This window comes from Cytobacillus sp. MT66, assembly GCF_058792595.1.
Genome location: NZ_JBXAFB010000010.1, coordinates 1 through 53,642 on the forward strand (window position 1 = coordinate 1; position 53,642 = coordinate 53,642).

Sequence of the window (53,642 nt, forward strand, 5' to 3'; positions counted from 1 at the left end):
GGCCAAATTTCAAAGAGCCAGAAATAAAAAAAGGGGGATCCAGAAAGTTAATCGAAACTTACTTTCTGGACAGCCCCGTTTTTCCAAGTCTTCTATCCAATCATTTACTTTACTTTTATTAAGTTTGGCGGTACGTCTCCCTTTAGTCCAGCTGCTAAGTTAACCGCACCCAGCATATCCATCTGAAACCTGGTTTCATAGGTGGCCGAACCGATATGGGGCAGTGTCACCACATTATTCATCGTAAGCAGCGGATGATCCTTCTCAATCGGTTCCTTAACAAACACATCAAGCCCCGCGCCAAGAATCTCCTTTGTTTCAAGTGCCTGAATTAAGGCTTGTTCGTCAACTGTTTTTCCTCTTGAGCCATTAATAAAAATGGCTGTCTTCTTCATGAGCACAAACTCCCTTTTCCCCATTAATTTTTCAGTCTCGGGAGTTAAAGGCGTCATTAAACAAACAAAATCCGACTGTTTTAAAAGATCATCCAATGTACAATAGGTTGCATTGTATTTCTGTTCTGCTTCCTCATTCCGCGAACGGTTGTGATACAAAATGTCCATATCAAACCCAAAGTGAGCTCTTTTGGCTATCGCTGCCCCAACTCTTCCCATGCCAATGATCCCTAGTACTTTATGGTGTACATTGACGCCAAACCATTTTTCTTCGAGGGTTGATTCCCATTGCCCGGTTTTTACCCAATGATCTAACTCAGGAATCCTTCTTGCAGTAGACAGTATCAATCCCATCATCGTATCTGCCACGGTGTCGTTCAAAACATCCGGCGTATTCGTAGCCATGACTCCATGTTCAGCCAACGAGGATAAATCAAGATTGTCATAGCCAACAGATGTATTGCACACAATTTTTAAATGAGGGGCATGTTCTAACAATTCCTGATCGATTTTCAGGTGGGATCCCAGCAGTCCTTGAGCATCTTTCAGTTCATCAAGAAATACAGGGTACGTTTGTGAATCTAATTTCTCAAAATAAATGACATCCAAGGTTTCCTGCAGAAAATCCACGACTTTTTTATCGACTTTTTTATAAACAATCACTTTTGGCTTCATTGAAGGTCCCCCATAATTTTTTAACAATAATTAATAGTTTGTATTTTTAAGATTATCACACTGCTCATAGCCATTAAAGGACTTTTAAGTAAATTACCATCGCACCTGGAAAAGAGATGGCCATGATGCAAAAAACCATTTACTTAAATTCACTTCGAAGCAAATAAACGACATCATAGTTTTTCAGCTCATCCATATGGCTTTCCATATCATGATTAAAACCGGTCGACAGAGTGCTGATCCCATCCTCACTGTCCGAGTAAAGGATACTGGCCAAAACCAGCTTCTTTCCAGCAGAAATCTCACCTACATGATTGCTTCCCCAGAGGGCCCCTAAATGTTCATTCGGAACCGTTTCTGCATTCCAGCTTGACCCTGTACTGCCGCCGCTGCTGATGCTGACGGTGAAAATCGCCTGATCGCTTTCCTCGGCCGTATTTGACGTGGCGAAAATAATGGTGCCCTTGTTTTTGAGCTCCATTGAGATATGGTTGACCTCACCCACTAGCTTGCCAGATTCATATTTTTCCACCCAGACAGCAAGTTCCTTATATTCATCACCGGCATTGAAATCGAAGACAAACGATTGGTTCGCCGTAGCTTCAAGAATGGCTTTCTCTCTTTCAGTCAGCTCTGCATCAGAAATGGTGCCGGTCTTTGAGCTTGAACCGTTATCACAGGCACTTAGCGCAAACAAAAGCATTGCCGCCATGGCGTATAGGCGGATGTTCCTCATCAGCTCACCCTTTTTCCTCTTTTTAATGGATATTTATGTTAATTATACCTTAAGAAGTATTCATTTCTATTTTTTCCTGAAACCCTCTTTCTTTGTTTTTCGTTAAATTAAGTGAAGGAGGGTAATATGAAAATTTTAGCCATGATTTTTCTCGTTGCCTTGCTTGCAGCTTGCAGCGGCCCGTCCCCGGGCGAGGTGACAGGTGAATATGATACGAGACAATTAAGTGTGGATTTCAGCTGGGACGAAGCCTATGAAATCGGGGCTAACACCAGCGGATTGCCTGTTTTTAAAAATCCGAAAAAAGCGCTAAAACAGGCAAAAATAGACTTTGAGGCAGGTTTTGAAGCCACAGCTGCTGAATTTGATCTTGAAGCTGTCAGCCATGATAATTACCAGGACTATAAAACGTATGGATGGCAGATAACCACCACAGATGAAAAGATTCAGAAGCAAGGCGTCCATATTTCAAAGTTCTTTGATATATACGAAAATAGCTACGAGTAACGGTTTAAGCGCATAAAAAATAAAAATCCCAATTTCTCTGGTCTCTGAGAAATTGGGATTTTTCTAAATGTATTTGCGATCCACTTGACCAGCACCGATCCTCGGAAAATTCCCCCCTTTTACCTGCTTTAACGTCGCTACAATCAGAAAGCTGACAATCACCAGTAACAGCCATGAACTGACCTTTCCCAGATGAACAAGGCTCCATGCCTCGGCTTGGTTTGGATATTCCCAGGCTCCAAAGAACGTGGCAATATTTTCAGCTATCCATATAAAAAATCCGATGAGCACAAAAGAAAGGGCAAGAGGCATGCGGTAGCGCGTTCCGTTCACTTTGTATGTCACCCATGATTGCCAAAAGACAATGATAACAAGTCCAGAGAGCCACCAGCGGACATCGATCCAGTAATGGTGGGTGAAAAAATTCAAATAAATCGCAGCTGCAAGAGGGACAACGGCCCAAAACGGCGGCCACTTAACTAATTCAACCCCAAGCCTTCTCCACGCCTGGCAAAGATAACTCGCTACGCTTGCGTACATGAATCCGCTATATAATGGCACGCCGAAAATTTTGCAATAGCCTTCCTCGGGATAAAACCAGGAGCCCATATGTACCTTGAAAAGTTCAAGAGCAAGGCCAATCAGGTGAAACAAGGTGATCACCTTCAGTTCATCCCGCGTTTCAAGTCCTGCACGCACCATCCCCCACTGCATCAGAAGGCAGATGATGAGCAACCAGTCATACCGCGGCAGGAAGGGAAGAGGCAAGAACTTTGTAACAGCCAAAGAGGCAAAGATCACGACCGGAAACAGACACGACAAGGCTTGCTCCCAGCCAAAACAAACGAGTTGCTTTACTGCTCTCATGAATTGTCCCTCCTTACTGGGACAGCGTGCCTGTCCCCATGTCCCTTCTTATTCATCGCTGCGGTATTCTAATATATCGCCGGGCTGGCAATCAAGCGCCTTGCAAATGGCCTCTAAGGTGGAAAAGCGAATTGCTTTTGCCTTCCCATTTTTCAATATCGAAAGGTTTGCCATCGTGATTCCAACCCTCTCTGAAAGCTCAGTTACGCTCATTTTCCTTTTAGCCAGCATCACATCAATGTTGATTACAATTGCCATCTTATTCACCTCAGACCGTTAAATCATTTTCTGATTTTATATCAATCGCTTCTTGTAAAAGTCTTTGGAGAACAGCAGCAAAGACTGCAATAACCATGGAAGCACCAATAATGACCATTCCGATTAAAACAAGACCCGGTGCGTCATCCCACTCCGCAACAATAAACACAAATGGAAGGCCCACCACATACAGGCTGCTGATTGCGATCGCACATCTTTTTATCGTCTTTAGAGCTCTTACCGACAATTCAGAGAAAGCCTGGTTCTTGTCAATATAGCTTAAAAGTTTTAATGCCTGGTACAAGGCCATGTAAAACGGTATCGCTGATACATACATCACAAGTAAAATGGCAAATACTACATAAGCCAGATCTGCTCCCTTTTTTGCTTGCTCAAAAGCTTCAATCCCTATCTGAGGAAGCAAATATATGCACAATGCAAGAATCGGAAGTCCGATCAGAATAACTGCTATCTTTAGAAAGAGTGTTGACCCTCGTTTCATATAAGCACCTCATTTCCTGTTTTCAATTTGATTTTAATGTAAAATTTATTGTTTTTCAATAAATAGTTATTGTTTTTTATTATATTTTTGCTGTTGTGTATTTAAGTACGCCTCATCTTCGGGGCATACCGCCAGTTTTTTTGTAAATAATAAGATTGATCAACAACGAATAAGGAGGCCCGAGTATGCAGCAAGATCAGCAAGCTAAACAGAATACAGGCTCCAGCACGAAACCTGGAATATCCGGTACTGACCCACAAAAGGTAAAACAGGAAATCCAAAGAGATATAAGCCAGGGTGAAGGGGCCATGACTTCCCGGGAGGCAGGAGCCATGCGCGATTAAAAACCACTTTATGTGGTTTTTCTTTTTCTCGCCAAAATGGACGGGGTTCTTTCTTTCATCGATTTAGTGAAGAGAAAATTAGGGCTTAATATTAACATTCTAGGATGATAACATATGGATTATCAAAGATGTGTCACGGATTAAAACGGATGGAGCTGAATTTATGAAAATCATCGATGCGCATATCCATTTAGATCAATATGAGGATCACGAAATCGAAAGCATGCTTGAAGGTTCAGACTGGATTGAGGCTGTAGTGTCGGTTTCGAATAATCTGGCGTCCTGTCAAAGAAATCTGGCATTATCGAAAACCTGTCCAAAGGTAAAGCCTGCGTTTGGCTTTCATCCGGAGCAAACGTTGCCAACAGAGAATGAATTGATTAGCTTGATTGATTGGATGTCGCAGCACTCAACCGACATGATTGCAGTTGGAGAAGTCGGCCTCCCCTACTACCTGAGAAAGGAACACAATGTACCCAGCCTTCAATACGGCCGGTACTTGGAATTGCTCGAGACGTTCATAAAACTAGCAAAAAAGTGGGATAAACCGATTGCTCTGCATGCCGTCTTTGAGGATGCCCCTGTTGTCTGTGATTTATTAGAAAAGCATTCAATGGCAAAAGCGCATTTTCACTGGTTTAAAGGCGATGAAAAAACGATGGCGAGAATGGCGGAAAACGGCTATTATATCTCGGTCACCCCCGAGGTCGTCTACAGAGAAAAGATTCAGAAGCTGGCCCATGCCTATCCGTTAGAGCAAATGATGATTGAAACTGACGGACCGTGGCCGTTTGCAGGCCCTTTTTTAGAGAAACGAACGCACCCTCGCATGATGAAAAAATCAATCGATCGGATCGCGAAAATTAAGAATCTATCAGTAACCGAAGTGACTGATAATCTATTAAGAAATGCAAAGACCTTTTATCAGGTATAAAAAGTAACAGCATTTGCTGAAAAGGGAGACACAGCAATGAAAATCCCGGCATTCCTTATATAGGATGCTGTGTAAATAATTTTTCATTGTTTTTAAAAGGGAGAAGCCGAAAAGCGAGATGTTACCCATTCCCATTTAAATGAATTGGAGTTATAGTATTCTTCTTGATATTTTTTATAGAGTAGGAGAAGAAGCTTGATCAAAGAAAATAAGGATTTTCAAAACCAATCACTCTTTAGCATCACATGGCCCCTTTTTATTGAAATATCCCTTCATATGAGCATGGGGATTGTTGCTACTTTAGTTCTGAGCAGCTATTCAGATCATGCGGTAGCTGGAGTAGGTGTAGCCAACCAAATTATTAATATATTTATTCTAGTATTTAACGTTACTGCCATCGGAGCCACGATTCTTATTGGGCAAAATTTAGGAGCTAACCGGTTGGATAAGGCACGGAGACTTGCAAGGTCAGCGTTTGGGGTTAATTTTTGGATTGGCATTATCATGACTGTCATTGTTGTTTCCTTTAGCGGGATATTCCTAAAGTACTATGGACTTAGCGGTGAGATTTATGACTTTGCTTACACTTATCTTACGATTACAGGTGTATCCCTTTTCCTTGAAGCCATCTCTTTAGCTTTAAGTGCTGTTTTGCGGAGCTATGGCCATACAAAGGAAACCATGATTGTTACTGTTATCATGAATGTCATTAGTATTACAGGTTTCTTCATTGCCATTAAAGGCTGGTTCGGGCTCCCTATTACAGGAGTTACGGGCGTTTCCTATTCCATCATCGTGGCCCGAGTCTTCATTATTATTGCTCTCTTTTATTTTGTTTTTAAAAGGCTCTATTTAAGGCTGTATTTTAAAGATGTACTGACTATTAATAAATCCGATGTGAAAAGCCTGCTTTCGATTGGCGTTCCATCTGCGGGAGAAAACCTTTCTTACCAGTTTTCACAAGTGGCTATTACAGGCTTTATTGCCTTTATTGGAGATGAATCATTAGCCGCACGTATGTATATTTTTAACATATCAATGCTTTGCTTCTTGTTTACAATGGCCATTGCTCAAGGGACGCAGCTTTTGGTTGCACGGTATATCGGTGCTAGACAATATGATCGGGCACTAAAACGCGGCCTGAAAACGCTAAAAATTGCGATGCTTGCTTCAGCTGCTGTTTCCCTTGCTATTGCGCTAATTGGTAAGCCCGTTTTAACCGTCTTTACAAATGATCCGGCAATTATGGCTGTTGCTCTTCCCGTTCTATGGGCTATCGTCTTTATTGAACCAGGCAGAGCCATGAATATCGTTCTTATGGGCTCGCTAAAATCAGTAGGAGATGTGAAATTTCCCGTTGTTATCGGAATGATCTGCATGTGGGGAGTGGCTGTTCTCTTTAGTTATCTTTTCGGTATTACCCTTGGTATGGGACTATTAGGAGTGTGGCTGGCACAGGGGCTTGATGAATGGATTCGCGGTATTTTTGCCATAAGACGCTGGGTTGCTCAATCCTGGATAAAGAAAAAGCCCCTGCCGCAAGTTAGTTAATAGATTAGCCGGTTCCTTTAAGGAACCGGCTTTTTATTTCTAGAAATGTTTTTGAAAAAATCGCTTTAAGATTGGATGTAATAGAAATTTTGGATGAGATATTCTGGAAGGAAAAGGAGTGAAACAGATTGAAATAAATAACAGATGGACGCGCTTAGCCCTGAAGAACCTAAAAAACATTCTAATCGCATAGATAGTGTGGGATAGGAAATTTAATGTGAGGTAAACACGAACATGGACATTCAAATTTGTTCGGCGAATCTTGAAAACCTGCATGAGGTCACAGCCATTCTAAATGAAGTCACTTTAGCACTGCTTGAAAAAGGAATCAACCAATGGGAGTATCCCTGGGATGACAAGAAAGTGCGCGATCAAATCCAGAATAACGAGGCTTATACTTTAGCAGACGGGAGAAAGGTCATAGGAACGTTCTGCATAAAAGAGATCAGTCATATCAATGGGCTGACTGTTGAGGCAAATAGCTTGTACCTATCGCAAATTGCTCTTTTGCCAGCGCATCAGGGAAAAAGCCTTGGCCGCCTCATTATAGATTTCGCCTGTAGTCTGGCAAAGAAATCTAATACAGCCATGTACTTAGACTGCTGGGCAGGAAATGAAAAGCTGAAGGCATTCTATTCACGGAATCGCTTAGAGTATTTGGGTGATTTTCCGGAAGAGGATTATTGGATAAGTGTATATAAAACCAGCTTAAAAGGAGATTAAGCATGTCATTATCACTAATTTTCGATATGGATGGCACGTTATTTCAGACGGATACCATCCTGGAAAAGTCTCTCGAAGAAACCTTCAATCATTTGAAAACTCTCGGGCTTTGGGAAAAAGAAACCCCGATTGCCAAATACCGCGAAATTATGGGTGTACCGCTGCCGGTTGTATGGGAAACTTTATTGCCGGAGCATTCACACGATATTCGCGAGCTGGCCAACAAATTGTTTCACGAGAAACTAATTGCCAATATTAAAGCGGGCAATGGCGCCCTTTACCCCCACGTGAAGGAGGTTTTTAGCTATTTAACCGATCAAGGCCACTCCATCTATATCGCCAGCAACGGGCAAGTTGAATATTTACAGGCGATTGTCAAACAGTATCAGCTGGGTGCCTGGGTGACAGAAACGTTCAGCATCGAGCACATCCAATCGCAAAATAAAGCGGATCTTGTCCGGATGATCGCAGAAAAATACAGCATCAAAAAAGGCGCTGTCATTGGCGACAGATTATCCGATATACTTGCGGCTAAGGGAAACAGCTTAACCGCCATCGGCTGTGCGTTCGACTTCGCCCAGGAAGAGGAGCTTGCACAGGCAGATATGAGAATTGATAGCTTGCTAGAATTAAAAGAATTAATGTCAGGATGTGAGCTGATATAAAAAGGTTATTTCTGCTAGCTGGATTATTGCTGATTTCGGGATGCGGCCAAGAAAACCTGAATAAACCGCATAAACAATATCTATCAGACAAAGGATGGGAAATCAAAAAGGCCATTGAGGCTGAAACCTATACATTAGAGATTCCTAACGAAATACTGAGCAATTTTGAGGCAAGCGGCATTACCTTTTTTGATGGATATTTAGGAGAAACCGTTACGGAATATACGTATGAGCTAAAGGAACAAGATGCAGGGGGGAAACGGCTGAAGGCCATCATATTCGAATCGGAAAATGAAATTATTGGCGGTTATGGTGTGCTTCCAAGCTGGACGCCGGGCAGATTTAACCTGGACGAGAAACAACGGTTACTTGAGGAAAAGATGATAAAATAAGAAAAACAATATTAAAATGCCTATAAATGAGGGATCCCCTAATGAACAACATTGTTCTTTTCGATGGCGAGTGCAATTTTTGCAGCACCAGCGTTCAATTCATCATCAAGAGAGATCCGAAGGCTGTGTTTAAATTTGCCTCGATGCAGAGTGATGCCGGAAAAGAGCTGCTGAAGAATTACCGCGTCCCAGCTGACCTGGACAGCTTGATTCTGATAAAAGATCATACCTATTACTGCAAATCTTCGGCGGCTTTGAAGATCTGCCAAAGCCTTCAAGGCGGATGGAAACTTTTCTCTTGCCTGTTAGTTATCCCTAAGCCAGTGCGGGATTATGTCTATGATATTGTAGCGAAAAACAGGTACAGATGGTTTGGGAAAAAGGACAGCTGCATGCTGCCGTCGCCGGAGATTAGAAATCGTTTTTTAGAGTAATAGAAAAACACATGGATAGAGGAAATCCACGCGTTCTTATGATCTTTCCATTACCGCAAAGTAATTCTCTTCCTGATCGGCAAAGTTAAACACTTTGCCGGATGGCATATATACCATGTCCCCCACTTTGACTTGTTTGTCTTTCAAATCGCTATGTAATTGGTCAAGTTTATCGGTGAAAAACATTAGAGAAGGTGTGCCGAGATTGACTCCTGAGGACATTTTAGCTACAAATTCTTTATTGTGCAGAATAAGGCTTGTTTCCGCCTCCTCTTTCGGAGCCACTTCAATCCATCTCATTCCTTGCCCGTTATTTTCTTCAGATACTACGGTAAAGCCTAATTTTTCTGTCCAAAACTTCACTGCCTCATCTTGATTATTGACATACAGCATAATTTGCCCGACTCTGCTAATCAAACTCTTCCACTCCTTACAAGAAAATAACGATCTTATACACTCAATCTTGTCCAATTATAGCGATCTGAAACCAATCCGTAACCCAAGACTCAGCGTTTTCGAAACATTGCCAAGATAAAGTACTTGTCCCGTGGCATCCAATACTTTATTGAGTTTCCTAATACTAAAAAGCTCTTTCAATAAACCAAACGAGTCCGAACGCAAATATTGCGACCGATGTTCCCGGTATCACCCATTTGACTGGTTTAAAAGTTAATTTCTTTAACCATAGGAGGATAGGGAATGCTGCCGAGACAATAATCAGCTGCCCCATTTCAATGCCAATATTGAACGATAATAGTGAAGAAGCGAGATGACTTCCATCCAGCCGCATTTCCGCTAGAATTCCTGCAAAACCAAATCCGTGGATCAGTCCAAAGGCAAAAGCAAGCCATGGCTGATGTTTAGAGTCCGGGTTAAAAATATTAATAAGTGCGACGTATATGATGCTTAAAGCAATGGCAGACTCAACAAACCTGCCAGGCAGTTGAACAATATCCAATGTAGCAAGTACCAAGGTGACACTATGGGCAATGGTAAATGCTGTGACCAATGAAAAAATATTTTTAACGGTCTTTGCCCCAAACAATAAGCTAATTATAAACAAAATATGATCATAGCCTGTAAAGATATGCTCTAAGCCAAGGATAAAAAACTGCGTGATATTTTTGATGAAGCTTACCTCGCCTATTTCAAGCTCTCTTGATTCGTATGAAAGGACAGCTTCCTGTTGTTCTCCATCCAACTTAACAGTCGCATAATTGGCGTGGCTTGGATCGGTATCATCTAGAAACATATGATAATTTAAGACTAGCTTCTCAGGTTTATGATCAAGCTTGTAGGTAAGGTCCATGACCGCAAACAGCCGGCCGTTAATGGTTTCAACATCCGATGTTTCAATCGTTCCTTCTAATTTCACACTGTCGGCAAATAGATCAATATGTGAATGAATATAATCTTGAACGACTTCTGTGTCAAAAAGCTGTTGTTCATCCATTTCTTTATTAATGGATTCCCCGAGCTCTGTGAGGTCAACTTTCAATTCATACTCAAGAAGATCCCCTTTCACCTCAATAAGGGAGTAGCCTTCACTATTATTGGTATGAGCATAGGCAGAGGGAATCTGGAATGCAGCGGTAATAGAAATCAAAAGACCCATGATCAAGATTAGCTTTTTCATAAACTCAACTCCTGTTATTCTATAGCTACTTTCTGGCTGTAAGAAAGTAGGAAAGGCGAGGACTCCTGTTTTCCTCGCCTTTATTAAAACCAGAAAAAAATTACTTGGAAGTCTTCATGAAGACAGGATTAGAATAAAACCAAAGGTCTGTCCACGGATCTTCACCGCGGGGGTCAACAGCTGGTTCTAATTGATCGGTGTTTGTTCCGCGCAAACGGATATAGCTGTCTTTATCTACATTTTTCAATGTATGAGTAATAACAATGTATTCCCCGTCTCGCTTCCAATCTTTTTCTGTAAAACGTTCCACCACTTTAGTTGTTGGGTTCGTTGCAGTTGAGCGATCTTCAACAGCACCAGTCACTTCTCCCATAATAAGGTCAACACGCTTCACTTCTGGCGTATCCCCATTGGCATTAGCAGCCTTTGGATCTTTTAGGCGAATCGTCACTGTAACATCTTTGGATTTACCAGGGATAGTTAAGGTTTCTCCGATTGTGGCTGAATTCCCTTTGGATTTAGCAAACCATGGCGATTTTCCGCCAGCTTGAACTTTTACATCAAGCTCGGAAATAAGATCACCTGTTGTAACGAATACATTTCCCTTACGCAGGCTGTCCATAATAGCGTCATAGTCCTTTTCGGCTTTTACATACGTCTTCGAATATTCTCCAGGCCAGAAGTCACTTCCGCCGTCACGCCAGTTCACATGAGAGTCAGATGTAGCGGTAATCCACCAGTGTCTTCCTTCACCAAGCATGGAATCCCAAAGACCGCCCACTTTTGCTGCCATCTGATCAAATCCGCCCATGGTTGGATAATTTCCATAGGACCCGCGGGCACCCTTTTCGTCTATAGAACCATCAGGGTTGATAGCGGCTGCCTGGTGACCAGGTGCACCTTCCATCCCAATGGAGATATTTGGTGCTAAATCGTTCCAATTACGGAATTCTTCGGGTGTATCTTGTCCCCACTCACCGTCGCCTTTGGCTGAACGGGAAGGGTGATGAGCGATATGTATTGGTTGTTCATCATCATCCAATTGCAGCATATAATTAAGGGCCTCAATCATCGTGGATTCAGTATCTCTGCTTCCATCGTTTGGATATGGTTCACGTTTACTAAACTTGCTTTCAATCCCATAAAGAATTTGGGATTCATTCTCCCCTTTAGGAATCATTAAAGTACTATGGTCAGCAGCAGGTGTATCAAACTCCATTCCAAAGAATTGAAGCACCTCTGGAACCTCTTCGCGAGATTTTAATAGATCAGGATATGCCTGCTCTAAGTTCACTTTAGAGTGGTTAGGTCCTCCGTGATCTGTTGTCATTGTCCAATCAAGTCCATACTCTCTTGCTTTTTGCGCATTTTCCACAATTGGATAAATAGCATCTCCAGCTTTTATTGGGGTTGGAGGATTTGTTGAGTTGTCCCAGCCAACACTCCATTCGCTATGGATATGATGATCCCCAGCAAGCCAGGTTGCGGTATTCTGTTTTACTTCTTCTGCTGAAACTTCCTGTGCTTCTACCTTTTTCTCCTGTCCACTATTAAGAAAGGGCTGGGTTGTTAAAGCCGTAGTGGCAAGCACTGTTGTAGCGATTAACGGAAGTGCCTTTTTTGCTTTCTTTTTCTTAGATCCCATTGTTAAAGCCTCCTGATTATTTATTTAACGGCTTTAATTATAGGTTTTGTTTTTATACGAGAGATTAATAGACTGTAAATCCAATGTAAATATTAAGTGAATTCTGATAATTAGGGAAATAATACTAGGAGTTTCTGATTAATTATTAATTTATATAATTAACAGATTAGGCGGAAAGTACCTTTTTATAGAAATCGAAGTCTTTCTCTTGAATGGTGTTGATTTTTAGGAGAATAAAAAAACGCATGGAAATGGGAAATCCATGCGTTCAATTATGTGCCATGACCGCAAAGTATTCACTATACAGAGTTATCATCCGGAAGTTAGTTCCAGTAAATACTTTAATCCCAATTGGCTGTTTCCTTTTAGTTGTATTATAGTATGCTAGTTTATTAAAGGGAGTTGATCAGATGGAAGCGATACTTCATGGAATCATTCTAGCATTCGGCCTCATTTTACCTTTAGGCGTGCAGAATGTATTTGTTTTTTCACAAGGCGCCACCCAGCCCAACCTGCTTCGGGCCTTCCCTGCGACAATAACAGCGGCAATGTGCGATACCCTATTAATTCTTTTTGCTATATTTGGATTATCTGTCATTGTTCTGCAATTTGAGTGGCTGCGGCTTGGGCTAATTATTGGCGGGATGATCTTTTTGCTATATATGGGATATGCAATTTGGCGGTCGGAACCAGCTGCAGCAGAAACGAATAAAGCACTGCCCATCCGCAAGCAAATCATCTTTGCCTTATCCGTTTCATTTTTGAATCCCCATGCCATCTTAGATATTGTTGGCGTGATTGGAACAAGCGCCCTAAAGTATGCAGGAACCGAACAGGCCTTATTTACCTTTGCCTGCATCGCTGTATCCTGGATCTGGTTCTTTGGATTAACACTGTCAGGTGCAGTCATGAAGAAATTGGATGGAAAGGGCGGATTAATGAAAGTATTCAACAAATTCTCCGCCCTTTTTATCTGGGGAACGGCAATTTATCTCTTGCTTGGGCTAGTATAATTCGGGAAAAATTTTAATTCGAATCTAGGATCCAAAGAATAAATCCAGAATGTTTGATGCTTTAGAAGATTCCTTATTATAGAACTCGGAGTAACCGCATTTTTTGCAATAAACCACAATAAACGTATTATGCTGGACATCAAAGATTTTAGACAGGCCTGTTCCCGTCATTGCCACTTCCTTTTGTCCAGCATTGGTACTTCCGCATTTGATACATCCTTTTTCGGACATATTTATTCTCCTCCCCGAAACACAGTGATTTGTATATAAATACGAAGAGAAACAAAAAAAGGTTTCAGTGGGCCTTTGACATTTAGGAAAACAGCCTGGATTCCTCCCAGGCTGTTTTCTATAAGTTTTAGATCCTTCTTAACTATCGCACTCTTTACCCTCTTTGCTCTTTACAAATAAAAATAATTACAGTATAAAAAGATAGGATTATTATTTTACAGCTTGTTATACAGTGAGGCGCAAATATTGTGGGTTATATTTTACAATTTATTATTGGCGGAACCATTTTGGTATCTGCCTCGATGTTAAGTAAATCTAAGTATTTATTTTTGTCTGGCATCATCACTTTGCTCCCCATAATGACATTAATTAATATAAACTTGCAAATACACAATATGAGCATTGGAGATTTTCGAATCACACAGAAAAATGCTATATTCGGTGCTTTTGGGGTATTCATTTTTATCAGCTGTATTTATATACTGACAAAGTGGTTTAAACCCCCGTATGCCGTATTATGTGCAGTCATTATTTATATTCTTTATATGATTGGGTGTAAGCACTTTTCTTCTTAAAAGTCTGTTTTAGTTAAAGCTTGGTGTCTCATACCAAGCTTTTTTGTTTTCATATTATCTGATTTTAAGATCTTTAATTACTATGCGGTATAAAATACTGATCCTTTCTGCAAGCCCCCATTGGCAGCTTCAATATTTAAAAAACCATTTGAACCAAAATCATGTACACAATCGTTCCACCTGCTATAGATAGAAGCATGTTTTTCTTCCAAAAATGAAGCAGGGCAGTAACAGCTACCCCTATAAGTTCAGGGACCCCGCGGCTTCCTGACAGAAAACTTACATCCTTAAAGCAGTAAATAACCAGCAGGCCAATAACCGCCGGCGGCAGCACCCTGCCAAGATACTGTATATAATGCGGTGTCGGCCTGCCTGATGGAAATACAAAAAACGGGAGAAACCTTGTAAGCATAGTGCCTAAAACCACCATGGCAATTGTAATAACCTGCTGCGCTACATTCATTGTCATGCGGCATGAACCTCTACTTTCTCCAATGGTTTTCTAAGCAATGTGAGCACTCCTAGAATGGCGATCATCGAGGGAATAATAAACTGATCCCCGCCAAAAATGATCAGACAGACAGCGGAAAGGCCAAGACCTGCCAGCGCGCTTTGGTGCTTCTTCACTTTCATCCACTGTTCGATGAATATGACGACAAAGAGTGCTGTCATGACAAACTCTAACCCCTCTGTATTGAACTTGATAAAAGATCCGAATAGGCCGCCAATCGCTGATCCTAAAACCCAATAGCACTGATTGAGCAGTGTTACGAAGAACATGAACCAGCCCTTATCTACACCCTTTGGTACATTAACCGTACTATTGATTGAAAAAGACTCATCGCACATGCCGAAAATCAAATAGTACTTTTTCTTTCCGGTACCCCTGTACTTATCTAGCATGGAAATGCCGTAAAACAAATGCCGGGCATTCACCATTAACGTTAGAAACAGCGCGTTCATCGGATTAAAGGAGACAAGTAATAAGTTCGCTGCAACAAACTCCATGGAACCGGCAAATATGACCAGGCTCATCAAAATCGGATAAATAGCGCTGAATCCTAGTGAATTCATATAGATTCCATAGGCGATTCCCAGGAATAAAAATCCTGCAAAAATCGGGACCGTAAACGGAAAAGCTGCACGCAAGGCCGTCCCCATCTTATTCTTATTTTCCATGTTGTTCACTTCCTGAATAGTTGAAATTTATATAAACTTATCACAAAAAATCCATACAATGAATCCCAAAATTGTATGGATTACAATTATCTGTCTTAGCTTCTATCGGTGGCTCCCTTTTGACAGTTTAATTCTTTGCTCTTTTATAAATAAGCAAAAATAGATTATACTGGATTAACTATCATATCAATAAAGGAGAATTCCCTATGACAGAGAATCAGCAATCCGAAGCACCGAAAAAAAAGATCAGCCTAAAAGAAGCAATGAAGCAGCAGCTTGAAAGCAAAAAGAATCAATCCTCTTCTGGAAAAGGAAGAAATAACGCTGATCTTTCAGCCAAAAAAATGAAAAGCCAGCAAACGAAGAAACCAAGCAATACCCGCAGAAAAATGGGTGTCTAATGAACGGACAGAATCGGAAAGACATATCACCGGGCTTGACCGTTGATATTGTTTTAAAAAAGGATCAGAGAACGGGAAAGCTGACCAGGGGCATTGTAAAAGATATTCTCACCAAATCAGCCAGCCATCCCCACGGTATTAAAGTCAGGCTAACAGATGGGCAGATAGGACGCGTCCAGGAGATTCACTCTAAATAAAAGCGAAAAAGGCATTCAGGGTTGTTTTCCCTGAATGCCTTTAAAATTTCATTGGTTTTATCATTTACTGCCCGCTGACTATTTCTTTCCTTTCCTCCTAATTTTCCACGATTGTTTCCTGATTTGCCTGTTCTTCCTGATTCACATCTGTTTTCCGCGTCTTATAAATGGCAATCAGCATAATAAACCAAACAGGTGTGACAAATAAGGCAACACGAGTATCCTCTGCAATCGCAAGGACAACAAGAACAAATGCCAGGAATGCAAGGATTAAGTAATTGGAAAGTGGATAAAGCGGCATTTTAAACTTATTTGTTTTTGCCAGATCAGGCCTTGTTTTGCGGTATTTCAAATGACTGATGACCGTAATCCCCCAAATAAAGATGAAGCATACGGTAGAAATACTGGTAATCAGTGTGAATACCCCTTCTGGCATCACGTAGTTCAAGGCAACTGAGATTAAAATGACTGCCGTTGAAAAGAATAATGCATTAGTAGGTACTTTTCGGGCATTTAGTTTGCCCAGTTTCTCAGGGGCATTTTTCTCTTTTCCAAGTGAATACACCATTCGGCTTGTACTGAAAATGGCGCTGTTGCATGCCGAAGCTGCGGATGTGAGGACGACAAAATTGACGATCCCCGCAGCTGCAGCGATCCCGACGGCCACGAAGACCTGGACGAAGGGGCTTTTCGACGGGTTGATTGCGTCCCATGGATAAACACTCATAATGACAGCAAGTGCGCCAATATAAAAGATAATAATCCGAATAGGAATACTATTAATGGCTTTAGGAAGCACTTTTTCCGGATTTGCCGTTTCACCAGCTGTCAGTCCGACAAGCTCGATCCCTACAAACGCAAATACGACCATCTGGAATGAGAGAATAAAGCCATTGATTCCATTTGGAAACATGCCGTCATGGCCCCACAGATTTGTAAAGCTAGCTGCCCCTGAATCTGTTGTGGAGCCCTTAATAATCATAATAATACCAATAATAATCAGTGCTAGAATAGCGATAACTTTAATCAGTGCGAACCAGAACTCCATTTCGCCAAAAAGTTTGACAGTGGCTAGGTTCATACATAACAAAATGACAAGCGCAATTAATCCCGGCATCCACTGCGGTACGTTTGGAAACCAATACTGGGTATAGAGGCCCACGGCAGTTAAGTCAGCCATGGCGATGGATACCCAGCAGAACCAGTAGGTCCAGCCGGTTATAAACGCTGGCATATCTCCCAAATAATCTCTAACAAAATCAACAAAAGAGTGATAGTTCAAATTGGATAAGAGCAGTTCCCCGAGGGCCCGCATGATTAAAAAACAAATAAGGCCTGTAATTATGTAGGCAAACAAAATCGATGGTCCTGCTAAATGAATTGATTTACCTGCTCCAAGAAATAACCCTGTTCCGATTGCGCCGCCAATAGCAATGAGCTGTACGTGTCTGTTGCTTAGACCTCTTTCTAATGTTTGTTCCTGCATACAATTCCCCTCTTCTGTTTTTTTAAAAAACAAAAAAGGACAGAAGAAGTCTAATGTTTCCTTCTCTGTCCTTTTACCTGAAAGTTTCTCCCAAAAAATATGATGGGTCCTCTTTGGTGGCAATGTATTGCGCTCTCCAGAGCAGCGTCCTATATTGGTCCTTTTACCTGAGAGATTTATTCCAATGGATTTTTTGGAACTTGCTCCTTCGGTGGCGATAGTCCTTGCTCTCTCCCAATATAATCATCCGCAATTATATGAATGTATTTTTATTTAAAAATACATTTCTGAAAGATTTATATAAACAATCTTAAAAATTATATTTCTCAGTAATAATTTTCCTGAAATATCAATTTTTGGTAATTTTGCAGCATTACCTCATATGTTTAAGTTGATAATACTATATATTAATGCAGTTAGACTTGTGAATTTATTATATTACACTTTTAAAAATAAATAAACAATTTTAAAGGATTGGAATATTTTTTATCAGTGAGCATTCTTTTTTAGTATATCATTAAATTTAATGGAACCTTTCCGGAAGTTAATCGTCTGACATATAAGGAGAAATTAAATGATTTTGGAGGATTGCCATGATTAGGTCCTTAAAAGCACAATGGATCTTATCCATTTTTGTAGCCATTGCATTTATCTATCATTCTTTCAGCTATACAGAGCTTTCGGGTGGAGGAGAATTCGATTTCCCCCGCCTTTGCCTGTTCCTGGCGATGATTTTTTCCGTGTATAATGCGGGAATGCTGACACAGAAGTATATTCATTCGAAGAAAAATAGCGCTTGATCAAGACTCATGCGTAACGTTATTCAGAAATGAGGGATTTACATTGAGGAGTTTTGTGGACGACCTGGCTGGGGCTGTTTATGATATTCTTAAGGCTGTGCTCAAAGGCTTCAGCTACATTTTGGCTGGGATGCTAATTGTCGGCGTACCCATGTATGCCATCGCCTGGATATTTCGTCTGTTTCATTAATGAATAGTCAGAGGAGCAAAAAATGAAAATCATTTCCGTAAAAGAAAGCCCCGAATGGACGGACCGGGCAATCCGGTATTTCCAAAGTAAATGGGCAAGTGAACAAAACAAGATGGTGTATAAAGACTGCATTACCTCCTGCCTTGAATCTCCCCAGCCATTGCCGCAATGGTATTTATTAACCGACGGAGAGGCAATCATCGGCTGTGCCGGCCTGATCACCAATGATTTTATCAGCCGCATGGACCTTTATCCTTGGGTGAGCTCGATATATATCGAGGAGGAACACAGAGGCCATGCCTATGGTGCTGTTTTACTCGAAAAGGCAAAGGAAGACGCCAAAAAAGGCGGCTTTGCTCATCTCTATCTCTGCACCGATCACATCGGCTACTACGAAAAATATGGCTTTGAAAACATTGGCACAGGCTACCACCCCTGGGGAGCCAGTTCCCGCATTTATCAAACAACTTTGTAAGAATAGAATCTTATGCTGTCACAGCTACTTTGAAGTTGTTAATAGAATACCAGAACCGTTAAACTTAAAAGAAGCCACATCGATTTAAAAATTTCTTGGAAGAGGTAGATCTATAAATGTTTAATGGAAAAACAATTTTTATTGCAGGCCACTCTCGTCTGCCACAAGGAATGGCAGCAAAGAATGTCTTTGAAACATTAACGATTACGGCAGAAGTTGATATGAAATATGGTGTAATATTAGAAGCATCGTGTACCTTAGCTACAGAACATGGCCGCGAATTTATTGGACGCATATTAAGAGGTACCAGTTTAAAAGACGGTGTGGATGATGCAATAAAAGAGATACAAACCTATTATCGCGGCAAGGCAACAAATGCCCTCATTGCGGCATTAAAGGATCTTGACCTCCATTTCCATCAAATTCACACTGAAAACAGGCGTTAAGTTTAATAAGGTAAAAATCTTTAAAAAGTATTGACAGATTCATTTGAAGGCAGTATCATACTAATTAATTGAATATTTATAATACTCCTGCCTTTTGAAAAGTACCCTTTCAGAATCGCAGATAGATTATAAATACTTGGAAACACTTAGAAATACGGAATATAAATAATCATAAACTGTCCATTCACTATGACTCTATTTACATAGAGCAGCGAAGTGTATGTAAGCCAGTTGTACATCTGAATCCCTAGATCATAGGGAAAGTTGTGCAGCTGGCTTTTTATATTTCACTAATTTCCATATTTTTACTTAAAATTAAACACAACGGGAGGAATTTTAAGATGACTATTTTAGAAATGCAAAAAGGAAAGTTTGAAACAAAAACAGCTATGTACGAGGTTAACATTCATCCGCAAACAGATAGATTGTACCATATTGAACTATCAGAAAACGCTATTCAAGGATTTTTAGAGGCTGTTAAACAAGAAAACTGCTCGGTTCAGCATTTAGAATACACACCATATGCCCGTCTGATTGTCGCTTCCCTTCTGCTGGATCAAGTGGGTGAAGAGTTTGGGGAATTGCTCCGAAATATTGTTCATGATCGTGAATCTGGAGGATTTACGATTGGCTTAAAAGGTGTTACGCAGGATACAGATGAATACGTTATATTCTCAACGGCGATTGCTTATCTGCTCGGTACATCAAACTTTGATGCGATGTCAGGAAAATATTATGCGTGCTTTAATGTTAAACATACAGATAACAGCGATTCCTATCTTCGCCAAGCATACCGTCTATTTACATTCCATACGGATGGCACGTTTGTAACGGAGCCAACGGATTGGCTGTTAATGATGAAGATGGTAGAAGAAAATGCACGCGGCGGTGAATCACGTTTATTGCACCTTGATGATTGGAAAGAGCTTGATAAGTTTGCCAACCATCCATTAGCCAGCCATAAATTCACCTATAAAGCACCTTCAAGCAAGAATGTAGATCAAGAGATTCAACGTTCCACCTTTTTTAACTATCATAACAAGCCGGGTATGTGTTTCATCGACCAGTTTGTTTATCCGGAAAACATTGAAGAAGCGAAATATTTGCGTGATCTCTCGCAATCAATGGAAAATGATGAGAGTGTGGTAGAGCTTGAGCTTCCGGTTGGCGATTTAGTTGTAGTCAATAATATCTTCTGGCTTCACGGACGCGCTGCTTTTGAGGTGGATCCTAATTTGAATCGCGAATTACTTCGTCAGCGTGGTCAATTTAACCAATAAAAACGGGAAAAAGGATCTGCCCTGGATCCTCATTGGGGTACCTTCAACAATGAACTATGGCCCGAATAATGGACACTCTTAAAAAGAGGACATTATTCGGGTTTTGTTATGTCTTTAATTTAAGAACCCGTTTATAATAAAAGAACTGTATGAAAGAGTATAATCACCAGCGATACCAATGGGGATTAAAATAAGATGACTCCAGCTCAATACAGCTTCTTGGTATTTTGTTAGAAAATTGGTAATATTATTAACATAAAGCAAACCCTAAAGACTATGAGGTGTTAATATGAGCTTTAATAACCAAGAGTCTTGTAAGGCTTGCGGCAGTCATTTATTTGCTAAAGGAAAAATCAGCAATGGTCATGCAAAGATTATGCCTATAGATAAGATGTTTAGTACAGGTTCTTCTCTGATTTACACATTTTGCAAAGAGTGTGGAGAGGTTTCTTCCATAAAAGTGGAGGATACAAGCAAATTTTGATTAACCATGTTTCGTAATATCATAGAAAATGACATAGGGGTGGGACAGAGGGACCGTGTCCCGCCTTCCTTTTTTGTGGACAAGGTGCCTGTCCCCGTGTCCCCTCCAGGTAACGCCAGTAAGTAGTTGGTGAAGAGAATGATAAATATGTATTTATAATTTGTTATCACACTATAAAAGGGGGATATAGGAATGGAAATAAGTTTTTTATCTATTCTAGCTTTAGGATTTGTTCTTGGTATCAAGCATGCAATTGAACCAGACCACGTCATTGCTGTATCTACTATTGCTAGCCAAAGCAAAAAATTATTGCGGTCCTCATTAGCCGGGGTGTTTTGGGGCATTGGCCATACGGCAACATTATTTCTTGTCGGTATTATTCTTATTTTTATGAAAGGCGAGATACCAGAGAAATGGGCTATGTCCTTAGAATTTTTAGTAGGGATCATGCTGGTTTATCTTGGTATTGCGACTATCCTTTCTCTTAAAAAAATCCGTATGCATCAGCACACACATGATGGAAAAATACATAAGCACAATCACCAACACAAAAACGTCTCATATTTAAAATCCATGTTGATTGGCTTTATTCATGGTCTAGCCGGAAGTGGCGCTATGGTTCTATTAACTATGAGCACAGTGAATAGTCCATGGGAAGCTGCTGTCTATATCTTTATATTTGGCGCGGGAACGGTCCTTGGAATGCTTTTGTTTACAACAGTTATTGGGATACCATTTGTTTTTAGTGCCAAAAAGCTGAGCATGAATAAAATGCTTACCCAGATTACCGGAGTCATTAGTACGGTATTTGGGATTTATTATATGTACAACTTAGGAGTAACCGAAGGGTTATTTAAACTATGGATACAATAGTAGTGGTGTACTAGCGCCTGATTTTTCAGGCGGATGATTAACATTCAGAACCTGCTTACAAAGATTATGAAACTAGATGCATATAAATATATTAGTACTCTGATCCTTTTAAAACTTTGGAACTTTGGCTTTTTAATATTTTGATCTTCTGCTTCAGGGACACGGGGCACCGTGTCCCCCCTAAATCATCGGTAAATCTTTTCCCACGTAAGATTAAAAGCTAATTTCCAAATGGTGCCTAGGCAAATCACTACAATCCCTATATAGATATAAATTCCATAAGTAAACAAGGTAAAGGCAAAATGCAGCCCTGCAAATAATGCAACGAACAGCATTAAACCAAAAACGATTACTCCGTTTCCGCCTTGATTGTACTGATCAAAGGCCTCCGAAAAAGGAATCGCCTTTTTTATAATCGTAAAACAAATAACCGCATACGTACAGGCAGTTAGAAAAACCACGATTAGATCCGGCAGAACTCTCACACCAAACAGGACAATAAATAGGACACTTAAAAGCAAGTAAACTGGTAAATATAAATTAATAATAAACGCCTTGATCGTACCGCTGAACATCGGCTTCAGCTGCTTCATTGGGACAACCTTATAAATCCAGGCTCCTTTATACTTTCCTGAAAATTTTAGGAGTATCATAATCGTCGGGATGATGATCAAGCTAAAGTAAATTGATAGATACGCTTTGCTGGCCGATAAACGAGAAAAATCATTCTGCAGGCTATTCATGATAAAAATAAAAGGAATCACAACTGAAAACCCCAATGATGGGTAAACCTTCAATTTAAAATCCCGTTCATTTTTCATCATCAAGCTAGAAAACCGGAAAAAGGTTCTTTCTTCATGCGAACGGCAAATGCAATTAAGAAGCGTTTGTCCCAGCTTACTGTGTCTTTTTTCTTTGGCCTTGCCATGATAAGCAAGCTTTTGCAGGTTTTGTTCAAAAACGGGAGTCAATTTCATATAGATCCCAAAGGATACAAGAGGAGCTAATACTCCTAAAGCTGAGAATAAAAGATAAAACGGCTGAAAGTCACCATTCATCAACATTTCCATGTTGGCCCCATACCACATGGGAAAAATAAAGAGCTGCCACCATTGCACATCAAAAGATACGGCTAAGTCAATCAGCTCAAAGGAACGAACTAGCAGCTGATACCCGACCATAATCGCGAGCGATAAGCCTATTTGGATATAGTTAATGATATCCTTTAATTTTTCCCCATCAAAAAACCGCAAAATAAACAAATATATTAACGCTGTTAAAACGACAATAAAAAGGTCAATAAGAATGATATGTACAACCGAAATAAGGAGAAAAAGAATTCCATTTTTGAAAAGCCCAACAATCAAAGGAATCCCAGTAAGTGCAATCGTAAGAAAGGAAAGATAAATAACGATATGGACCATTTTTGCGACGCTGATGGTTCTTCTATCAACGGGCTTTGGAAACAAAATATTGCGGTCACGGATATCCAGCAATACAGAAGAAAAATCGGAAATCATGGATGTCATAACAAAAAAGGTAAAAATTCCATAGAAGAGACTTGTCTGAAAAAGATAATTTTCTCCCATCAGGACAAATGGGATCATAAACAGGCTGAATAACACATAAATCCATAATGATTTTATATACTGATTGCTTGTTTCCTTCCCTTTTTTATTTGCATACTGCGTGAAAATAGTTGGAACTCGCCGGCCGTCCATCGTCAGCTTTATTTGCAGAATGCTTCTCATGATCTTGTAATCTACGCCTAAGCCGCTAAACATTTTTTCTAACCGATCTAATAATTTAAGTGCCCGAAAGTCCTGCATCCTCACATCTCCCTTACGACAGACACAAATCTTGCACCAATTTCTTTATGTTCACTAAAACCAGTGAGCTGATTAAAGATCTGTTCAAGTGAGCCTTCGGTATTTTGCTGTTTAAGCTCTTGTATCGTACCGTCTGCAGCAACTTTTCCGTCATGCAGAAGAATGATGCGGCTGCTTATTTTTTCGACCACGTCCATAATATGAGAAGAGTAAAAAATTGTTTTTCCATGAGCAGCAAGCTGGGCCATAATTTCTTTGAAAACCATCACGCTGTTGGCATCAAGCCCGTTGATCGGTTCATCAAAAAACAAAAGTTCCGGATTATGCAATAAGCTTGAGATAATTAACAGCTTTTGCCGCATTCCTTTCGAGTATGAAGCAATGCGGGAATGATAGACTTCTCCGATACCAAATAACTCCATAAGGCTTTTGGCTTTCGATTCCGCTAGGTCAAAATCGAGACCATATAATTCACCAATAAAAGTTAAATATTCATGGCCAGTTAAATTATCGTATATTTCAGCAATCTCTGGCACATAGCCAATTTTTCTTTTATACTCGATATTCCCATCCGAAATATCATGACCGAAGATTTCAACCTTGCCGGAATAGCCCTCTTCAATGCCAAGCAGGATTTTTACGGTTGTGCTCTTCCCAGCCCCGTTTGGCCCAATATAACCAATGATCTCTCCCCTTTTCACTTGAAGAGACACCCCATTCAGGACAGCTTTTGAACCGTAACTTTTTTTCAAATCATGGATGGCTACTATTACATCTTCCATACCTAATCCCCATTTCCTGATTATTTCCATTTATTCTATTTTTTCTAGTTTAACACGGGACACGGTGCCTGTCCCCCTGTCCACTCCCGTGTCCCAAATAAAGGGATTTGCTAGCGGATTGTTGAATATATATGAAGATGATGCCTTATCACAAAATTAGGCGGGAGATGAGAAAAATGTCAAGATATCCTTTACTGCCAATTGAAGGAAGGCCTTTCCAGCAGGCTTTGGCAAATACTCCAAAAATCCAGGCAGCTGTTTCGCAGATGGACGAGGCCTTAAAGGGCATTTTGGAGCCGGAATTGATGGAACGCATTCGTTTGCGGAGTGCGTCCAATAATCATTGCGATTACTGACAAGGTGTTCAATATGTTGCTCTGGATGAGCAATTAACCGAACGGGAAAAGGTTGCACTGGAATTGACCGACCATATTATGGCGTATCATGGCCAGTTGCCTGAAGAGTTATATCAAAAGGTAAAAGCACACTTCAATGATGAAGAAATCATGGCATTATTTTTCCAAATTGGCACTAAAAATGCGGCCAATTGGTTTATCATCGCCATGCAGCTTCCAGTAGACTGAGGAGTAAAGAAAGCCCGCCCATGCGGGTTTTTCTTTGCTCTTTTCTCTATCAATCTATACACTTTTTAAAGAGATTCTATGACGATCGGCGGAGGGAATATGAAAAGAAATGTGGGATTACTGCTAACCATCTCTATTATCGCGATATCTTTTGCGGCCATCTTTGTCAAATGGTCGGAAGCGCCATCGAGCATATTAAGCATGTATCGAATGTATTTGGCATGCCTCTTATTAATGCCCATCGTATACATAAAAAGAAAAGAATTTATGAAGCTGTCAAAACGAGAATGGCTGTTTTTATTCATTGCAGGTGTTTTCTTGGCCCTGCATTTTGCTTTGTGGTTTGAATCTCTGAAACTGACAACGGTTGCCAGTTCTACGATCATCCTTTCCTTGCAGCCGATCATCGCTTTGCTAGGGGGATTTTTCGTATATAAAGAAAGAACGAGCTTGTCTACTATACTGGCCATTGGGATTTCAATTATAGGAATCTTGATGGTTGGCTGGGGGGATGTTTCACTCAGCAGTAAGTCCGTATTAATTGGGGATTTTCTGTCGTTTCTGAGCGTCGTCGCCCTTGTCTGTTATTTATTGATTGGGCAAAATAAGGTCAAGCAAACTTCTCATTGGATCTATAGTTTTTGTGTATTCTTTTTTGCTGCCCTTATCTTGCATCTATACAACCTCTTCGCAGGTATACCTGCCGGCGGCTATGAGGCACGGGAATGGGGAATTTTTATATTATTAGCCATTTTTCCTACCATTGCTCATGTCATCTTTAACTTCTTGTTAAATTATGTGAACACAACAACGGTTTCCATGGCGATGTTAGGTGAACCGGTTGGCGCCACTATTCTAGCTGTCGTTCTTTTAGGTGAACCGGTCATCAGCTTGCAGATAGCGGGCGGCTTCTTTGTTTTGCTCGGTGTATCTTTATTTTTAATGCAGCAAGGGAAAGCAGCTCAGACCGGATCCGGGTAGTGAAAAAATCATGGGAGCCGCAGTATTAGCGGCTCCCGATATTTATGGCTTCGAAGGGTTCGAAAGAAAGGTTCTGAAGTCTTCGGATGTATCAAGGCATGTGATTATTTCGTATTCGTAAATCCGCCATCAATGCGAATGACTTCGCCATTGATATACTGGGCTTTCGAAGTTAATAAGAACGTCACCAGTTCAGCCACTTCTTCCGGTGTACCTAAACGTTTTTGCGGGATTCCGCTTGTTGCATTTGCTTTCATTTCCGGATTTGCTTCATAGAAAGCTTTAACCATCGGTGTTTCAGTAGGTCCTGGAGCAATCGCATTTACGCGTAATCCGTCTTTTGCATATTCAGCCACCATACTCTTTGTTAAACCAACAATCCCATGTTTGGTAGCAGAATAGGTTACAACAGAGTCCTGGCCAATGACGCCGGCGCTAGAAGCTGTATTTACGATGGATCCTCCCCCGTTCTTTAACATGATTTCAGCCACATAACGAACGCCATAAAGAGCTCCCATTAAATTGATTCCCACAATTTTATCGATTTCGTCAATGGAGGAATCCAAGAAGAATGAGCCGCTGCCTGAAATACCGGCATTATTAAAGAAATAATCAATTTTTCCAAAACGCTCAACTGTTTTATCAACATAATTTTTTACTTCCTCATGCTTGGACACGTCAGCCTTGATAAAAATGGAATCAACGCCTAGTTTTTTCACCATTTCAACTGTTTCGTTTCCACCCTTTTCGCTAACATCTACCACAACGATATCAACGCCCTCTTGCGCTAGACGAACGGCGGTTGCCTGACCCAAACCGCTGCCAGCACCGGTAATAATTGCAACTTTACTCATGTATAAGACCTCCCGAAATTATTATTTTAAAAAACCTTCCACCTAAATTATAGGTTTATAAAACAGGAAAAGAAAGAAAACGGACTTATCACTGGAGCTATTGTAAAAAGTACCATTTTGAAACAGCTGCCATATGGAGGTAATTACTCTAAGTTTGTTGATTCAGGATTCCAGGCCCGCGAAAAAAATCCATTCTCCAATTAAAATAGAGAATGGATGAATAAAGGTTATCACTATTATCTCTCGAATGATTAGTGAAGACTCAATCACGCCAGGAGGATCCCATATGATTTACGACCATCAAAATAAAACCATTACGACACAAAGACTTGTGCTAAGGCTGTTTGAAGAATCGGATGCCGCAGACGTTGCTAGGCTTTGCAATAATTATAATATCTACAAAAGCACTTTGTATCTCCCCTACCCATACGCTATAGAGGATGCTTTAAAGTGGATGGAGCGTCACCGAAAGAATTTCGACGCAGATAAATCCTATGAATTCGCGGTTACCGATAAAGAAACGGGAGAATTATATGGAGCCATCGCGCTATCCAACAACCAAGCGTTTCATCATGGCGAAATCGCCTATTGGATTGGCGAGGCATTTTGGGGAAAGGGCTATGCCACAGAGGCAGCGCAGGCAATTGTACAATTTTCTTTTGCCGATAAACAGTACCATAAAGTATTTGCCCGTTACTTTGCTTCCAATCCAGCCTCAGGCAGGGTTTTGCAAAAGCTGGGCATGAAAGAAGAAGGCGTGCTCAAGGATCATGTTAGAAAGGATAATCGGTACGAGGACCTCGTGTATTATGGCATCGTGAACCCCAGATAATTTTTCCAACCTTAAGCCATACTAAAAGAAAAACAATAAGGAAGGGTTACGATGCCGCGAAAATCTGCAGCTGAAAATGAGGTGCCCGAAAAGGAATCAAATGTGGTTGCATTAAATGAACGGAAAAATGAAGATGAAATTAAAAAACTGACACGCATGCTTGGGGCTGTTTTGGAATATTTAACGGATGATGAATTGGACGAGCTTGATATTGAATCCCTTTTGGACGAAACGGACGGCCTGCGGGAGTGGTGGGATCAATACCGCGAAAGCAACAAAAAGAAGATAGCCGAAGAAATTAAAAAATCTCTTGGGGCGCTGTCATTGAAGGAACTAGAGGCAATCCGCGAAAAAATAAAGGAAAAAAAAGATGAATAGAATAAACGCTTCCTTCGTCCGTTGCATCCTTCGTACTCGGGATGCTTTTTTGCTTGAAAAGACGCAAGACACAGAAAGTAAAGGAAGCCGTTCGCAAGGTTTATGGTTTATCTTTTTTTAGTTTCTTCGTTTTGTATTGCTTAGAAATGGTTTTAATGAAAAACACACCAGCCAGCAGAGCTAATAGGTTTAGCGAATCGCCAAAATGAAAAGAAAGACTAATGTTGTTGTTCACTTTGACCTGGTTTTGAGGCGTGCCCTGTGCATCCTGTTCTTTTTCCAATATGATACCCCCATTTATATATTTTTTCATGACAGGCTGTCCCAATTTAAATATATGAATGGAAAGTTGCTGTATGCACCGGCTGCTAAAAAATAAAGAGACAAAGTGAAAGATTGCTGTTTGAATTGCCAGAATCCGAACGGCGTTGGCTTAAATATAATAACCTGAGACCCTTGTATTTTGGGAAAGCTTTTAGGGAAAACCAATAGGGCTAGGAAAAATTGAGGAGGCATCAATATGAATGAGATTACAGTCTATTCAACCAATACTTGACCATACTGCACAATGATGAAACAATTCCTTGAGTCTCAAGGTCTTAATTATAAAGAAGTAAATGTGCAGACAGATCCTGTTGCGGGGCAAAAGCTCGTCGAGGAAACCGGACAGATGGGCGTGCCGCAGACAAACATCAATGGCCACTGGGTTCTTGGCTTTGATCCTGAAGAGATCATGAAATATGTGAAAAAATGATTCCTTATAAGAAGCTGATCTCTTCGCATAGAGATCAGCTTTTTTGATGCACTGAGGATGCTTTTCTATTAAATGGACCAAATATTAAGGGTTCGTCGACCAAAGTCCAGCCTGTTTTAATACCACACGAGGATGGAGTTTTAGCTGGGCAACCATGAATTCTGCTAAATCTTCTGGCTGCATCACTTTTTCTGGATTGCCGTCGGTTAAGTTGAGTTCAACAGCCATATCTGTTGCAACCGTACTTGGTGTCAACGTTACCACGCGGATATTTTTCTTGCGAACTTCAAGCATTAATGACTCACTCAATCCGATCACTGCAGCCTTAGAAGCCGAGTAGGCACTTGTAATTGGTGCACCTTTTTGACCAGATGTTGAGGAAATATTAATGATGTCGCCTGTGGTGCGCTCTATCATTTCTGGTAATACCGAACGTGTTGTGTAGTACACACCTTTTACGTTGACATCGATAATATTGGTCCATTCTTCAGGCGTTAACTCCATAAAGCTGCCGAATTTTGAAATTCCTGCATTGTTTACTAGGATATCGATTGGACCAAGCTCACTGCGAATGGATTCAACCGCCTTGGTAATAGAGTCTAAATCCGCTACATTTGCCGCAGCGAATGCCACCTTCACATCATACTGTTTAAGTTCCTCTGCCACTTTTTGTAGATTTTCAAGCGTACGGCCAACAAGGCCAACGTGAATCCCTTCTTGTGCAAAAGCAATGGCTGCAGCCCGCCCTATTCCACGCCCTGCTCCTGTAATTAGCGCCGTTTTCCCCGCGATTGTTTGCATGTTATCTCTCCTTTATTATTAGTGTTAAAACTGATGTGTTTTTAGTAACTTGAATTTCTGATGGAATATAGTTAAATTTCCCTTTGGTTTCTTAAAAATACTGTTTATCCAATAAAAATGATTAACGAGGCACAGGTCAGCTTAATCCAACAATTGACAATAAAACAATATTTCTTCGAAGGTTGAAAAGAAAAAAACAATAAAGTTATCAAACATTGGATGTTATCAAGGTAAATAACAGGAAAATTTTCAGAATAGACTGTATAATATAGTTGGAGTCATTCATATTTTTATAAAAGGAGAAATGCTGAATGGATTTAGGATTAAAAGGAAAAGTCGCACTAGTAACCGGAGCCAGCAAAGGGATTGGGCTTCATACCGCCATGCTGTTAGCAAGCGAAGGTGCAAACGTAGCCATATGTGCCAGAAATGAGGACAACCTCAAAGAGGCTGCCAAGCTGATTTTCGAAAAGACAGGTGTCGAAGTCTTACATATCTCAGCAGATATTACGAAGGAAGAGGAATGCCAAAAAGCGGTCACACAAACAGCCGAGCATTTTGGGCATTTAGATATTGTCGTGAATAACGCAGGAACCTCTGCCGCAAATCCGTTTGACCAAGTGGGCACCGACCTTTGGGAGCAAGATTTCAATTTAAAGGTTTTTGGGGCAATTCATTGCTCCCGCTATGCGCTTCCTTATATGCGCCAGGCTGGGGGCGGATCCATCGTCAATGTTACGGCAGCGATAGCGAAAACCCCTCCTGCCTCCTCTCTGCCTACCAGTGTCAGCCGGGCAGCTGGGATGGCGCTGACAAAAGCGATGAGCAAAGACCTTGGCAAGGACAATATTCGCGTGAACACGGTGTGCATCGGATTAATCCGAAGCGATCAGATCGAAAAAAAATGGAAGCGCGAAGCACCGGAGCTTAGCTGGGATGACTATTCGAGACTCGATAAGCACCAAATTCCTCTTGGACGCATTGGCGATACAGATGAAGCTGCTAAAGTTATCAGCTTCCTTGTTTCGGATGCTGCTTCCTATGTAACAGGAACATCCGTTAATATTGATGGCGGCAAGTCCGGGGCTCTTTAAAAATAAGCAAGCTGATTTCTTTTTAATAGAAATCAGCTTTTTTAGTAAAAAAACAATAAAACAACGTTCCTTCGAATATAGTTAACAACGAAACAACAAATATATAGCTTTTCCCCTCCTTTGCCGGCAAATGGAACATTTCCCCAGCAGCAATCGTCTAAGTAAAAAAGGAGGCGTTAGCCTTGATCATAAAAAAAGCCTTATTTATCATACTAGCGGCAGCTTTATTTATCATTTCTGGCTGTTCAGGTGCAGGGGTACCCCTTGGCGCCACGGGACCGCCCAATGCAACGGGAGCCATTGACGGCCAAAAGATAAAATTATCAAGGGGAAGCTATCACTGGGAACACAAGGGGCTATTTTCCACTACAGCAACTGTTGCGGATGCAGCATCCCCTTTTCAAATTGCAAAGGAATTAAAACCTATTTCCGTTATCCAAGGTGCACCTGCAGAAATACAATTTAGCGACAAATCAGAGCCGCAACTAACTGCTTATCTATGGAAAGAAGATGCACGCGGAAAGGAATTGGCCATAGATGAGAAACAGTTAACGCTGCCCTCAGAAGCAGGAGAATATGTTGTGGAGGTGTGGGCTGAGTGGCCAAATGGAAATGCCTCATATACCTTTGTTGTTGAGGTGCAAATTACAAGGGATTGAACCAGGGCAAGGGGCCTGTCGCTATGTTCCAAACGCATGTTAAAATAGAGTGAAAATTAGGAAAGTACATTCAAAAATTAACATGAAAATAGGTTATTCAGCAATAGGACACGATTGTTGAGAGGAAAGGATGTTGAAAATTGAAAGTAATTGTTGTTGGAGCAAGTGGTACGATTGGAGCAGCAATTGTTAAAGAGTTAGAAAAAAATCATGAAGTTATTCGGGCTGGACGAAATGGCTTAGATGTAGCTGTTGATATTACCTCTGCGGAGAGTATAAAAAAAATGTACGGACAGACTGGAAAAGTTGATGCGGTAATTAGTGCAGCAGGCAGGGCCCATTTCGCGCCTGTTTCGGAACTAACACCAGAATTAAATGAAATAGGAATCGAAAGTAAACTTAAAGGCCAAATTAATTTGGTGCTTCTTGGAATGGACTATGTAAATGACGGTGGAAGCTTTACTTTAACAACTGGTATTATGATGGATGATCCCATTCGTCAGGGTGCTTCCGCTGCCATGGTAAATGGCGGTGTCAAAGCATTCGTAAAATCAGCAGCGATTGAAATGCCGAGGGGGATTCGTATAAACAGCGTGAGCCCTAATGTATTACAGGAATCATGGGATAAATACGGGGATTTTTTCCAAGGGTTTGTGGCAGTCCCTGCCAGTCGTGTAGCCCTTGCTTATAAAAAAAGCGTTGATGGGGCTCAAACCGGACAAAACTACGAAATCTATTAATTTATAGACAGCGGCTGGGCAAAAAGCATTCTTTTTTTTATATTGATTATTTTGTTTTCTTAACCAAAATGGGGACAGGGTGCCTGTCCCATCAGGCTTTTATTGCCTTAACTATTTTCTGTAAAAAGTCAATTTGGAGTTGGTATTGATCGAGCATGTTTTGAAAAGTGATCTTGGCTAATTCATTGACCTCGATAAACTGTGACTTTATCTTTTGTCCTGCTTCAATTTCTTCCATTTTTGTTTGGAGTTCTTGGATTTGTTCTTCTGCTGCTGACATGATCGCATTTGGATCTGCCTCGTGATTCGGCAAATTCAGCATAGACAATCCTGTATATAAATGTACGGGAAGGTGAACAGAAGGATCACGGAAGGCATCAACTAATAGCCTTCTATACTAAAAAAACCGGGGAGCTCTCCCCAGTTTATTCTTTCACTCTCAGTAAACGCAGGCTATTTAAGGTGACAATTAAAGTGGCGCCCATATCAGCAAATATCGCAATCCACAGGGTCAGCCAGCCTGGGACGACCAGAAGCAGCGCAAATAATTTAACCGCCAGCGAAAAAGTAATGTTTTGCTTAATAATGGCTAATGCTTTACGGCTTAGCTTGATTGTATAAGGCAGCTTGCTTAAGTCATCGGACATAAGCGCAATATCAGCCGTTTCTAAGGCAGTGTCGGTGCCCGCACCGCCCATCGCCACACCCACGGTGGCTGCAGCGAGGGCCGGTGCATCATTCACGCCATCGCCTACCATCGCAACACTTTGGTGGTTAGCGCGAAGCTGTTTAATATAGCTTAACTTATCAGCCGGAAGCAGATCGGCCTTGATCTCGGCAACGCCGGCCTCATGGCCAATGGCTTCTGCGGTCCTTTGATTATCGCCGGTAAGCATTACTGTCTTTTCAATGCCCAGCTGATGGAGTCTGGAAATGACTTCTTTAGAGGACTCACGCAATTCATCGGCTACCGCAATCAGCAAGAGAATTTCTTTGGAGGTCCCGAGAACCATCACGGTTTTTCCCTGAGTCTGCATGCCTGCAATCCTCTGCCTGCAGTCATCAGAAATACCTCCATGCAATTCCTCAAAAAGATGAGGGCTTCCAACATAATACTTTTCATTGTTGACTGTCGCCTGAACACCTTTACCTGTCAATGACTGAAAATCCTCAACACCCGCCTCATGGTAGTTCAGCCTCTTTTCATCTGCCTTGCGCAGGATTGCCGAAGCCAAAGGATGCTGCGACCCTCTTTCAATGGCCGCTACCAATCCAAAAAGCTCATTTTCATTCCCGCCGTACGTGACAATGTCCGTGACCGCAGGAATGCCTTTTGTTAAGGTTCCAGTTTTATCGAAGGCAATGACCTTCAGCGCGCCTGCTTCTTCTAGATAAACCCCGCCCTTGATAAGAACCCCATTCTTCGCAGCGTTTCCGATCGCGGTTACGACCGCAACTGGCGTCGAGACAACCAGGGCGCATGGACAGCCGACAACTAATACAGCGAGCCCCTCATAGATCCACTTGCTCCAGTCCCCGCCGAAAAATAACGGAGGGACGATGACAATCAAGAAGGCAATGGCAATGATCGCCGGTGTATAGTATTTCGCGAATTTATCAACGAACGCCTGGGACGGTGCGCGTTCTTCCTGCGCCTCTTCGACCAGATGAATGATTTTTGCAATCGTCGTATCTTCCACCCGTTTAGTGACTTCAACCTCAAGCAGGCCTTCTTCATTCATGGTCCCCGCAAAGACTTCATCACCCGCAGTCTTTGTAACTGGAACACTTTCTCCGGTAATCGCCGCCTGGTTAAGGGCCGAGGTGCCTTTTCGCACCACGCCATCCATGGCCAGTTTTTGCCCAGGCTTAACGATCATCGTATCGCCAATCATAATATCATCTACATGGACCACCATTTCTTCCTGGCCCCGGCGGATGAGCGCTTCTTTCGGAGCAATGTCCATCAGCGACTCGATCGACTGGCGGGCTTTATCCATTGAATAGCGCTCAAGGACCTCGCTGATCGCAAATAGTATGACAACAGTCGCTCCTTCGCCCCACTCGCCAATCGCCGCAGCTCCGATAATCGCAATGGTCATGAGCGTACTCATATCAAAGTTTAGCCGGGATAAGTTTTTCAGTCCCTTAATAAAGAGCGTGTATCCGCCAATAAGAATCGCCGCAGCATAGCCCGCTACCGGCAGGATATGCTCCTCTCCATATTGCTTGCCGAGAAACCAGCTAATCACCAGCAGGACTGCGGAAATGTAAACCTTAATGCTTTCCTTCTGCTTCCAGAACGGCTCTTGTTTGACCGCCCTTTCGTGTTCTTCGCGCAGCTTCAGGTTTTCAAAAGCGCCGGCTTTTTCCAATGCTTCAATTGATGTCTGCCCTGTCACCGTAATCTTTGCCGCACCAAAATTTACTTTTGCGTCCATAACACCATCCAGGTGCTTCACGTTCTCCTCGAACGTCTTTGCGCAGCTTGCTCAGGAAAAGCCCTGCACGCGGTATATCTTGCTTTCATTCATCTGTGCTGCCGATTCAGACATGGGTCCTCACCTCCTGCATATGCTCAAGCGCAATCAGGATGAGCTGTCGTATATGTTCATCGTCAAGCGAATAAAATACGAGTTTCCCTTCCTTGCGAAACTTGACAACCCCCTGCTTATGAAGGGTCCGCAAATGATGGGAAGCGTTCGCAACCGTCGCCCCGATAATATTAGCGATATCGCATACACATAACTCGTCTTCCTGGCAAAGCGCATAGGCAATTTTTGCCCGATTTTCATCTGCAATTGCCTTAAATAACTGAGCAACACTAGATATATCTATTGTCTGCAAATCCCCTTGAACGCGATTCACCTTTTTCTCATCAAAGCTATAAACCTCACACGTATCCTTTTTGCTCACCATCTTCTCACCCCGCTAAACATTCAAATATTCATTTGAATATAGTATAGTCATTTATTTGAAAAACGTTCAAGCAATTGCTTGAATGTTCATAAAAGTATTAAAAAGTCATTAGAAATCAATGAAGAAACGTTTATTTATTTCTATCTATCCTTGTGAAAATTCTTAATTTTCCCTTGTGAAACATTTTTATAGACAAACTACTTATATAAACCTAGGCAAAAAGGTTGCTGTAGACCCACCCCCTATTTCATTGATATCCTAATCAAGGACTAATTTTAGACGGAGGATCAAATGTGTTGGAACAGCAACAAAGATATAATGACCTTAAGCTGGGAGAACGGGGAGCAATTTTCAGCATCATCGCGTATGTAATCCTTTCAATCATCAAGCTTGCTGTCGCCTATATGAGTGATTCCGAAGCTTTAAAGGCAGACGGCTTAAATAATTCAACAGATATTTTGGCATCCATAGCAGTATTGGTGGGCCTGAAATTTTCGCAAAGGCCGCCTGATAAAAATCATCGGTACGGCCACTGGAAAAGTGAAACCATTGCTTCCATGATTGCTTCTTTTATTATGTTGGCAGTCGGCATAGAGGTGCTTGCTGCAGCTGTGGCCTCGATTTTTCAAGGGGAAAAAGAATCTCCGGACATTGCAGCGGCTTATATTGGAATACTTTCCGCTACCGCAATGTATTTTGTGTATCGATACAACAAAAATCTCGCCCAAAAAATTAACAGCAAAGCTGTCATGGCCAATGCGAAGGATAACCTATCAGATGCGTGGGTAAGTGCCGGAACAGCGGTTGGTATATTGGGGTCTCAATTGCATATGCCCTGGCTGGATCCGCTGACAGCCGTTGTTGTCGGACTATTAATCTGTAAAACAGCTTGGGAGATTTTCAAACAGGCTTCCTATGAGCTCTCGGATGGATTCGATGTACAAAAGATTGAACTCTATCAGAAGGTTATTAGGAAAGTAGACGGGGTTAAAGGGATTAAAGAAATCAAAGGAAGGTACTACGGAAACAATGAAGTGATTGATGTGGTCATCCTTGTCAACTCCACCCTTGATATTAAAAAGGCCCATGACATCGCAACCTCCATTGAAAAAACCATGAAAGACGATTACGGAGTCTATGACGTTCATGTTCATGTGGAGCCAAGTTAAAAGAAGCTTGGAGAAAAGAGAAGAATCCAACGTTTCTTCGAATGTAGAAATCAATAAACCCTCAGAAAAATCTGTCGCAAAATTAGCAGCTAAAAAAGGTTGGGGGCAAAATCAGAGGAACCCCAACCTCTTTGATATTCATATGTGGTTTCGGAAAGTCTTCTGTACAGATAATCATCATTTGTGTCAATCGCCAACTTTTTTCTTTACTGCCATCCAAATTTCACTATACATATTTTCCGAAGTCCCATTGTACTTTATGTAAGAAATTCCAGGCAGATCTGCCAGTTCGTAATCTGAAGAAGGCAGCCATTCAGAATAAATTTTTGCGGTAGTTTCTTGAAGTGTAGCAGGAAATGGCCCTTGATTAGGGAAAATGGCCCATAAACTTTCTTCAATCGTAATTTGCTCTAAATCCGTTAAATATTTTTCGATGTAATCCATTAAATGATTGAATTTGGGTAACATTCATTTCCCTCCTCTCCAAATACATATTATCGTTAAAATTTATGTTTCACTCGATATTCTTTATACGGACTTTATTGGAACGTTTCTTCGAATATAGAAAACAACGAAGCAAGCAATATAAAAAGGGATAAGTTTTGTTCTCTCCACTAATAAGATTCGATACTTTTCCAGAGCCAATAATGATAAAATCTCCATAAAAGGAGGCGGTAAAGATGGGTTTTGATGTCGTACATACAACCGTGTTTTCTATAGGAAAGGGAGGAGGCAATCCTTGTCCTGTCGTGCTAGATGCGGATGATCTTACAACCGATGAGATGCAAAAGATGGCAAAGGAGTTCGCCCAGGAAACAGCTTTTGTTTTAAAGCCAGCGCGTTCCGATTGTGATGTAAAGTTTCGTTATTTTGTTCCTTTGCATGAGATGGAAATGTGCATACACGCCACCATTGGGAGCACGACTGTTCTAGTGGAGCAAGGAATGATTAAACATTCGCCGATGATGGTGGAGACCCTGTTAGGACCTGTGAAAGTCGAATGGAAAACAAATGGAGCCAATATAGACGTTAGCGTCGAACAATTCCGTCCGGCTTTTATGAAAGTAAATCCTGCAAATGAAGAAATCTGCAAGTCCCTCCATATTGAAGCAGCAGACCTAGCTGATTATCCGATTCAATCCGTGTCTACCTCGCGCTATAAATTGATTGTTCCATTAAAAAGCGTAGAGACACTGAACACTCTTAACCCGAATTTCGAATACCTTTGGCAGCTGTGTGATGAATACAATACTACAGGCTTCTATCCTTTTGCGGTTGAAGAGGAAAACCGTGTCCACGCACGCCAGTTTCCAAATAGAGCAGGCTATAACGAAGATCCCGCAACCGGTGTTGCCGCATCTGCTTTAGGCGCCTATTTAACGAACTATAACATTTTCGATTCCAAAAACGATGGCTGGAACAGCTATCAGGTGATCCAGGGAATTGCTATGGAACGTCCGAGTATGATTATATCTGAAACATATACACATCAAAATAAAATTACGAGGACTCGAATTAAAGGGAATGCAGTATTAGTTTAATGGAGTTTATAGGGGATGATCCCCTTTTTCAAAAGGGTTACAACGTTTCTTCGAATCTATCAACCAACGAAATAAGATATATAAGTTCCTCTTCCCGCCGACTAATTAACTCTACGGAGCGTTTGTTGTTTCGTTGCCTTCAAACATTTATGATGTCACTAGAGCAGGAGGAGTAATTATGGATAATCGCAAAATTGGAGAGTTAATTTTTAGATTGCGGAAGGAAAAAGGGTTAACACAGAAACAATTAGCAGATCGAATGAATATTTCTGATCGGACGATTTCAAAATGGGAGCGTGGGTACGGCTGTCCCGATATTACGCTTTTATCAGAACTATCATCCCTCCTTGGAGTAAATATAGAAAATATGCTAGATGGTGAATTAGCGCCGAATGATTTTATAGGAGGAAATATGAAACAGGCTCATTATTTTGTCTGTCCAACATGTAATAATATTGCTTTAGCAACCGGAAACATCACCCTATCTTGCTGTGGAAGAAAGCTTGAACCATTAGCCGCGAAAAAGGCTTCAGAAGATGAAAAGCTTGCCATTTCTGAAATTGACCAGGAATGGTTTATTTCAAGTGAACATCCCATGACAAAGGATCATTATATTTCATTTATTGCCTTTGGTACAGGTGACCAGGTGCAGATTATCAAACAGTATCCCGAATGGAGCTTTCAAGCACGCATCCCGAAACGAAAGCATGGAAAACTTTTATGGTATGATACTCAATTCGGGTTATATTATCAGCTGATCTAAAAAGGAAAAACCATAAATATCCCATAGTAAAGCCGTTTTCCTAAACAGAAATTGGCTGTTTTGGTTGGCTTTTAAAAAATAAACAAATAAACATTCCTTTAAATCTAGAAAACAACGAAACAAGAAATAAACCTAACTAAATGTGGTGCACCTTTATCTTATCCCAGATAGACTGCCAGTTTTTCTTAACCAGCCGTTCTTTGAAAAGCGCGTCTTTCTCTTATACAGGCTAATTTTTAGGGAATAATACCTCTGAGGTGATCCCGGTGATTAATAAAGTATTAATAAGCTTTATTTTGCTCCAATTAATTTCAGCAGCAGTCACTGCTCAATCGGCCCAGAAGATAGAAATTTTCGATATAAGCAAAGGGAAAGTGATTGCGGGTGCTCCAACAAGTAAGGAGACGCAACAAGAGGTTGAAAAATTCCTTGAAGGAATATCGGGCGTATATGTAAAATACAATCCTATTCCAAATAAAGGATTTATGATCAGAGTTCCTTTGGAACCTCATAAAATGGTGAAAAACCAATGGTTTGAAGACCTAGTTGATGAAGTAACAATCATATTTTCCGGCCAAGAAGAGCCATATTTAATGGTTTTCAGCGATGAAAACAGACCGTATTTCCTTACATTTGAAGGGGACACATCCGAGCTCCTGGAATTAATAGACTTTAAACCATAGGACAGCCCTTCAAAAATAACATGAAGATTATTAAATAAAAAATGGACTTTTGAATTTTATGGAGTCCCCATCGAAGGGCTATGATCTTGATTGAAGAGGACAAGAGACCTGTCCCCTCGTCCATTAAGGACAGCTAATGCAGAAGTCTTTGATGATTTCGACTGTATTTCGAGGTTCTTCACGGGCGGGTCTCGTTTCAATTGATAAAGATTGAGCATCTTCTATTTGAATGACGCCTCTTGCATTAGGCGGGAGTGTAATGGTTACAGGATCTCCCGTTCTCGGTGTTACAACAACTTCTCCCTCCAGTCTTCCTCTGACGACAACCATTGCAGTATAGTGGTTTTCAGTCAAATCTGTAAATAGAAAATCCGACCCTCTGAAGGAAAATGTCTCTTCATGTCTTTGAACTTCACCCAAGTCTGAGCAACACATGCAAAAGTCTTTTACAATATTCATACTCCCTCCAATTATGCCTGGACTGGAAGTACTTAACTTGACAGCTCGAGCATCTTCAATTTGAATAGCAGCTGACTCAGTGAAATTTATAGTAGTATCAGGTCCCATTCGTGGCGTCACAATGAGTTGAGCGTTTGGAGATCCACCCGTTATATCTTCAATGCGTACGCTAATCAATGCCTTATAGTGGTTTTCAGTCAAATCTGTAAAATAAGTAAATACGCCTGTTCCTGGCTGTAAAATGTCTATTGTAGCTTCATGCCGGAGAACCGTATAATTCTGCTTGTTTGTTCCCATAACAAATCATCACCTCTCTTACACGTGAATTTTAATTCGATCTTTGAGTAAAAGATTCCCTTGTAGTATATGGAGAGAGACTTGCACATGCTTGGACTAACTATATATAGAGTAAGCTCAATAAACGAATAAACATTCCTTTAAATCAAGAAATCAACGAAAAAAGAAACAAAGTTGATTTAAATTTTAACCCATTCTTTTGCTTTTCATAAAAATTTCATTTTCAGCCTTTATGATGCAATTAATAAATCAGTGAAAGGAGGGATTTAAAATGATGGAGCCTATGGAACGGATGAGTTTTATTTTCAAAGGTATTGGAGTAATAATGGTTATTGGGTTAGCTATATTATCAGGAAGTGTACTTGCATAAGAAACTGAACAATAGCGGAAACTGCAGCAACCGTATGGAGAAGTGTAATGAGCACTTCTCTTTTTGTATCGTTGACATTTAAAGAAGAAGGGCTCAATAAACGAATAAATATTCCTTTAAATCTTCCAAACAATAAAACAAGAAATATTAATTTATGTATTTTGCAACCAACTCATAGCATCTTTCTCGTGTAAGGCTTGCTTGCGCAGCCACATATTCTAATGATTCCATTGAACCGCCCTTATATTTTAGTGATGATTCTTTCGCCATTTCATCTCTCTGTTTAATCCAGTTCCGTTGTTCTTCTCTTAATTTATCCATCTGTTCTGTACTAAGCTGTTCTTTCAATATCCCATAAATTTCGTTCAATGCCCCATCCCACTTTTTATATCTTTCCGCCTCTTGTTCTATCATTTCTGCCGTTGTTGTTTTAACTTCTGCGTATCTGTCTGCTTCTTCCATTTCGTTTAGTCTCTTGAGATATTCGTCCTTTTTACTTTCGGCACCTTCTGAAGAGTTTTCTGTTTTACCTGTCTTTATTCGGTCTTTATTTGTTGAGTCACCTTTTGCATTTTGAGTCGGGCCGCTGTTTGATGACTGGTTATTCAGGTTCGTATTTGACTTCTCCGACGAGTTTGCATACGCAACCAATATAAGTAATATTACTGTTAGCATTGCGATTAAAAGCTTCCGAGGATTTTTCATTTTCCTCCCCCCTTTTAAAGATCATACCAATCCTTCAACAAACTTGTAAAAGTTATACTCAGAATTCGAATACATAAAAAGCGCAATTTTAATTAAATTTAATTTATCTTGAAGGGGATTAATCAACTCATATGGAAGAATCCATAGAATATACAAAAGGAAAGATCAAAACACAAAAATGGAGTTATGCTCAAATGATTAATAAGAAGGTCAAATTTTTGTAATCAAAAAACACATAAAGGGGGAATTTTATGCAGTTAAAAAATCTGCTCATTATCCTTTTGACATTGACGGTGGAGGTTGTCATTACCTATTTTGTCGCTTCAGCCTTCTCAGTCCGTTTTATTGAGGTCATGTTCTTTACAGGGATGGCGTTTGCGGCAGGCACTTTTTATTTCTCCAGCAGCGGCGGGAAAATTTCAGAGTTCCATTCCTCTCATCTTAGCGGCCAAACAGGGATCATTCAGAAACGGGAGCCATTTGTCTTTCGAAGAGGGCCTATTTTTACAGCCTCAGCCATCTTTTTCGCAATAGGATTGTTGTTTTTTATTTTGCTTCTGTCCGGAGTTATACCGCCGGCTTAATTTAAATATATCTAACTAAAAATAGAGCTTAGAAGTGACCCTAAGCTCTTATTTTCACACTTCTTATACAACGTTTATTTAAGTCAAGATACAAAGAAAAGAAGAAAGGTTGGAATTGAACTATAATCATCTCTCCTCACTTCCTTTTTCCAGGTCCTCGATTGTTCAGGCATCCTTTTTACCTGCGAAGATTTTAAATGCCCCAAAAAGCATCACTAAAGGAATAATCACTAATGAAAAACGAAGAAGGTAAATTTCAAAAAGGAAACTGATGATAACGAAGGGGAAACCCACCATAGCAACTATTGATGCAAATTTAGTATAACGGATTGCCTCATCCGATAATTCTGGCTCTTCATTATACATCCACCTTTTTCCAAACAGCAGACTTTCTTCGGGATCTAAATAAGACCAAATTAACAAGCCGTAAACGGGAATCATAAAAACAACAGATAAGATTATTTCCCCCACCATATCCCTCCATCTCTATATGAATGGTTTAAACATAAAAGTACCCTTCTAAAACAGCAGACTTTTTTAAGTGTAATCTAACCATTCCTTCACTTTGTTCTCCATTTTCTTTTCCAAGTCCTTTAAATTGCCTGCATCTTTCTGGGCTAATTTTATAAACAACAACGTTGGTTTAAATCTAGGAATCAACAAAACAAGAAAAGAATACATATAATTGTTTTCATTTCCTTAGGTCCTTAGATCCTGCATCGAATCTAAGATTAGATTAATTTTTTCACGGATCATGACGGCCTCCTATGAATCTTGTTTAATAATTACGTGCTCAGGGGTTCCTGGAAGCCTTTTTAGCCCAGCTTTAAGAAACTCTGGATATAGCTCGATCTCTTCCAGTTCATTAATCAGAAACCATTTATACAGGAGTCTCTCCCCTTCAAGCCCAAAGAAGGTGTCTTTATTAAAAAACGAAGCATTGTTTGCAGCCTCGATATGATAGTACAAGCCTACTTCATGAATAGGGCTTTGATTATATACGAAAAAATTCTCCGTGATCCATAGGAGATTATTAACCTCTACCTTTTGTCCAAGCTCCTCCTGAATTTCTCTTTGGACAGCTGACTTTGAATCTTCCATAAGATTAACTCTGCCCCCAGGAAGTGTCCAGTGCTCATCTTGTACCTGTTTATGTAACAGTACATAGCCATTTTCCATCCAGACGCCGGCAGCCCGATAATTAAATATTCCTTTTTGCGTCTTAAAAACCGCATCCATCCAAGCATCCCCCTCAAATCTTTTTACCAATATACAAATGATTGTCCATTAAGTTTTAGTTCTTTTTAAGAAGAAACGTTTATTTCTTTAAAATTTGCTTGATACAAATATTCCCTCACTTCCTCGAAATTCCTCATTCTAATTGGAAGTTCATGTTAAAATGATGGGAAAGATTTGTGAAGGGAGAACTGCGCGTGAAAATTAGGCTGACAGACTACAAAGAAGATTGGCCGCGTATGTATCAAGCTGAGACTGACACTTTGAAAGGCATATTCGGCGGCGAGATCATCCGATTTGAACACTTCGGGAGTACCTCCGTCCCAGGCATGATGGCAAAGCCTGTCATCGACATGATGGTAATCGTTAAAGATATCGCTAAGATAGATTCGTATAATAGCAGAATGGCATCTCTTGGGTATGATGTCGCCGGGGAATGGGGGATTGCAGGCAGAAGGCTGTTTCGAAAAGGCAGAGAACACCGAACTCATCACATTCACTTTTACCAGCACGATAACCCGCAAATCGAGCGTCATTTAATTTTTCGCGATTATCTCAGGTCCTACCCGGAAGAAGCAGCCAGGTACAGCCGATTTAAAGAAGAGTTGGCTCAGCGTTTCGAGCACACAAGCGAATACAGTCCGGCGAAAAAGAGCTTTGTGCAGGAAATGGAACGAAAAGCCCTCGGATGGTTTAAATCAAATCAGCATAAATAAAATACAAAACAGTACTGCAGGGCAAACCCCTGCTATTGATTAATCGATTTCTTTGTCAGTTGGCATAACTACTGCTGCTAAAATATAAATGAGCCAAGTTACCCCGCCAGTAAAAAATCCGGACACGACAGTTAGTATACGGAGTATGCTAACATCTATTTTATACTTTTCACTTAAGCCGCCTAATACCCCTGATAATTGCTTTTCTTTTGTAGACCTATATATTTTTCTCATAAATCATCATTCCTCTCCGGGTAATATACTTATCTTTTTGTACGTAATCAACCATGCAATAGTTTCAGCCTAAATATAATCACACAAAAATGGAGTACGAATAAATGCTGATTCGTACTCCCAAAACGATGATGCTTCGTATTTTCTCTACGCTGACCAACCCTGTTATGCGATAACGGGGCTAGCTTTTTCTATTTTTCTTCTATCACCTTAAACGCCCCGCTATTTAATATCTCCTCGACTTCTTCATACCCAGTCGGGAATGCATAGTTATACCTTGCCGGCAGGGCAAAGACGTAGTTTGTGCTGTGCCCCAGTTCTTTAGGATTCATCGGTGCTGCCCCGATATGGAATTGATCTGCCTGCATCGCGTCCCACTGCTTGTGCGTGAACACCATAACCGGGATATCCTGACGCGGGTCCTGCTCGGTCCATTGCGGGTGCCTGATCGAAATGAGCGGACCGGTTTCAACCGCCTTACCGCCCTGCGGTGACATGCCTTCCCACTTATCCATGATCATCTTATAGCCCTTCCAGCTTTCCGGAAGTTCCAATGTAAAGCCATATTCTGCATTTCTATACTGGATGCCGTCTGTTGCATACTCGCCAAGTGTGACATCAGTGATGAGCCAGCTATTATTGACCCTTTCAACAGTTAGCTCAATCGGGCGCTTGGCCGCAGCACCGCCCTTTTCCTTCTCTACACTTGTAATCTCGATAATTTCTCCCTTCACCATATAAGACGCATCTGTGGCCTTCTCAGCAGAAAGAACCTCGATTCGGTCCGGCCAGGGGCTTGAGGTCAGGCGTCCTGGGGCGCTTTCCGGATTATCGATCCATTTTTCTAATAGAGGCTCTGAAACAAGACCCCCATACTGTTCAGTTATATTCTTTTTTAAATCCTCTTTCGGCGCGAGCAGCGAGACCATTTGCAGCTTTTTGCCAAATGCCTCAACTACCTTAGTAACGAGCTCCTTATCGGATTGAACAGCTTCCTGCGGCGGCTCTTTCGGCTGTTCGGAGGCCTGCTCCGACGGCTGTTCCGGGGTGGCACTGGTTGTGCCTGAACAGCCAAACAGAGACATGCTCAAAAAGAGCGTACCTGCGATAGTAAATGATTTCTTCATACGATGTTCCCCCTAGACTTTTCCTTTAGTTTCCACTCATTAGACGGAAAAAATCCCCAATTTGTTACGGGAGCAAACTTCTTTATAAAGAAGGGACACGGGAATGTCCCCGTGTCCCTATTTAAAGCTTTACTTCTACCTCAGTTCCATCCTTCAATTTCGTTTCAACAAGGATAACTCCACTGTGCTTAGAAAGTCCCTGCAGCAGCAGCTTCAGGTCCTTTCTTTCAATTTCCGGGAAGATGAATTTGCTGCCATCCTTTTCAATCGCTTTATTTATTAAGTGATTAAATCTTTTTGATGTAATAATCAAACTACCCAAATTTAAAACCGCATAGGGAACAGGGATGGAGAACCGTTTATCCTTTACTTTCACCCTGACTCTTAACATAATCTACTCAATCACCACGAAAACTTTATCACCATTGGCTGAGGTGATATCAACAATCTGTCCATCCAATTCATTTTCAATAGCCTCAATGAGAACGTCAACGTTAATATCTTTTACATATTTTTCTGCCTCAGGTATTTTTTCTGCAATATTTGTACCCACTTTTAAAATAGCCTTTACCAGATTAATTGGTAAATTCACATTTACGTTATCACCTTTTTCAGAGGTCACACGAATCTTCAGCATTTTATTTCCATAGGGGACTTCCTTTTTTATTGTCACTGGTTCTGGCTGATCTTTTCCTTGTAAAATGCTAATTAATTCACTTGCTTTTTCCTTATTAATCTTTCCTTCTTCCACCAGTGTTAAGACTCTCGAAATTTCGTCCTTCATTATACTTCCCCCTCTTTTAGTAACTGAATGGCTTCCTCTGCCGTAATTTCGCCTTTTTCCAGTAACGATACAACTTTTTTCTTATCCACTTCCGGTTTCTTTTGAGAGGAATATCCCAGAGTGGAGATAATTTCATCTAATTTTCCTCTGACAGTCGGGTAAGAAATTCCGAGCTCCTTCTCAACCTCTTTGATATTTCCGCGGCATTTAAGAAAAATCTCAACAAAATGCAGCTGTTCTTGCCCGAGAGCCGCTATTCTTGAAACTTCAAATTCATTTTCTATCGTTGTCTGACAATGGTTACACTGTAGCTTAGTAATTTTAAGTGCATTTCTGCAAACTGGACAATTAGTAAGTAAAGGATACGCCATACTGGTCTCCTCTCTTTTATTTATCCATATCATACACCGTATTTTTCTATTTTTAAACAATTATTTTAATTTATTTAATAAAAGTGATCATTTTTATTAAATAAATTAAAATAAAAATTAATTAAATCAATTAATTCCTCATTCAAATTGAGTGAGGGAGCCTGTCCCTGTGTCCTATCTGTATTTTTATTTGAATAAGAAAACTAAAGCACTATAATAATTATACAAATTAGAGGTGAAATCATTTCAAAGGGGTTATTCTGAATGTCCAAACTAAGGGTTATTAAAATGAAGTTCGAAAATCTAGCACCCTCCCAATTAATCGTTACCTTTTATTTAATTGCAGCATTCGTGTCTGTCGTTTTATTAAGCTTGCCCATTGCACTAAAGCCAGGAGTAGAATGGACATTTATCGATGTATTATTTACATCCGTAAGTGCAATAAGTGTTACGGGACTCAGTGTCGTTTCAACTCCTGACACATTTAGTACTCCAGGCATCTTTATTCTTATGTTTATTATGCAATTCGGCGGCATTGGAATTATGACATTGGGAACTTTCGTCTGGTTACTCTTAGGAAAAAAAATTGGATTTAAAGAAAGAAAGCTTATTCAGACAGACCAAAACCAATCAACATTTGCTGGGCTGGTTAAGCTTATGAAAAATATCTTATTTATCATAGTTGCTATCGAAATAATAGGCGGCATTATTCTGGGTACATACTTTTTATCGTACTTTCCAACTTGGCAAGAAGCATATTTACAAGGGTTCTTTGCATCGATCAGTGCAACAACAAATGCTGGCTTTGATATTACAGGTCAATCCCTCATTCCCTTTGCAAATGATTATTTCGTCCAATTGATAAATATTATCCTCCTAACACTTGGGGCAATTGGTTTTCCTGTTCTGATCGAAGTAAAAGATTTTATCCAGAATAAAAGAACAGATAGTTCAGTCCATTTCTCTTTATATACAAAATTAACAACCGTTACATTCTTTTCATTAATGATTTTTGGCACCATCGCCATTCTAATATTGGAAGCAGGTCATTTTTTCGTTAATAAAACGTGGCACGAGTCTTTTTTCTATGCATTCTTTCAATCTGCTACGACAAGAAATGGGGGTTTGGCTACCATGGACATTAGCCAGTTTTCTGAACCAACACTTCTTACATTATGTATTTTAATGTTTGTCGGAGCTTCTCCTAGTTCTGTCGGTGGCGGAGTTAGAACAACAACATTTGCTATTAATTTATTATTTATTTATAACTTTGCAAGAGGAAATAAATCAGTAAAGGTTTTTAGACGAGAAATACATCCTGATGACATACAGAGATCAATGGCTATTATGCAGACAGCAATTTTCCTTTGTTTCATCTCTGTTGTGCTGCTAAAAATAACAGAGCCTTTTTCAACAATAGAAATACTATTTGAAGTATGCTCTGCTTTTGGAACAACTGGCTTATCGATGGGAATAACACCTGAGTTAAGTGATATTGGAAAAGTCATAATTACTTTGTTAATGTTTATCGGGCGTATTGGAATCCTTTCATTTATATTTATTATTTCCAAGAATGGGAAGGAGCCGAATTATCATTATCCAAAAGAGCGAGTTATTATTGGGTAATTAAAAATGAAGGACACAGGGAAAAGATACAAAAGGAAAAGAATCAATGAATATAAAAGCAGCTTCGACAAAATGCCGAAGCTGCTTAAATAAAATCTTTATGCAAAGAAACGTTGTTTCCATCATTCCCTTCTTACTTCAAAGGAACATACCCGCTGCGATCTACAATATCCTGTCCTTGCTTAGACAGCATCCAGTCAATAAAGTCCTGAATATGCGGGTTTTGGCTGCCTCCGGTGGTGATGGCGTAGAACTGATCAACAATCGGATACGTCTCGTTTTGAATGTTTTCCTTTGTCGGCGCAACGCCTTCGATGGCAATGTATTTGATCTTTCCGTTATCGGCCATCTCCTGCGAGAAATGTCTGAATGAATAGCCAATGGCATTTGTACGATTTTGATAGTTGGTTGTTTCGCGGATGATGCCGCCCATCCCAGAGACGATATCCTTTGCAGGCGGTTCCATTAGCGGTTTGCCGTCCATCATCTTAATTAGAGCGGACTGGCTGCCGCTGCCTTCAGGGCGCTGGAACGCGCGGATTTCTTCATCCTTGCCCCCAACTTCTTTCCAATTGGTTATTTCTCCCGAATAGATCCCCTGAATCTGTTCAACCGTCAGCGTCTCAACCGGATTGTCTGAATGGACAAAAAATACAAACGCTTCTCTTCCAATCGGCGTTAAGTTAAGCTCGACCCCACGGCGCTTGGCACTGTTCATTTGGATTTCTGACGGATGCGCCAGGAACACCATGTCGGCCTCGCCATTAACTAAACGATCAAAGGCGAAGCTCGTTTGGCTGGAGACCACCTCACTGTCATAGAGCGGGTACTCCTTTTCTGGATATACCGCCTGAACGAAGCCTGCATAAACCGGATAAAGAGCGGTCGCCCCGTCCAGCTTTGGAAGATTATCCTCGATTTTAAATGCTGACGCCTCATCTAAATGGACAGCTTTCGTATTTTCTATAAACGGGCGATACTCCGACAGATCAACATCCTGCGAGCTTACAACCTCGATGCTTCTCACATAGGCCTGATAGCCTTCATAAGCAATCACTGAAACGACAGCTAAGGAGAAAAAGGCAATGACTCCAATCTTCGGCCCTTTTTTCTTGATATGGCCATAGATAGCGAGAATAATCGCCATCATCAGCCCTATGGTTACAGCTGGAATAAAAACGTTATAAAACTCGTAATTTCCGGAAAGGACCGCAATAATGGTCGCAACAAATCCAGCAAAGCCCAGCACAATAACAGTGAGGAAGGCGCTAAATAGTTTCATATAATTCCTCCTATCTTTCTTTATGGACTTATTTCTTTTTTCGTTGTTTTCTTTACTTAAACCAACGTTGAATGTCTTTTCCCTTCCCAATAACAATTTTACCTGAAATTTCTTGTTTTTTGATATAATGATAGAAAAGTTTAATATTTTATGAAAAATCATAATTTTAAAGCAGGTGACAAAAATGGCTGGAGCATTAGATGGAGTCAAAATACTAGATTTAACAAGGGTGCTTGCTGGGCCTTACTGTACAATGATTCTAGGAGATTTAGGCGCAGAGATTATCAAGGTGGAAGCACCAGGCGGAAGCGATGATACAAGAAGCTGGGGGCCGCCTAATGTGGGCGGAGAAAGCGCATATTATTTATGCGCCAACCGCAATAAACGCGCCATTACGTTAAATATGCGGACTGAGGAAGGAAAAGACGTCCTAAGAAAGCTCATTAAAGAATCAGACATCGTCATGGAAAACTTCAAAAATGGCACACTCGAAAAATGGGGCTTTGACGATGATTATATGAAATCATTAAATCCAAGGATTATCCGCTGCTCGATTACGGGATTCGGTAAAACCGGCCCTTATAAAGATCTTCCAGGCTATGACTATATCATTCAGGCGATGGGCGGACTGATGAGCATTAATGGCAGCGAGGAATCCGGCCCCATGAAAGTCGGCGTGGCGATTTCCGATATTGTGACCGGCTTGTATGCGGCAATTGGCGTGCTCGCAGCTCTGAATGAAAGAAACCAATCCAATCAGGGGCAAAGTATTGATATTTCGCTGTTTGACTCGCAAATCGGTACCCTGATTAATGTGGCGAGCAATTATCTGGTTTCGAACAAGGTTCCGAAGCGGTTAGGAAACATGCATCCGAATGTAGCTCCCTATCAGCCGTTTGCGACAGCTGACGGAGAAATGGTGATCGCAGTCGGCAACGACGGGCAATTCAAGAAGCTCTGCAACGTATTAGACACACAAGAGCTTTGCGAAGACGAGAGATTCTCGACCAACCCGAAAAGGGTGGAGAATCGCGAGATGCTTGAAGGCATTCTTTCGGAAAAATTCCAGCAAAAGACCACAAAGGAATGGCTAGAGCTGCTTCGGGCAAATGGCATTCCTGCGGGTCCGATCAACAACATGGAGCAGCTCTTCCAGGACGAACAGGTCAGTGCGCGCGGCATGGTGCAGGAAATCTCGCACCCAACTGCAGGCAATGTCCGTCTTGTTGGCAGCCCTTTGAAGCTTTCAAGAACACCGGTTGATATCAGACGCCATCCGCCATTAGCCGGCGAGCATACAGAAGAAGTTTTAGCGGAAATCGGCTACACAAAAGAAGAAATTGAGGAAATGAGAGCGAAGAATATTTTATAGAACTGCAACAAAGGCCGCCGTGCGGTCAGCCGCATGGCGCGCCATTGTTTTGATATTGCAATTATTTACTTCATTAATTTAGATATAGCACTAAAGGGGAAAAACGATGGAAATTAGAAGGTTAACTTCATTAGAAGATGCAGAGAAATACCGCAGCCTTAGACTTGAAGCACTGCAAAATAGTCCTGAATCATTCGCCTCCAGTTTTGAAGAGGAAAAAGACCTAACTATTCATAACATTAAGGATCGATTGCAATCGAATGATTCTTTTACCTATGGAGCTTTTGAGGATCGGGAATTGGTGGGAATCATTACTTTATATAAAGAAAAAGTATATAAACTAAGCCATAGGGCACATATTGGAGCCATGTATGTTTCGCCTGCTAATAGAAGTTTAGGAATTGGCAAAGTCTTAATGGATGAAGCGATAACGAAAGCAAAAGAGATTGAAGGCTTGGAGCAGGTGTACTTAGCCGTTGTTTCAACAAATGAACCGGCCAAAAAGCTTTATTCTTCACTGGGATTTGAAGTTTTTGGTACAGAAAAGAGAGGCTTAAGGTTAGAAAACAATCGCTATTATGATGTAGACTTTATGATTTTGTATTTATACGTCTAAATAAATTTTCAAGCTTGTTTCAATTAGAAATGGGCTTTTTTAATCGTATAGAGCGGAGTTTCTGCTATTAATCAAAAAAAATTGATTTATATATTGCAAAGAAGATAGATAATTTTGTATGCTTTATATATCAAAAAAAGTTGATGAAAGGAAAAGCTAAAATGACTGAGACGACAAAACAGTTTCAAGATTATGAGAAAAAGTTTAAAGCCTTAGCCGATCAGAAGCGTTTGGAAATCATGTATGAGCTTACTCAAAGAGGAAAAACATGTGTATGTAATTTAACAGGGGCATTAGAAATGACCCAGTCTAAACTTTCTTATCATTTAAAGATTTTATTAGATGCCGGTCTCATTACTAAAGAAACAAAAGGTACTTGGAGCTATTACGATTTAAATGATGCTGAAGTAAACAATTTGTTATCAGAAGAATTATGCTGCATTTTTAGAAAAACAGGAAGAGGCAGCTGCTGCTAATTTTTTTATTTTATATATCAATTTTTTTGATTTAAATAACATATAGGGGGGAATCACAGTGAAATATGTTCACGTGGGAATTAATGTGACTGATTTAGAAAAATCCATTGAGTTTTACCAAAAGGTATTCGGAGTATCTCCAGTAAAAGTGAAACCGGACTATGCAAAATTCCTATTAGAAACACCAGGACTTAACTTTACCCTTAATGCACGAGACGAAGTAAGCGGCAATCAGGTCAATCATTTCGGGTTCCAGGTTGAAACCGCTGAGGAAATCACAGTTCATAAAGAACGCTTAGAAAAGGAAGGGTTCTTTGCCCGCGATGAAATGGATACAACCTGCTGCTATGCAGTCCAGGATAAATTTTGGGTAACCGATCCTGACGGAAATGAGTGGGAATTCTTTTATACAAAAGCAGACAGCGATGTCAGCAAAACCGAAGCTGACGCTTGCTGCACACCATCAGTGAAAGCTGAAATTCAATTATAATCACAGCGATTCCTTTAGTCCGAATTTTGCTTTTAGCATCTTTCACACCAATACTTAACACTAAAGAATGACGTCTCTTGTGACTAATGGAGGTTTATCTAGTGACAACCGCAATTTTGGCATCAGCCATTTTCTTAGCAACACTTATTTTAGTCATCTGGCAGCCGAAGGGGCTGAACATTGGGTGGTCTGCCTGTGGCGGAGCACTCCTTGCCCTTTTAGTGGGGGTTGTCGGATTTAATGATGTCTTAGAAGTCATAGACATTACATGGAACGCAACTTTAACCTTTGTATCCCTGATTTTGATCTCTTTAATATTAGATGAGACTGGATTTTTTGAATGGGCTGCTCTGCATATGGCAAGGGCTGCCAAGGGCAATGGCATCAGGATGTTCGTTTATGTCAGTATATTGGGTGCTATTGTTGCGGCGCTATTTGCCAATGACGGAGCAGCACTTATATTGACACCGATCGTCCTTGCTATGGTTCGCCATTTGAATCTTAAAGAAGCCATGATTTTTCCGTTCATTATGGCGAGTGGATTTATTGCTGATACCACATCATTGCCATTTGTGGTCAGCAACTTAGTAAATATTGTATCAGCCGATTTTTTTGACATTGGATTTGTAGAATATGCGTTCAGAATGATTTTGCCGAACCTGTTTTCACTGTTGGCAACCATTACGGTATTATTAATCTATTTTAGAAAGAACATCCCGAAAACGTACGATTTGTCTAAATTAAGGAAGCCAGTGGAAGCTATTAGGGATGATAAGATGTTCCGCCTTTCTTGGTTTGTTCTAGCAATCTTGCTTATTGGTTATTTTTCCAGCGAGGCCATTCATATTCCCGTTTCCGTGGTTGCTGGACTTGTTGCTATTGTCTTTTTATTCATGGCAAGAAAAAGCCATGCTGTCAACACGAGAACGGTGGTCAAAGGAGCTCCGTGGAATATCGTCTTTTTCTCGATTGGCATGTATGTTGTTGTGTACGGTTTGGGAAACGCCTGGCTGACCCATTCGCTGGCAAGTATGATCCAAGCGGCTGCCGATCAGGGACTATTTGTTGCAACGATTGCTATGGGTTATATTGCTGCTTTCTTATCATCTATGATGAACAATATGCCAACAGTCATGATTGACGCCTTGGCAATTGCCGAGACGCAGACTTCCGGCGTGGTGCGCGAAGCCCTGATTTATGCCAATGTCATTGGTTCTGACTTAGGTCCGAAAATTACCCCTATCGGTTCCTTAGCAACCTTGGTATGGCTTCATGTTTTATCGCAAAAAGGAGTTAAGATTTCATGGGGCACCTACTTTAAAACAGGGATCGTCTTAACGATACCGATTCTATTTATCACCTTGCTGGGACTATATATTGCATTAGTACTATACTAAAAGGAGAACTAGTTATGTCTAAAAAAACTATTTATTTCTTATGTACAGGAAACTCCTGCAGAAGCCAAATGGCAGAAGGTTGGGCGAAAAAGCATTTAGGAGAAGATTGGGATGTGCATAGTGCCGGGATTGAAGCACATGGGTTAAATCCAAATGCAGTCAAAGCCATGGAAGAAGCTGGCATTGATATCTCAAGTCAGACTTCTGATATGATCGACCCTGAGATCTTAAACCATGCTGATT

72 protein-coding genes and 2 riboswitches (1 of these 74 running past the window's edge) are annotated in these 53,642 nt (G+C 40.8%); of the genes, 41 read left to right on the forward strand and 31 right to left on the reverse strand.

What is annotated here, in order from left to right:
• Positions 1-104 precede the first annotated feature (104 nt).
• Both AC1Q59_RS17220 and AC1Q59_RS17225 read right to left on the reverse strand, forming a co-directional pair.
• Positions 105-1,070: a 2-hydroxyacid dehydrogenase gene (locus AC1Q59_RS17220; RefSeq protein ID WP_492367090.1), complete on the reverse strand. Its 966-nt coding sequence runs from the start codon at positions 1,068-1,070 to the stop codon at positions 105-107.
• A 139-nt stretch (positions 1,071-1,209) separates the two neighbouring features.
• Positions 1,210-1,806 (reverse strand): YgaN family protein, encoded by a 597-nt coding sequence (locus AC1Q59_RS17225; RefSeq protein WP_492367091.1) that lies wholly within the window; start codon positions 1,804-1,806, stop codon positions 1,210-1,212.
• 126 nt (positions 1,807-1,932) lie between these two features.
• Between AC1Q59_RS17225 and AC1Q59_RS17230 the strand changes: the two genes are divergently transcribed.
• Complete coding sequence (locus AC1Q59_RS17230) at positions 1,933-2,313, forward strand: hypothetical protein (RefSeq protein WP_492367092.1); 381 nt, start codon at positions 1,933-1,935, stop codon at positions 2,311-2,313.
• A gap of 63 nt (positions 2,314-2,376) precedes the next feature.
• Here AC1Q59_RS17230 and AC1Q59_RS17235 read toward each other — a convergent pair whose 3' ends face one another.
• Genes AC1Q59_RS17235 through AC1Q59_RS17245 form a run of 3 tightly spaced genes read right to left on the reverse strand, consistent with a single transcriptional unit; the run spans position 2,377 to position 3,940 of the window.
• Entirely contained in the window at positions 2,377-3,180 is an 804-nt protein-coding gene (locus tag AC1Q59_RS17235) for a DUF817 domain-containing protein (RefSeq protein WP_492367093.1), read from the reverse strand.
• A gap of 48 nt (positions 3,181-3,228) precedes the next feature.
• Positions 3,229-3,438 carry a helix-turn-helix domain-containing protein gene (locus AC1Q59_RS17240; protein ID WP_492367094.1) on the reverse strand — a complete coding sequence of 70 codons (210 nt, stop codon included), beginning with the start codon at positions 3,436-3,438 and terminating at the stop codon, positions 3,229-3,231.
• 10 nt (positions 3,439-3,448) lie between these two features.
• Entirely contained in the window at positions 3,449-3,940 is a 492-nt protein-coding gene (locus AC1Q59_RS17245; protein WP_492367095.1) for a DUF2975 domain-containing protein, read from the reverse strand.
• A gap of 185 nt (positions 3,941-4,125) precedes the next feature.
• Between AC1Q59_RS17245 and AC1Q59_RS17250 the strand changes: the two genes are divergently transcribed.
• The 7 genes from AC1Q59_RS17250 to AC1Q59_RS17280 all read left to right on the forward strand — a co-directional run bounded on the left by AC1Q59_RS17250 (position 4,126) and on the right by AC1Q59_RS17280 (position 8,983).
• Positions 4,126-4,284: a hypothetical protein gene (locus AC1Q59_RS17250; RefSeq protein ID WP_492367096.1), complete on the forward strand. Its 159-nt coding sequence runs from the start codon at positions 4,126-4,128 to the stop codon at positions 4,282-4,284.
• A 163-nt stretch (positions 4,285-4,447) separates the two neighbouring features.
• A complete protein-coding gene (locus AC1Q59_RS17255) occupies positions 4,448-5,218 on the forward strand; it encodes a TatD family hydrolase (RefSeq protein ID WP_492367097.1) in 771 nt (256 codons plus the stop codon).
• 195 nt (positions 5,219-5,413) lie between these two features.
• The gene (locus AC1Q59_RS17260; RefSeq protein ID WP_492367098.1) at positions 5,414-6,769 is read left to right on the forward strand and encodes an MATE family efflux transporter; all 1,356 of its coding nucleotides are present in this window, start codon (positions 5,414-5,416) and stop codon (positions 6,767-6,769) included.
• A gap of 234 nt (positions 6,770-7,003) precedes the next feature.
• Positions 7,004-7,492: a GNAT family N-acetyltransferase gene (locus AC1Q59_RS17265; RefSeq protein ID WP_492367099.1), complete on the forward strand. Its 489-nt coding sequence runs from the start codon at positions 7,004-7,006 to the stop codon at positions 7,490-7,492.
• A 2-nt stretch (positions 7,493-7,494) separates the two neighbouring features.
• On the forward strand, positions 7,495-8,157 hold the full coding sequence (locus tag AC1Q59_RS17270) for an HAD family hydrolase (protein WP_492367100.1): 663 nt from the start codon (positions 7,495-7,497) through the stop codon (positions 8,155-8,157).
• A gap of 26 nt (positions 8,158-8,183) precedes the next feature.
• Positions 8,184-8,549, forward strand: coding sequence for a hypothetical protein (locus AC1Q59_RS17275; RefSeq protein WP_492367101.1), 366 nt, complete (start codon positions 8,184-8,186; stop codon positions 8,547-8,549).
• 41 nt (positions 8,550-8,590) lie between these two features.
• A complete protein-coding gene (locus tag AC1Q59_RS17280) occupies positions 8,591-8,983 on the forward strand; it encodes a thiol-disulfide oxidoreductase DCC family protein (protein ID WP_492367102.1) in 393 nt (130 codons plus the stop codon).
• A 36-nt stretch (positions 8,984-9,019) separates the two neighbouring features.
• Here AC1Q59_RS17280 and AC1Q59_RS17285 read toward each other — a convergent pair whose 3' ends face one another.
• The 3 genes from AC1Q59_RS17285 to AC1Q59_RS17295 all read right to left on the reverse strand — a co-directional run bounded on the left by AC1Q59_RS17285 (position 9,020) and on the right by AC1Q59_RS17295 (position 12,264).
• Positions 9,020-9,400: a VOC family protein gene (locus AC1Q59_RS17285; protein WP_492367103.1), complete on the reverse strand. Its 381-nt coding sequence runs from the start codon at positions 9,398-9,400 to the stop codon at positions 9,020-9,022.
• A 163-nt stretch (positions 9,401-9,563) separates the two neighbouring features.
• The gene (locus tag AC1Q59_RS17290) at positions 9,564-10,619 is read right to left on the reverse strand and encodes a HupE/UreJ family protein (protein WP_492367104.1); all 1,056 of its coding nucleotides are present in this window, start codon (positions 10,617-10,619) and stop codon (positions 9,564-9,566) included.
• A 100-nt stretch (positions 10,620-10,719) separates the two neighbouring features.
• Positions 10,720-12,264, reverse strand: a complete 1,545-nt coding sequence (locus tag AC1Q59_RS17295) for a phosphoesterase (protein WP_492367105.1) — start codon at positions 12,262-12,264, stop codon at positions 10,720-10,722.
• A gap of 410 nt (positions 12,265-12,674) precedes the next feature.
• On the opposite strand from AC1Q59_RS17295, the gene AC1Q59_RS17300 reads away from it, so the two are divergent.
• Positions 12,675-13,277, forward strand: a complete 603-nt coding sequence (locus tag AC1Q59_RS17300) for a LysE/ArgO family amino acid transporter (protein ID WP_492367106.1) — start codon at positions 12,675-12,677, stop codon at positions 13,275-13,277.
• Between the two features lie 24 nt (positions 13,278-13,301).
• Here AC1Q59_RS17300 and AC1Q59_RS17305 read toward each other — a convergent pair whose 3' ends face one another.
• Positions 13,302-13,508, reverse strand: a complete 207-nt coding sequence (locus AC1Q59_RS17305; protein ID WP_492367107.1) for a zinc ribbon domain-containing protein — start codon at positions 13,506-13,508, stop codon at positions 13,302-13,304.
• A 248-nt stretch (positions 13,509-13,756) separates the two neighbouring features.
• On the opposite strand from AC1Q59_RS17305, the gene AC1Q59_RS17310 reads away from it, so the two are divergent.
• Positions 13,757-14,083 (forward strand): GlpM family protein, encoded by a 327-nt coding sequence (locus AC1Q59_RS17310; protein ID WP_492367108.1) that lies wholly within the window; start codon positions 13,757-13,759, stop codon positions 14,081-14,083.
• A 136-nt stretch (positions 14,084-14,219) separates the two neighbouring features.
• Here AC1Q59_RS17310 and AC1Q59_RS17315 read toward each other — a convergent pair whose 3' ends face one another.
• Entirely contained in the window at positions 14,220-14,552 is a 333-nt protein-coding gene (locus AC1Q59_RS17315; protein WP_492367109.1) for a branched-chain amino acid transporter permease, read from the reverse strand.
• Complete coding sequence (gene azlC, locus AC1Q59_RS17320) at positions 14,549-15,262, reverse strand: azaleucine resistance protein AzlC (RefSeq protein WP_492367110.1); 714 nt, start codon at positions 15,260-15,262, stop codon at positions 14,549-14,551. Before azlC ends, AC1Q59_RS17315 begins: the two co-directional genes overlap by 4 nt.
• Before the next feature lie 206 nt (positions 15,263-15,468).
• Between azlC and AC1Q59_RS17325 the strand changes: the two genes are divergently transcribed.
• Positions 15,469-15,663 (forward strand): hypothetical protein, encoded by a 195-nt coding sequence (locus tag AC1Q59_RS17325; RefSeq protein ID WP_492367111.1) that lies wholly within the window; start codon positions 15,469-15,471, stop codon positions 15,661-15,663.
• Complete coding sequence (locus AC1Q59_RS17330) at positions 15,663-15,860, forward strand: YwbE family protein (protein ID WP_492367112.1); 198 nt, start codon at positions 15,663-15,665, stop codon at positions 15,858-15,860. Before AC1Q59_RS17325 ends, AC1Q59_RS17330 begins: the two co-directional genes overlap by 1 nt.
• A 97-nt stretch (positions 15,861-15,957) precedes the next feature.
• On the opposite strand, the gene AC1Q59_RS17335 is transcribed toward AC1Q59_RS17330, so the two are convergent.
• Positions 15,958-17,346: an amino acid permease gene (locus tag AC1Q59_RS17335; RefSeq protein ID WP_492367113.1), complete on the reverse strand. Its 1,389-nt coding sequence runs from the start codon at positions 17,344-17,346 to the stop codon at positions 15,958-15,960.
• A gap of 56 nt (positions 17,347-17,402) precedes the next feature.
• Positions 17,403-17,491: riboswitch (glycine riboswitch) on the reverse strand.
• A riboswitch (glycine riboswitch) is annotated at positions 17,492-17,593 on the reverse strand. It abuts the riboswitch before it with no gap.
• A gap of 346 nt (positions 17,594-17,939) precedes the next feature.
• Between AC1Q59_RS17335 and AC1Q59_RS17340 the strand changes: the two genes are divergently transcribed.
• The 7 genes from AC1Q59_RS17340 (at position 17,940) to AC1Q59_RS17370 (ending at position 21,894) form a co-directional block, all read left to right on the forward strand.
• Complete coding sequence (locus AC1Q59_RS17340; protein ID WP_492367114.1) at positions 17,940-18,146, forward strand: hypothetical protein; 207 nt, start codon at positions 17,940-17,942, stop codon at positions 18,144-18,146.
• Between the two features lie 43 nt (positions 18,147-18,189).
• On the forward strand, positions 18,190-18,336 hold the full coding sequence (locus AC1Q59_RS17345; RefSeq protein ID WP_492367115.1) for a hypothetical protein: 147 nt from the start codon (positions 18,190-18,192) through the stop codon (positions 18,334-18,336).
• Positions 18,337-18,358: 22 nt separating this feature from the next.
• Entirely contained in the window at positions 18,359-18,811 is a 453-nt protein-coding gene (locus tag AC1Q59_RS17350; RefSeq protein ID WP_492367116.1) for a GNAT family N-acetyltransferase, read from the forward strand.
• A gap of 116 nt (positions 18,812-18,927) precedes the next feature.
• On the forward strand, positions 18,928-19,257 hold the full coding sequence (locus AC1Q59_RS17355) for a DUF3870 domain-containing protein (RefSeq protein WP_492367117.1): 330 nt from the start codon (positions 18,928-18,930) through the stop codon (positions 19,255-19,257).
• A gap of 341 nt (positions 19,258-19,598) precedes the next feature.
• Positions 19,599-20,537 (forward strand): glutarate dioxygenase GlaH, encoded by a 939-nt coding sequence (gene glaH, locus AC1Q59_RS17360; protein ID WP_492367118.1) that lies wholly within the window; start codon positions 19,599-19,601, stop codon positions 20,535-20,537.
• 289 nt (positions 20,538-20,826) lie between these two features.
• Entirely contained in the window at positions 20,827-21,021 is a 195-nt protein-coding gene (locus AC1Q59_RS17365) for a hypothetical protein (RefSeq protein ID WP_492367119.1), read from the forward strand.
• A 192-nt stretch (positions 21,022-21,213) separates the two neighbouring features.
• Positions 21,214-21,894, forward strand: a complete 681-nt coding sequence (locus AC1Q59_RS17370) for an urease accessory protein UreH domain-containing protein (protein ID WP_492367120.1) — start codon at positions 21,214-21,216, stop codon at positions 21,892-21,894.
• 185 nt (positions 21,895-22,079) lie between these two features.
• Here the strand turns inward: AC1Q59_RS17370 and AC1Q59_RS17375 are convergent, their stop codons facing one another.
• Positions 22,080-23,723, reverse strand: coding sequence for a hypothetical protein (locus AC1Q59_RS17375; protein WP_492367121.1), 1,644 nt, complete (start codon positions 23,721-23,723; stop codon positions 22,080-22,082).
• Positions 23,724-23,725: 2 nt separating this feature from the next.
• Positions 23,726-24,505, reverse strand: coding sequence for an ABC transporter ATP-binding protein (locus AC1Q59_RS17380; protein WP_492367122.1), 780 nt, complete (start codon positions 24,503-24,505; stop codon positions 23,726-23,728).
• A gap of 176 nt (positions 24,506-24,681) precedes the next feature.
• Here AC1Q59_RS17380 and AC1Q59_RS17385 point away from each other — a divergent pair, with 176 nt between their 5' ends.
• From AC1Q59_RS17385 to AC1Q59_RS17395, 3 genes are all read left to right on the forward strand, one after another.
• The gene (locus AC1Q59_RS17385; RefSeq protein WP_492367123.1) at positions 24,682-24,861 is read left to right on the forward strand and encodes a hypothetical protein; all 180 of its coding nucleotides are present in this window, start codon (positions 24,682-24,684) and stop codon (positions 24,859-24,861) included.
• A 63-nt stretch (positions 24,862-24,924) separates the two neighbouring features.
• The gene (locus AC1Q59_RS17390) at positions 24,925-25,089 is read left to right on the forward strand and encodes a carboxymuconolactone decarboxylase family protein (protein WP_492367124.1); all 165 of its coding nucleotides are present in this window, start codon (positions 24,925-24,927) and stop codon (positions 25,087-25,089) included.
• A 99-nt stretch (positions 25,090-25,188) separates the two neighbouring features.
• Positions 25,189-26,070 (forward strand): DMT family transporter, encoded by an 882-nt coding sequence (locus tag AC1Q59_RS17395; protein ID WP_492367125.1) that lies wholly within the window; start codon positions 25,189-25,191, stop codon positions 26,068-26,070.
• A 104-nt stretch (positions 26,071-26,174) separates the two neighbouring features.
• On the opposite strand, the gene AC1Q59_RS17400 is transcribed toward AC1Q59_RS17395, so the two are convergent.
• Positions 26,175-26,924, reverse strand: coding sequence for an SDR family NAD(P)-dependent oxidoreductase (locus AC1Q59_RS17400; protein ID WP_492367126.1), 750 nt, complete (start codon positions 26,922-26,924; stop codon positions 26,175-26,177).
• 286 nt (positions 26,925-27,210) lie between these two features.
• Between AC1Q59_RS17400 and AC1Q59_RS17405 the strand changes: the two genes are divergently transcribed.
• A complete protein-coding gene (locus tag AC1Q59_RS17405; protein ID WP_492367127.1) occupies positions 27,211-27,756 on the forward strand; it encodes a GNAT family N-acetyltransferase in 546 nt (181 codons plus the stop codon).
• A gap of 51 nt (positions 27,757-27,807) precedes the next feature.
• Complete coding sequence (locus AC1Q59_RS17410; protein WP_492367128.1) at positions 27,808-28,134, forward strand: hypothetical protein; 327 nt, start codon at positions 27,808-27,810, stop codon at positions 28,132-28,134.
• Between the two features lie 100 nt (positions 28,135-28,234).
• On the opposite strand, the gene AC1Q59_RS17415 is transcribed toward AC1Q59_RS17410, so the two are convergent.
• Positions 28,235-28,417 carry a hypothetical protein gene (locus tag AC1Q59_RS17415; RefSeq protein WP_492367129.1) on the reverse strand — a complete coding sequence of 61 codons (183 nt, stop codon included), beginning with the start codon at positions 28,415-28,417 and terminating at the stop codon, positions 28,235-28,237.
• 237 nt (positions 28,418-28,654) lie between these two features.
• On the opposite strand from AC1Q59_RS17415, the gene AC1Q59_RS17420 reads away from it, so the two are divergent.
• Entirely contained in the window at positions 28,655-28,888 is a 234-nt protein-coding gene (locus AC1Q59_RS17420) for a glutaredoxin family protein (RefSeq protein WP_492367130.1), read from the forward strand.
• An 84-nt stretch (positions 28,889-28,972) separates the two neighbouring features.
• Here AC1Q59_RS17420 and AC1Q59_RS17425 read toward each other — a convergent pair whose 3' ends face one another.
• Positions 28,973-29,689 carry a 3-ketoacyl-ACP reductase gene (locus tag AC1Q59_RS17425; RefSeq protein ID WP_492367131.1) on the reverse strand — a complete coding sequence of 239 codons (717 nt, stop codon included), beginning with the start codon at positions 29,687-29,689 and terminating at the stop codon, positions 28,973-28,975.
• 311 nt (positions 29,690-30,000) lie between these two features.
• Here AC1Q59_RS17425 and AC1Q59_RS17430 point away from each other — a divergent pair, with 311 nt between their 5' ends.
• The 3 genes from AC1Q59_RS17430 (at position 30,001) to AC1Q59_RS17440 (ending at position 32,182) form a co-directional block, all read left to right on the forward strand.
• A complete protein-coding gene (locus tag AC1Q59_RS17430; RefSeq protein ID WP_492367132.1) occupies positions 30,001-30,783 on the forward strand; it encodes an SDR family NAD(P)-dependent oxidoreductase in 783 nt (260 codons plus the stop codon).
• A 182-nt stretch (positions 30,784-30,965) separates the two neighbouring features.
• The gene (locus tag AC1Q59_RS17435) at positions 30,966-31,442 is read left to right on the forward strand and encodes a hypothetical protein (RefSeq protein WP_492367133.1); all 477 of its coding nucleotides are present in this window, start codon (positions 30,966-30,968) and stop codon (positions 31,440-31,442) included.
• A 140-nt stretch (positions 31,443-31,582) separates the two neighbouring features.
• On the forward strand, positions 31,583-32,182 hold the full coding sequence (locus AC1Q59_RS17440; RefSeq protein WP_492367134.1) for a short chain dehydrogenase: 600 nt from the start codon (positions 31,583-31,585) through the stop codon (positions 32,180-32,182).
• A 91-nt stretch (positions 32,183-32,273) separates the two neighbouring features.
• Here AC1Q59_RS17440 and AC1Q59_RS17445 read toward each other — a convergent pair whose 3' ends face one another.
• The 3 genes from AC1Q59_RS17445 to AC1Q59_RS17455 form a co-directional block, all read right to left on the reverse strand.
• Positions 32,274-32,504, reverse strand: coding sequence for a hypothetical protein (locus AC1Q59_RS17445; protein ID WP_492367135.1), 231 nt, complete (start codon positions 32,502-32,504; stop codon positions 32,274-32,276).
• Between the two features lie 103 nt (positions 32,505-32,607).
• Positions 32,608-34,737 carry a heavy metal translocating P-type ATPase gene (locus AC1Q59_RS17450; RefSeq protein ID WP_492367136.1) on the reverse strand — a complete coding sequence of 710 codons (2,130 nt, stop codon included), beginning with the start codon at positions 34,735-34,737 and terminating at the stop codon, positions 32,608-32,610.
• Positions 34,730-35,098 (reverse strand): ArsR/SmtB family transcription factor, encoded by a 369-nt coding sequence (locus AC1Q59_RS17455; protein ID WP_492367248.1) that lies wholly within the window; start codon positions 35,096-35,098, stop codon positions 34,730-34,732. The genes AC1Q59_RS17450 and AC1Q59_RS17455 overlap by 8 nt, the downstream gene beginning before the upstream one ends.
• 296 nt (positions 35,099-35,394) lie before the next feature.
• On the opposite strand from AC1Q59_RS17455, the gene AC1Q59_RS17460 reads away from it, so the two are divergent.
• Complete coding sequence (locus AC1Q59_RS17460) at positions 35,395-36,270, forward strand: cation diffusion facilitator family transporter (protein WP_492367137.1); 876 nt, start codon at positions 35,395-35,397, stop codon at positions 36,268-36,270.
• Positions 36,271-36,456: 186 nt separating this feature from the next.
• Here the strand turns inward: AC1Q59_RS17460 and AC1Q59_RS17465 are convergent, their stop codons facing one another.
• Positions 36,457-36,738, reverse strand: a complete 282-nt coding sequence (locus AC1Q59_RS17465) for a GyrI-like domain-containing protein (protein WP_492367138.1) — start codon at positions 36,736-36,738, stop codon at positions 36,457-36,459.
• Positions 36,739-36,950: 212 nt separating this feature from the next.
• On the opposite strand from AC1Q59_RS17465, the gene AC1Q59_RS17470 reads away from it, so the two are divergent.
• The 3 genes from AC1Q59_RS17470 (at position 36,951) to AC1Q59_RS17480 (ending at position 39,257) form a co-directional block, all read left to right on the forward strand.
• Entirely contained in the window at positions 36,951-37,811 is an 861-nt protein-coding gene (locus AC1Q59_RS17470) for a PhzF family phenazine biosynthesis protein (RefSeq protein ID WP_492367139.1), read from the forward strand.
• A gap of 178 nt (positions 37,812-37,989) precedes the next feature.
• On the forward strand, positions 37,990-38,574 hold the full coding sequence (locus AC1Q59_RS17475) for a helix-turn-helix domain-containing protein (protein ID WP_492367140.1): 585 nt from the start codon (positions 37,990-37,992) through the stop codon (positions 38,572-38,574).
• Positions 38,575-38,840: 266 nt separating this feature from the next.
• The gene (locus AC1Q59_RS17480; RefSeq protein ID WP_492367141.1) at positions 38,841-39,257 is read left to right on the forward strand and encodes a hypothetical protein; all 417 of its coding nucleotides are present in this window, start codon (positions 38,841-38,843) and stop codon (positions 39,255-39,257) included.
• A 123-nt stretch (positions 39,258-39,380) separates the two neighbouring features.
• On the opposite strand, the gene AC1Q59_RS17485 is transcribed toward AC1Q59_RS17480, so the two are convergent.
• Together AC1Q59_RS17485 and AC1Q59_RS17490 are read right to left on the reverse strand one after the other, a co-directional pair.
• The gene (locus AC1Q59_RS17485; RefSeq protein ID WP_492367142.1) at positions 39,381-39,716 is read right to left on the reverse strand and encodes a hypothetical protein; all 336 of its coding nucleotides are present in this window, start codon (positions 39,714-39,716) and stop codon (positions 39,381-39,383) included.
• Between the two features lie 814 nt (positions 39,717-40,530).
• Positions 40,531-41,088, reverse strand: a complete 558-nt coding sequence (locus AC1Q59_RS17490; protein ID WP_492367143.1) for a lysozyme inhibitor LprI family protein — start codon at positions 41,086-41,088, stop codon at positions 40,531-40,533.
• Between the two features lie 251 nt (positions 41,089-41,339).
• Between AC1Q59_RS17490 and AC1Q59_RS17495 the strand changes: the two genes are divergently transcribed.
• Positions 41,340-41,672 carry a hypothetical protein gene (locus AC1Q59_RS17495; RefSeq protein ID WP_492367144.1) on the forward strand — a complete coding sequence of 111 codons (333 nt, stop codon included), beginning with the start codon at positions 41,340-41,342 and terminating at the stop codon, positions 41,670-41,672.
• A 165-nt stretch (positions 41,673-41,837) separates the two neighbouring features.
• Here AC1Q59_RS17495 and AC1Q59_RS17500 read toward each other — a convergent pair whose 3' ends face one another.
• Together AC1Q59_RS17500 and AC1Q59_RS17505 are read right to left on the reverse strand one after the other, a co-directional pair.
• Complete coding sequence (locus AC1Q59_RS17500; protein ID WP_492367145.1) at positions 41,838-42,143, reverse strand: DUF6199 family natural product biosynthesis protein; 306 nt, start codon at positions 42,141-42,143, stop codon at positions 41,838-41,840.
• A gap of 294 nt (positions 42,144-42,437) precedes the next feature.
• Complete coding sequence (locus tag AC1Q59_RS17505; RefSeq protein WP_492367146.1) at positions 42,438-42,911, reverse strand: NUDIX hydrolase; 474 nt, start codon at positions 42,909-42,911, stop codon at positions 42,438-42,440.
• A 194-nt stretch (positions 42,912-43,105) separates the two neighbouring features.
• On the opposite strand from AC1Q59_RS17505, the gene AC1Q59_RS17510 reads away from it, so the two are divergent.
• Positions 43,106-43,624, forward strand: coding sequence for a GrpB family protein (locus AC1Q59_RS17510; protein ID WP_492367147.1), 519 nt, complete (start codon positions 43,106-43,108; stop codon positions 43,622-43,624).
• 39 nt (positions 43,625-43,663) lie between these two features.
• Here the strand turns inward: AC1Q59_RS17510 and AC1Q59_RS17515 are convergent, their stop codons facing one another.
• The 5 genes from AC1Q59_RS17515 to AC1Q59_RS17535 all read right to left on the reverse strand — a co-directional run bounded on the left by AC1Q59_RS17515 (position 43,664) and on the right by AC1Q59_RS17535 (position 46,140).
• Complete coding sequence (locus AC1Q59_RS17515; RefSeq protein WP_492367148.1) at positions 43,664-43,858, reverse strand: PspC domain-containing protein; 195 nt, start codon at positions 43,856-43,858, stop codon at positions 43,664-43,666.
• A gap of 191 nt (positions 43,859-44,049) precedes the next feature.
• On the reverse strand, positions 44,050-44,985 hold the full coding sequence (locus AC1Q59_RS17520) for a hypothetical protein (RefSeq protein WP_492367149.1): 936 nt from the start codon (positions 44,983-44,985) through the stop codon (positions 44,050-44,052).
• Positions 44,986-45,106: 121 nt separating this feature from the next.
• The gene (locus tag AC1Q59_RS17525; RefSeq protein ID WP_492367150.1) at positions 45,107-45,361 is read right to left on the reverse strand and encodes a hypothetical protein; all 255 of its coding nucleotides are present in this window, start codon (positions 45,359-45,361) and stop codon (positions 45,107-45,109) included.
• An 18-nt stretch (positions 45,362-45,379) separates the two neighbouring features.
• A complete protein-coding gene (locus AC1Q59_RS17530) occupies positions 45,380-45,769 on the reverse strand; it encodes an SHOCT-like domain-containing protein (RefSeq protein ID WP_492367151.1) in 390 nt (129 codons plus the stop codon).
• A complete protein-coding gene (locus AC1Q59_RS17535; protein WP_492367152.1) occupies positions 45,769-46,140 on the reverse strand; it encodes a DUF2089 domain-containing protein in 372 nt (123 codons plus the stop codon). Before AC1Q59_RS17535 ends, AC1Q59_RS17530 begins: the two co-directional genes overlap by 1 nt.
• Before the next feature lie 264 nt (positions 46,141-46,404).
• Here AC1Q59_RS17535 and AC1Q59_RS17540 point away from each other — a divergent pair, with 264 nt between their 5' ends.
• On the forward strand, positions 46,405-47,766 hold the full coding sequence (locus AC1Q59_RS17540) for a TrkH family potassium uptake protein (protein ID WP_492367153.1): 1,362 nt from the start codon (positions 46,405-46,407) through the stop codon (positions 47,764-47,766).
• Positions 47,767-47,899: 133 nt separating this feature from the next.
• Here AC1Q59_RS17540 and AC1Q59_RS17545 read toward each other — a convergent pair whose 3' ends face one another.
• Positions 47,900-49,144: a PstS family phosphate ABC transporter substrate-binding protein gene (locus AC1Q59_RS17545; RefSeq protein ID WP_492367154.1), complete on the reverse strand. Its 1,245-nt coding sequence runs from the start codon at positions 49,142-49,144 to the stop codon at positions 47,900-47,902.
• Positions 49,145-49,232: 88 nt separating this feature from the next.
• Between AC1Q59_RS17545 and AC1Q59_RS17550 the strand changes: the two genes are divergently transcribed.
• The 6 genes from AC1Q59_RS17550 to arsC all read left to right on the forward strand — a co-directional run.
• Positions 49,233-50,420, forward strand: coding sequence for a CaiB/BaiF CoA transferase family protein (locus tag AC1Q59_RS17550; protein ID WP_492367155.1), 1,188 nt, complete (start codon positions 49,233-49,235; stop codon positions 50,418-50,420).
• A 106-nt stretch (positions 50,421-50,526) separates the two neighbouring features.
• The gene (locus tag AC1Q59_RS17555; RefSeq protein WP_492367156.1) at positions 50,527-51,036 is read left to right on the forward strand and encodes a GNAT family N-acetyltransferase; all 510 of its coding nucleotides are present in this window, start codon (positions 50,527-50,529) and stop codon (positions 51,034-51,036) included.
• A 161-nt stretch (positions 51,037-51,197) separates the two neighbouring features.
• Positions 51,198-51,512: an arsenical resistance operon transcriptional regulator ArsR gene (arsR, locus tag AC1Q59_RS17560; protein WP_492367157.1), complete on the forward strand. Its 315-nt coding sequence runs from the start codon at positions 51,198-51,200 to the stop codon at positions 51,510-51,512.
• Between the two features lie 58 nt (positions 51,513-51,570).
• Complete coding sequence (locus AC1Q59_RS17565) at positions 51,571-52,002, forward strand: ArsI/CadI family heavy metal resistance metalloenzyme (RefSeq protein ID WP_492367158.1); 432 nt, start codon at positions 51,571-51,573, stop codon at positions 52,000-52,002.
• Between the two features lie 101 nt (positions 52,003-52,103).
• The gene (locus AC1Q59_RS17570; protein WP_492367159.1) at positions 52,104-53,399 is read left to right on the forward strand and encodes an arsenic transporter; all 1,296 of its coding nucleotides are present in this window, start codon (positions 52,104-52,106) and stop codon (positions 53,397-53,399) included.
• Positions 53,400-53,413: 14 nt separating this feature from the next.
• Positions 53,414-53,642: the 5' portion of an arsenate reductase (thioredoxin) gene (gene arsC, locus AC1Q59_RS17575; protein WP_492367160.1), read on the forward strand. 173 nt of this gene lie beyond the right edge of the window; only the first 229 of its 402 coding nucleotides appear in the window; it begins with the start codon at positions 53,414-53,416; its stop codon lies off the right edge, out of view.

Excerpts from the sequence above, each read along its gene's own strand:
- AC1Q59_RS17220 (WP_492367090.1), bottom strand. The coding sequence starts at position 1,070 with ATGAAGCCAAAAGTGATTGTTTATAAAAAAGTCGATAAAAAAGTCGTG.
- AC1Q59_RS17225 (WP_492367091.1), bottom strand. The coding sequence starts at position 1,806 with ATGAGGAACATCCGCCTATACGCCATGGCGGCAATGCTTTTGTTTGCG.
- AC1Q59_RS17230 (WP_492367092.1), top strand. The coding sequence starts at position 1,933 with ATGAAAATTTTAGCCATGATTTTTCTCGTTGCCTTGCTTGCAGCTTGC.
- AC1Q59_RS17235 (WP_492367093.1), bottom strand. The coding sequence starts at position 3,180 with ATGAGAGCAGTAAAGCAACTCGTTTGTTTTGGCTGGGAGCAAGCCTTG.
- AC1Q59_RS17240 (WP_492367094.1), bottom strand. The coding sequence starts at position 3,438 with ATGGCAATTGTAATCAACATTGATGTGATGCTGGCTAAAAGGAAAATG.
- AC1Q59_RS17245 (WP_492367095.1), bottom strand. The coding sequence starts at position 3,940 with ATGAAACGAGGGTCAACACTCTTTCTAAAGATAGCAGTTATTCTGATC.
- AC1Q59_RS17250 (WP_492367096.1), top strand. The coding sequence starts at position 4,126 with ATGCAGCAAGATCAGCAAGCTAAACAGAATACAGGCTCCAGCACGAAA.
- AC1Q59_RS17255 (WP_492367097.1), top strand. The coding sequence starts at position 4,448 with ATGAAAATCATCGATGCGCATATCCATTTAGATCAATATGAGGATCAC.
- AC1Q59_RS17265 (WP_492367099.1), top strand. The coding sequence starts at position 7,004 with ATGGACATTCAAATTTGTTCGGCGAATCTTGAAAACCTGCATGAGGTC.
- AC1Q59_RS17270 (WP_492367100.1), top strand. The coding sequence starts at position 7,495 with ATGTCATTATCACTAATTTTCGATATGGATGGCACGTTATTTCAGACG.
- AC1Q59_RS17280 (WP_492367102.1), top strand. The coding sequence starts at position 8,591 with ATGAACAACATTGTTCTTTTCGATGGCGAGTGCAATTTTTGCAGCACC.
- AC1Q59_RS17290 (WP_492367104.1), bottom strand. The coding sequence starts at position 10,619 with ATGAAAAAGCTAATCTTGATCATGGGTCTTTTGATTTCTATTACCGCT.
- AC1Q59_RS17295 (WP_492367105.1), bottom strand. The coding sequence starts at position 12,264 with ATGGGATCTAAGAAAAAGAAAGCAAAAAAGGCACTTCCGTTAATCGCT.
- AC1Q59_RS17300 (WP_492367106.1), top strand. The coding sequence starts at position 12,675 with ATGGAAGCGATACTTCATGGAATCATTCTAGCATTCGGCCTCATTTTA.
- AC1Q59_RS17305 (WP_492367107.1), bottom strand. The coding sequence starts at position 13,508 with ATGTCCGAAAAAGGATGTATCAAATGCGGAAGTACCAATGCTGGACAA.
- AC1Q59_RS17315 (WP_492367109.1), bottom strand. The coding sequence starts at position 14,552 with ATGACAATGAATGTAGCGCAGCAGGTTATTACAATTGCCATGGTGGTT.
- azlC (WP_492367110.1), bottom strand. The coding sequence starts at position 15,262 with ATGGAAAATAAGAATAAGATGGGGACGGCCTTGCGTGCAGCTTTTCCG.
- AC1Q59_RS17325 (WP_492367111.1), top strand. The coding sequence starts at position 15,469 with ATGACAGAGAATCAGCAATCCGAAGCACCGAAAAAAAAGATCAGCCTA.
- AC1Q59_RS17330 (WP_492367112.1), top strand. The coding sequence starts at position 15,663 with ATGAACGGACAGAATCGGAAAGACATATCACCGGGCTTGACCGTTGAT.
- AC1Q59_RS17335 (WP_492367113.1), bottom strand. The coding sequence starts at position 17,346 with ATGCAGGAACAAACATTAGAAAGAGGTCTAAGCAACAGACACGTACAG.
- AC1Q59_RS17340 (WP_492367114.1), top strand. The coding sequence starts at position 17,940 with ATGATTAGGTCCTTAAAAGCACAATGGATCTTATCCATTTTTGTAGCC.
- AC1Q59_RS17350 (WP_492367116.1), top strand. The coding sequence starts at position 18,359 with ATGAAAATCATTTCCGTAAAAGAAAGCCCCGAATGGACGGACCGGGCA.
- AC1Q59_RS17355 (WP_492367117.1), top strand. The coding sequence starts at position 18,928 with ATGTTTAATGGAAAAACAATTTTTATTGCAGGCCACTCTCGTCTGCCA.
- glaH (WP_492367118.1), top strand. The coding sequence starts at position 19,599 with ATGACTATTTTAGAAATGCAAAAAGGAAAGTTTGAAACAAAAACAGCT.
- AC1Q59_RS17365 (WP_492367119.1), top strand. The coding sequence starts at position 20,827 with ATGAGCTTTAATAACCAAGAGTCTTGTAAGGCTTGCGGCAGTCATTTA.
- AC1Q59_RS17370 (WP_492367120.1), top strand. The coding sequence starts at position 21,214 with ATGGAAATAAGTTTTTTATCTATTCTAGCTTTAGGATTTGTTCTTGGT.
- AC1Q59_RS17375 (WP_492367121.1), bottom strand. The coding sequence starts at position 23,723 with ATGCAGGACTTTCGGGCACTTAAATTATTAGATCGGTTAGAAAAAATG.
- AC1Q59_RS17380 (WP_492367122.1), bottom strand. The coding sequence starts at position 24,505 with ATGGAAGATGTAATAGTAGCCATCCATGATTTGAAAAAAAGTTACGGT.
- AC1Q59_RS17385 (WP_492367123.1), top strand. The coding sequence starts at position 24,682 with ATGTCAAGATATCCTTTACTGCCAATTGAAGGAAGGCCTTTCCAGCAG.
- AC1Q59_RS17395 (WP_492367125.1), top strand. The coding sequence starts at position 25,189 with ATGAAAAGAAATGTGGGATTACTGCTAACCATCTCTATTATCGCGATA.
- AC1Q59_RS17400 (WP_492367126.1), bottom strand. The coding sequence starts at position 26,924 with ATGAGTAAAGTTGCAATTATTACCGGTGCTGGCAGCGGTTTGGGTCAG.
- AC1Q59_RS17405 (WP_492367127.1), top strand. The coding sequence starts at position 27,211 with ATGATTTACGACCATCAAAATAAAACCATTACGACACAAAGACTTGTG.
- AC1Q59_RS17410 (WP_492367128.1), top strand. The coding sequence starts at position 27,808 with ATGCCGCGAAAATCTGCAGCTGAAAATGAGGTGCCCGAAAAGGAATCA.
- AC1Q59_RS17425 (WP_492367131.1), bottom strand. The coding sequence starts at position 29,689 with ATGCAAACAATCGCGGGGAAAACGGCGCTAATTACAGGAGCAGGGCGT.
- AC1Q59_RS17430 (WP_492367132.1), top strand. The coding sequence starts at position 30,001 with ATGGATTTAGGATTAAAAGGAAAAGTCGCACTAGTAACCGGAGCCAGC.
- AC1Q59_RS17445 (WP_492367135.1), bottom strand. The coding sequence starts at position 32,504 with ATGCTGAATTTGCCGAATCACGAGGCAGATCCAAATGCGATCATGTCA.
- AC1Q59_RS17465 (WP_492367138.1), bottom strand. The coding sequence starts at position 36,738 with ATGTTACCCAAATTCAATCATTTAATGGATTACATCGAAAAATATTTA.
- AC1Q59_RS17470 (WP_492367139.1), top strand. The coding sequence starts at position 36,951 with ATGGGTTTTGATGTCGTACATACAACCGTGTTTTCTATAGGAAAGGGA.
- AC1Q59_RS17475 (WP_492367140.1), top strand. The coding sequence starts at position 37,990 with ATGGATAATCGCAAAATTGGAGAGTTAATTTTTAGATTGCGGAAGGAA.
- AC1Q59_RS17485 (WP_492367142.1), bottom strand. The coding sequence starts at position 39,716 with ATGAATATTGTAAAAGACTTTTGCATGTGTTGCTCAGACTTGGGTGAA.
- AC1Q59_RS17490 (WP_492367143.1), bottom strand. The coding sequence starts at position 41,088 with ATGAAAAATCCTCGGAAGCTTTTAATCGCAATGCTAACAGTAATATTA.
- AC1Q59_RS17495 (WP_492367144.1), top strand. The coding sequence starts at position 41,340 with ATGCAGTTAAAAAATCTGCTCATTATCCTTTTGACATTGACGGTGGAG.
- AC1Q59_RS17505 (WP_492367146.1), bottom strand. The coding sequence starts at position 42,911 with ATGGATGCGGTTTTTAAGACGCAAAAAGGAATATTTAATTATCGGGCT.
- AC1Q59_RS17515 (WP_492367148.1), bottom strand. The coding sequence starts at position 43,858 with ATGAGAAAAATATATAGGTCTACAAAAGAAAAGCAATTATCAGGGGTA.
- AC1Q59_RS17520 (WP_492367149.1), bottom strand. The coding sequence starts at position 44,985 with ATGAAGAAATCATTTACTATCGCAGGTACGCTCTTTTTGAGCATGTCT.
- AC1Q59_RS17530 (WP_492367151.1), bottom strand. The coding sequence starts at position 45,769 with ATGAAGGACGAAATTTCGAGAGTCTTAACACTGGTGGAAGAAGGAAAG.
- AC1Q59_RS17535 (WP_492367152.1), bottom strand. The coding sequence starts at position 46,140 with ATGGCGTATCCTTTACTTACTAATTGTCCAGTTTGCAGAAATGCACTT.
- AC1Q59_RS17540 (WP_492367153.1), top strand. The coding sequence starts at position 46,405 with ATGTCCAAACTAAGGGTTATTAAAATGAAGTTCGAAAATCTAGCACCC.
- AC1Q59_RS17550 (WP_492367155.1), top strand. The coding sequence starts at position 49,233 with ATGGCTGGAGCATTAGATGGAGTCAAAATACTAGATTTAACAAGGGTG.
- AC1Q59_RS17555 (WP_492367156.1), top strand. The coding sequence starts at position 50,527 with ATGGAAATTAGAAGGTTAACTTCATTAGAAGATGCAGAGAAATACCGC.
- arsR (WP_492367157.1), top strand. The coding sequence starts at position 51,198 with ATGACTGAGACGACAAAACAGTTTCAAGATTATGAGAAAAAGTTTAAA.